54 protein-coding genes (2 of these 54 only partly in view) are annotated in these 56,765 nt (G+C 63.6%); 34 read left to right on the top strand and 20 right to left on the bottom strand.

Going from position 1 to position 56,765, the window contains the following annotated elements:
• The 4 genes from ABHM97_RS17185 to ABHM97_RS17170 all read left to right on the top strand — a co-directional run.
• Positions 1–748, top strand: partial view of an acetylxylan esterase gene (locus ABHM97_RS17185; RefSeq protein WP_349471638.1) — the 3' portion only. Its footprint begins 260 nt before the window's first position; the window shows 748 of its 1,008 coding nt (coding positions 261–1,008); the start codon falls outside the window, past its left edge; it ends in the stop codon at positions 746–748.
• A 219-nt stretch (positions 749–967) separates the two neighbouring features.
• Positions 968–2,116, top strand: a complete 1,149-nt coding sequence (locus ABHM97_RS17180) for a 3-deoxy-7-phosphoheptulonate synthase (RefSeq protein WP_349471637.1) — start codon at positions 968–970, stop codon at positions 2,114–2,116.
• A 139-nt stretch (positions 2,117–2,255) separates the two neighbouring features.
• Entirely contained in the window at positions 2,256–2,468 is a 213-nt protein-coding gene (locus tag ABHM97_RS17175) for a helix-turn-helix domain-containing protein (RefSeq protein WP_211713427.1), read from the top strand.
• Positions 2,469–2,631: 163 nt separating this feature from the next.
• A complete protein-coding gene (locus ABHM97_RS17170; RefSeq protein WP_003792170.1) occupies positions 2,632–2,730 on the top strand; it encodes a 30S ribosomal protein bS22 in 99 nt (32 codons plus the stop codon).
• Positions 2,731–2,897: 167 nt separating this feature from the next.
• On the opposite strand, the gene ABHM97_RS17165 is transcribed toward ABHM97_RS17170, so the two are convergent.
• Positions 2,898–3,440, bottom strand: a complete 543-nt coding sequence (locus ABHM97_RS17165) for an endonuclease domain-containing protein (RefSeq protein ID WP_349471636.1) — start codon at positions 3,438–3,440, stop codon at positions 2,898–2,900.
• A gap of 599 nt (positions 3,441–4,039) precedes the next feature.
• Positions 4,040–4,858 (bottom strand): HAD family hydrolase, encoded by an 819-nt coding sequence (locus ABHM97_RS17160; protein WP_349471635.1) that lies wholly within the window; start codon positions 4,856–4,858, stop codon positions 4,040–4,042.
• A 172-nt stretch (positions 4,859–5,030) separates the two neighbouring features.
• Here ABHM97_RS17160 and ABHM97_RS17155 point away from each other — a divergent pair, with 172 nt between their 5' ends.
• Together ABHM97_RS17155 and ABHM97_RS17150 are read left to right on the top strand one after the other, a co-directional pair.
• Entirely contained in the window at positions 5,031–5,285 is a 255-nt protein-coding gene (locus tag ABHM97_RS17155) for a glutaredoxin family protein (RefSeq protein WP_349471634.1), read from the top strand.
• A gap of 76 nt (positions 5,286–5,361) precedes the next feature.
• Positions 5,362–6,069, top strand: coding sequence for a redox-sensing transcriptional repressor Rex (locus tag ABHM97_RS17150; RefSeq protein WP_235517356.1), 708 nt, complete (start codon positions 5,362–5,364; stop codon positions 6,067–6,069).
• A gap of 50 nt (positions 6,070–6,119) precedes the next feature.
• Here ABHM97_RS17150 and ABHM97_RS17145 read toward each other — a convergent pair whose 3' ends face one another.
• The gene (locus tag ABHM97_RS17145; RefSeq protein ID WP_349471633.1) at positions 6,120–6,905 is read right to left on the bottom strand and encodes a hypothetical protein; all 786 of its coding nucleotides are present in this window, start codon (positions 6,903–6,905) and stop codon (positions 6,120–6,122) included.
• A gap of 130 nt (positions 6,906–7,035) precedes the next feature.
• On the opposite strand from ABHM97_RS17145, the gene ABHM97_RS17140 reads away from it, so the two are divergent.
• Positions 7,036–7,173 carry a hypothetical protein gene (locus tag ABHM97_RS17140; RefSeq protein WP_349471632.1) on the top strand — a complete coding sequence of 46 codons (138 nt, stop codon included), beginning with the start codon at positions 7,036–7,038 and terminating at the stop codon, positions 7,171–7,173.
• Here the strand turns inward: ABHM97_RS17140 and ABHM97_RS17135 are convergent.
• Positions 7,157–7,855: a hypothetical protein gene (locus ABHM97_RS17135; RefSeq protein WP_349471631.1), complete on the bottom strand. Its 699-nt coding sequence runs from the start codon at positions 7,853–7,855 to the stop codon at positions 7,157–7,159. The two genes, ABHM97_RS17140 and ABHM97_RS17135, sit on opposite strands and share 17 nt — an antisense overlap.
• Before the next feature lie 250 nt (positions 7,856–8,105).
• Positions 8,106–8,657, bottom strand: a complete 552-nt coding sequence (locus ABHM97_RS17130; protein ID WP_235518626.1) for a YceI family protein — start codon at positions 8,655–8,657, stop codon at positions 8,106–8,108.
• A gap of 207 nt (positions 8,658–8,864) precedes the next feature.
• Between ABHM97_RS17130 and ABHM97_RS17125 the strand changes: the two genes are divergently transcribed.
• The 10 genes from ABHM97_RS17125 (at position 8,865) to ABHM97_RS17080 (ending at position 23,117) form a co-directional block, all read left to right on the top strand.
• Positions 8,865–9,530 (top strand): histidine phosphatase family protein, encoded by a 666-nt coding sequence (locus ABHM97_RS17125; protein WP_349471630.1) that lies wholly within the window; start codon positions 8,865–8,867, stop codon positions 9,528–9,530.
• 5 nt (positions 9,531–9,535) lie between these two features.
• On the top strand, positions 9,536–10,141 hold the full coding sequence (locus tag ABHM97_RS17120) for a TlpA family protein disulfide reductase (RefSeq protein ID WP_349471629.1): 606 nt from the start codon (positions 9,536–9,538) through the stop codon (positions 10,139–10,141).
• Positions 10,142–10,145: 4 nt separating this feature from the next.
• A complete protein-coding gene (locus ABHM97_RS17115) occupies positions 10,146–10,901 on the top strand; it encodes a cytochrome c biogenesis CcdA family protein (RefSeq protein WP_211713418.1) in 756 nt (251 codons plus the stop codon).
• Positions 10,901–12,622, top strand: coding sequence for a cytochrome c biogenesis protein ResB (resB, locus tag ABHM97_RS17110; protein WP_235517351.1), 1,722 nt, complete (start codon positions 10,901–10,903; stop codon positions 12,620–12,622). The genes ABHM97_RS17115 and resB overlap by 1 nt, the downstream gene beginning before the upstream one ends.
• Complete coding sequence (ccsB, locus tag ABHM97_RS17105) at positions 12,622–13,689, top strand: c-type cytochrome biogenesis protein CcsB (protein WP_349471628.1); 1,068 nt, start codon at positions 12,622–12,624, stop codon at positions 13,687–13,689. Before resB ends, ccsB begins: the two co-directional genes overlap by 1 nt.
• 175 nt (positions 13,690–13,864) lie before the next feature.
• Positions 13,865–15,985, top strand: a complete 2,121-nt coding sequence (locus ABHM97_RS17100; RefSeq protein WP_349471627.1) for an Hsp70 family protein — start codon at positions 13,865–13,867, stop codon at positions 15,983–15,985.
• A gap of 2 nt (positions 15,986–15,987) precedes the next feature.
• The gene (locus tag ABHM97_RS17095) at positions 15,988–18,039 is read left to right on the top strand and encodes a LuxR C-terminal-related transcriptional regulator (RefSeq protein ID WP_349471626.1); all 2,052 of its coding nucleotides are present in this window, start codon (positions 15,988–15,990) and stop codon (positions 18,037–18,039) included.
• A gap of 175 nt (positions 18,040–18,214) precedes the next feature.
• Positions 18,215–19,651, top strand: a complete 1,437-nt coding sequence (locus ABHM97_RS17090; RefSeq protein WP_349471625.1) for an IniB N-terminal domain-containing protein — start codon at positions 18,215–18,217, stop codon at positions 19,649–19,651.
• A gap of 128 nt (positions 19,652–19,779) precedes the next feature.
• Complete coding sequence (locus ABHM97_RS17085) at positions 19,780–21,645, top strand: dynamin family protein (protein ID WP_349471624.1); 1,866 nt, start codon at positions 19,780–19,782, stop codon at positions 21,643–21,645.
• Positions 21,642–23,117: a dynamin family protein gene (locus tag ABHM97_RS17080; RefSeq protein ID WP_349471623.1), complete on the top strand. Its 1,476-nt coding sequence runs from the start codon at positions 21,642–21,644 to the stop codon at positions 23,115–23,117. The genes ABHM97_RS17085 and ABHM97_RS17080 overlap by 4 nt, the downstream gene beginning before the upstream one ends.
• On the opposite strand, the gene ABHM97_RS17075 is transcribed toward ABHM97_RS17080, so the two are convergent.
• Both ABHM97_RS17075 and ABHM97_RS17070 read right to left on the bottom strand, forming a co-directional pair.
• Positions 23,098–23,700 (bottom strand): hypothetical protein, encoded by a 603-nt coding sequence (locus ABHM97_RS17075; protein ID WP_349471622.1) that lies wholly within the window; start codon positions 23,698–23,700, stop codon positions 23,098–23,100. The two genes, ABHM97_RS17080 and ABHM97_RS17075, sit on opposite strands and share 20 nt — an antisense overlap.
• A 6-nt stretch (positions 23,701–23,706) precedes the next feature.
• Entirely contained in the window at positions 23,707–24,147 is a 441-nt protein-coding gene (locus tag ABHM97_RS17070; protein WP_349471621.1) for a PLD nuclease N-terminal domain-containing protein, read from the bottom strand.
• 87 nt (positions 24,148–24,234) lie between these two features.
• On the opposite strand from ABHM97_RS17070, the gene ABHM97_RS17065 reads away from it, so the two are divergent.
• Positions 24,235–24,546: a DUF4229 domain-containing protein gene (locus tag ABHM97_RS17065; RefSeq protein WP_235517342.1), complete on the top strand. Its 312-nt coding sequence runs from the start codon at positions 24,235–24,237 to the stop codon at positions 24,544–24,546.
• Between the two features lie 61 nt (positions 24,547–24,607).
• On the opposite strand, the gene ABHM97_RS17060 is transcribed toward ABHM97_RS17065, so the two are convergent.
• The 5 genes from ABHM97_RS17060 to ABHM97_RS17040 form a co-directional block, all read right to left on the bottom strand.
• Complete coding sequence (locus ABHM97_RS17060; protein WP_235517341.1) at positions 24,608–25,486, bottom strand: 1,4-dihydroxy-2-naphthoate polyprenyltransferase; 879 nt, start codon at positions 25,484–25,486, stop codon at positions 24,608–24,610.
• Positions 25,487–25,547: 61 nt separating this feature from the next.
• Positions 25,548–26,687 (bottom strand): AMP-binding protein, encoded by a 1,140-nt coding sequence (locus ABHM97_RS17055; RefSeq protein ID WP_349471620.1) that lies wholly within the window; start codon positions 26,685–26,687, stop codon positions 25,548–25,550.
• A 9-nt stretch (positions 26,688–26,696) separates the two neighbouring features.
• A complete protein-coding gene (locus tag ABHM97_RS17050) occupies positions 26,697–27,647 on the bottom strand; it encodes a 1,4-dihydroxy-2-naphthoyl-CoA synthase (protein WP_349471619.1) in 951 nt (316 codons plus the stop codon).
• A gap of 45 nt (positions 27,648–27,692) precedes the next feature.
• Positions 27,693–28,421 (bottom strand): CPBP family intramembrane glutamic endopeptidase, encoded by a 729-nt coding sequence (locus tag ABHM97_RS17045; protein ID WP_349471618.1) that lies wholly within the window; start codon positions 28,419–28,421, stop codon positions 27,693–27,695.
• A 56-nt stretch (positions 28,422–28,477) separates the two neighbouring features.
• Positions 28,478–29,728, bottom strand: a complete 1,251-nt coding sequence (locus tag ABHM97_RS17040) for an Nramp family divalent metal transporter (RefSeq protein ID WP_349471617.1) — start codon at positions 29,726–29,728, stop codon at positions 28,478–28,480.
• Positions 29,729–29,962: 234 nt separating this feature from the next.
• Here ABHM97_RS17040 and ABHM97_RS17035 point away from each other — a divergent pair, with 234 nt between their 5' ends.
• On the top strand, positions 29,963–31,654 hold the full coding sequence (locus tag ABHM97_RS17035) for an ABC-F family ATP-binding cassette domain-containing protein (protein WP_349471616.1): 1,692 nt from the start codon (positions 29,963–29,965) through the stop codon (positions 31,652–31,654).
• 203 nt (positions 31,655–31,857) lie between these two features.
• Positions 31,858–33,321, top strand: coding sequence for an amino acid permease (locus ABHM97_RS17030; RefSeq protein WP_235517335.1), 1,464 nt, complete (start codon positions 31,858–31,860; stop codon positions 33,319–33,321).
• Between the two features lie 92 nt (positions 33,322–33,413).
• On the opposite strand, the gene ABHM97_RS17025 is transcribed toward ABHM97_RS17030, so the two are convergent.
• The gene (locus ABHM97_RS17025; protein WP_349471615.1) at positions 33,414–34,139 is read right to left on the bottom strand and encodes a dienelactone hydrolase family protein; all 726 of its coding nucleotides are present in this window, start codon (positions 34,137–34,139) and stop codon (positions 33,414–33,416) included.
• A gap of 220 nt (positions 34,140–34,359) precedes the next feature.
• Here ABHM97_RS17025 and ABHM97_RS17020 point away from each other — a divergent pair, with 220 nt between their 5' ends.
• From ABHM97_RS17020 to paaZ, 10 genes are all read left to right on the top strand, one after another.
• Positions 34,360–35,016 (top strand): pentapeptide repeat-containing protein, encoded by a 657-nt coding sequence (locus tag ABHM97_RS17020; RefSeq protein ID WP_235517333.1) that lies wholly within the window; start codon positions 34,360–34,362, stop codon positions 35,014–35,016.
• A gap of 119 nt (positions 35,017–35,135) precedes the next feature.
• A complete protein-coding gene (locus tag ABHM97_RS17015; protein WP_349471614.1) occupies positions 35,136–36,362 on the top strand; it encodes a thiolase family protein in 1,227 nt (408 codons plus the stop codon).
• Positions 36,362–37,165, top strand: coding sequence for an enoyl-CoA hydratase/isomerase family protein (locus tag ABHM97_RS17010; RefSeq protein WP_349471613.1), 804 nt, complete (start codon positions 36,362–36,364; stop codon positions 37,163–37,165). Before ABHM97_RS17015 ends, ABHM97_RS17010 begins: the two co-directional genes overlap by 1 nt.
• Positions 37,162–38,025: a 3-hydroxyacyl-CoA dehydrogenase family protein gene (locus ABHM97_RS17005; protein WP_349471612.1), complete on the top strand. Its 864-nt coding sequence runs from the start codon at positions 37,162–37,164 to the stop codon at positions 38,023–38,025. Before ABHM97_RS17010 ends, ABHM97_RS17005 begins: the two co-directional genes overlap by 4 nt.
• A gap of 26 nt (positions 38,026–38,051) precedes the next feature.
• A complete protein-coding gene (locus ABHM97_RS17000; protein ID WP_349471611.1) occupies positions 38,052–38,654 on the top strand; it encodes a GNAT family N-acetyltransferase in 603 nt (200 codons plus the stop codon).
• Positions 38,655–38,814: 160 nt separating this feature from the next.
• Positions 38,815–39,732: an SGNH/GDSL hydrolase family protein gene (locus tag ABHM97_RS16995; protein ID WP_349471610.1), complete on the top strand. Its 918-nt coding sequence runs from the start codon at positions 38,815–38,817 to the stop codon at positions 39,730–39,732.
• 56 nt (positions 39,733–39,788) lie between these two features.
• Positions 39,789–40,514, top strand: coding sequence for a tyrosine-protein phosphatase (locus tag ABHM97_RS16990; protein ID WP_349471609.1), 726 nt, complete (start codon positions 39,789–39,791; stop codon positions 40,512–40,514).
• A complete protein-coding gene (locus tag ABHM97_RS16985; protein WP_349471608.1) occupies positions 40,511–41,524 on the top strand; it encodes a glycosyltransferase family 2 protein in 1,014 nt (337 codons plus the stop codon). Before ABHM97_RS16990 ends, ABHM97_RS16985 begins: the two co-directional genes overlap by 4 nt.
• Positions 41,525–41,749: 225 nt before the next feature.
• Positions 41,750–43,948 carry an S-layer homology domain-containing protein gene (locus ABHM97_RS16980; RefSeq protein ID WP_349471607.1) on the top strand — a complete coding sequence of 733 codons (2,199 nt, stop codon included), beginning with the start codon at positions 41,750–41,752 and terminating at the stop codon, positions 43,946–43,948.
• Positions 43,949–44,156: 208 nt separating this feature from the next.
• Entirely contained in the window at positions 44,157–46,256 is a 2,100-nt protein-coding gene (paaZ, locus tag ABHM97_RS16975) for a phenylacetic acid degradation bifunctional protein PaaZ (protein WP_349471606.1), read from the top strand.
• Positions 46,257–46,827: 571 nt separating this feature from the next.
• Here the strand turns inward: paaZ and ABHM97_RS16970 are convergent.
• The 3 genes from ABHM97_RS16970 to ABHM97_RS16960 are packed head-to-tail and all read right to left on the bottom strand — an operon-like array spanning position 46,828 to position 49,301.
• Complete coding sequence (locus ABHM97_RS16970) at positions 46,828–47,430, bottom strand: TetR/AcrR family transcriptional regulator (protein ID WP_349471605.1); 603 nt, start codon at positions 47,428–47,430, stop codon at positions 46,828–46,830.
• 37 nt (positions 47,431–47,467) lie between these two features.
• Positions 47,468–48,817 (bottom strand): phenylacetate--CoA ligase PaaK, encoded by a 1,350-nt coding sequence (paaK, locus tag ABHM97_RS16965; protein ID WP_349471604.1) that lies wholly within the window; start codon positions 48,815–48,817, stop codon positions 47,468–47,470.
• 7 nt (positions 48,818–48,824) lie between these two features.
• On the bottom strand, positions 48,825–49,301 hold the full coding sequence (locus ABHM97_RS16960) for a hotdog fold thioesterase (protein WP_235517321.1): 477 nt from the start codon (positions 49,299–49,301) through the stop codon (positions 48,825–48,827).
• Positions 49,302–49,409: 108 nt separating this feature from the next.
• Here ABHM97_RS16960 and ABHM97_RS16955 point away from each other — a divergent pair, with 108 nt between their 5' ends.
• Positions 49,410–50,006: a GNAT family N-acetyltransferase gene (locus ABHM97_RS16955; RefSeq protein ID WP_349471603.1), complete on the top strand. Its 597-nt coding sequence runs from the start codon at positions 49,410–49,412 to the stop codon at positions 50,004–50,006.
• Here the strand turns inward: ABHM97_RS16955 and ABHM97_RS16950 are convergent.
• Both ABHM97_RS16950 and ABHM97_RS16945 read right to left on the bottom strand, forming a co-directional pair.
• Positions 50,003–51,559: a putative bifunctional diguanylate cyclase/phosphodiesterase gene (locus ABHM97_RS16950; protein ID WP_349471602.1), complete on the bottom strand. Its 1,557-nt coding sequence runs from the start codon at positions 51,557–51,559 to the stop codon at positions 50,003–50,005. The two genes, ABHM97_RS16955 and ABHM97_RS16950, sit on opposite strands and share 4 nt — an antisense overlap.
• A 2-nt stretch (positions 51,560–51,561) precedes the next feature.
• The gene (locus tag ABHM97_RS16945) at positions 51,562–52,614 is read right to left on the bottom strand and encodes a CDC27 family protein (protein WP_235517318.1); all 1,053 of its coding nucleotides are present in this window, start codon (positions 52,612–52,614) and stop codon (positions 51,562–51,564) included.
• A gap of 107 nt (positions 52,615–52,721) precedes the next feature.
• On the opposite strand from ABHM97_RS16945, the gene ABHM97_RS16940 reads away from it, so the two are divergent.
• Positions 52,722–52,892: a hypothetical protein gene (locus tag ABHM97_RS16940; protein ID WP_235517317.1), complete on the top strand. Its 171-nt coding sequence runs from the start codon at positions 52,722–52,724 to the stop codon at positions 52,890–52,892.
• A gap of 149 nt (positions 52,893–53,041) precedes the next feature.
• Here ABHM97_RS16940 and ABHM97_RS16935 read toward each other — a convergent pair whose 3' ends face one another.
• Positions 53,042–54,682, bottom strand: a complete 1,641-nt coding sequence (locus tag ABHM97_RS16935) for an ATP-binding response regulator (protein ID WP_349471601.1) — start codon at positions 54,680–54,682, stop codon at positions 53,042–53,044.
• A gap of 218 nt (positions 54,683–54,900) precedes the next feature.
• Between ABHM97_RS16935 and ABHM97_RS16930 the strand changes: the two genes are divergently transcribed.
• Together ABHM97_RS16930 and ABHM97_RS16925 are read left to right on the top strand one after the other, a co-directional pair.
• A complete protein-coding gene (locus ABHM97_RS16930; RefSeq protein ID WP_235517315.1) occupies positions 54,901–55,284 on the top strand; it encodes a DUF7793 family protein in 384 nt (127 codons plus the stop codon).
• 19 nt (positions 55,285–55,303) lie between these two features.
• Positions 55,304–56,113 (top strand): class I SAM-dependent methyltransferase, encoded by an 810-nt coding sequence (locus ABHM97_RS16925; protein WP_349471600.1) that lies wholly within the window; start codon positions 55,304–55,306, stop codon positions 56,111–56,113.
• 7 nt (positions 56,114–56,120) lie between these two features.
• On the opposite strand, the gene ABHM97_RS16920 is transcribed toward ABHM97_RS16925, so the two are convergent.
• On the bottom strand, positions 56,121–56,765 hold the 3' portion of the coding sequence (locus ABHM97_RS16920) for a S9 family peptidase (protein ID WP_349471599.1). 1,605 nt of this gene lie beyond the right edge of the window; the window shows 645 of its 2,250 coding nt (coding positions 1,606–2,250); its start codon lies off the right edge, out of view; it ends in the stop codon at positions 56,121–56,123.

Raw genomic sequence — 56,765 nt, 5'->3', positions numbered from 1 at the left:
AGTGGTGGAGTACATCGGCTATTCAGGCGGCCGTGGACTGGCCAACCAGAACACGCGCTGGGCGCAGGCAGGCTACGCACACTTCATCATGGACACCCGCGGCCAGGGCTATGGCGGTGTCTCCGGCGATACCCCGGATCCACATCCCTCGGCGGGCGGGGTCAACTATGCCGGCCTCATGACCCGGGGCGCCGACCATCCGGACAACTACTACTTCCGACGTGTCTACGTGGACGCCTTCCGGGCGGTGGAAGCGGCACAGGACCATCCCGCCGTCGACCCCTCCAAAGTAGTCCTGACCGGCGTGAGCCAAGGCGGCGGCATCACCGTCGCTACCGCCGGCCTTGTGGCCGGACGGCTCGACGGCGTTATTGCCGCGCTGCCCGACGTCCCGTTCCTGCAGGACTTCCCGCGTGCCATCGACATCACCCCGCGGGGGCCCTATCCCGAAATCGCCTCGTTCCTCGGCCGGCACCGCGACCGCTACGACGCCATGCTCGCAGTGCTCAACTACTTCGACGGCGTCCACCTGGGCCGGGCGGCCACCGTCCCGGCGCTCTTTTCCGCCGCCCAGATGGACGATATTTGCCCGCCCTCTACGGTGTTCGCGAGCTACAACAACTACGGTCTGGATGCTGGGGCGCCGGAGAAGGACATAGAGGTCTACCGCTTCAACAACCACGAAGGCGGCCAGGAACACCACTGGGTCAGGCAGCTGCAGTACCTCCGCAAGCTGTTGTCCTCATAGTGGACAAAATTTGCCGGGTTTGACTGGGCATGGTTATGGTGTGGCTATGACAAACCGTTGGTATGCGTATTTTTCGTTGGCTCTGGAGGGGCCCGCGTCTAACTGACACGCATCCAACTTTCCTTCAGAGCCAACAGGGCAGAGATCATTCTCTGCCCTTCGCCATATCCGGCGGGTTCTGAAAAGGGGCCCGCTCCGTATCCCGGACAGGACCCAGACATGACCAGCATCGCCGCAGAATCCGCAGAATCGCTTTCAGCCCCCGACACCGCTGACGCCGCGCAGCCCTCAACCTCCAACTTGCGGGTAGCGCGCTTCGAGCCGCTGCCGGCTCCCCAGGACCTCATCGCTGAGTTGCCGCTGGACGCCCGCTCAGCTGCCGTCGTCGACCGTGGGCGTGACCAGGTCCGCGCCATTATGGACGGCGTGGACGATCGCCTGCTGGTCATTGTGGGTCCGTGCTCCATCCATGATCCCAAGGCTGGGCTTGAATACGCCCGCCGTTTGGTCAGCCAGGCCGAGAAGCACAAGGAAGACCTGCTGATCGTCATGCGGACCTACTTCGAGAAGCCGCGCACCACCGTGGGCTGGAAGGGCCTCATCAACGATCCCCACCTGGACGGCAGCCACGACATCGCTGCAGGACTGCGCGCCGCCCGCGGCTTCCTCAAGCAGGTCACCGCGCTCGGGTTGCCCACGGCTACCGAGTTCCTTGAGCCCATCAGCCCGCAGTACATGGCCGACCTCGTTTCCTGGGGTGCAATCGGTGCGCGCACCACCGAAAGCCAGATCCACCGCCAGTTGGCGTCCGGCCTGTCCATGCCCATTGGCTTCAAGAACGGGACCGACGGCGACCTCCAGGTAGCCATCGACGCGTGCGGTGCATCTGCCGCTGAGCAGGCTTTCCTGGGAATCGACGACGACGGCCGCGCGGCTTTGGTGGCTACGTCCGGTAACCCCGATACCCACGTGATCCTGCGCGGTGGACGCAAGGGCCCCAACTACTCTGCCGACGACGTCGCAGCGGCCTCGGCCAAGCTCGCCGCCAAGGGACTCAACCCGCGCCTCATCGTGGACGCTTCACACGCCAACAGCGGCAAGAGCCACCACCGGCAGGCTGAGGTTGCACTCGAAATCGGTGCGCAGCTGGAAACCGGGTCTTCTTCGCCTGTTGCAGGTGTGATGCTGGAGAGCTTCCTTGTCGGTGGGGCGCAGAACCTGGATACGGCCAAGCAGTTGGCCGGAGAGCAGGAACTCGTCTACGGCCAGAGTGTCACCGACGCCTGCATGGAGTGGGACGTTACTGCCTCGGTGTTGGAGCAGCTCGCAGCCTCGGCCCGGAAGCGCCGGGTGGCATCGGGGGAGTAGGGTCCCACTTTCCGGAAATGCTTTCACATTGGCCCCATCAGCCTCTAGAGTATCTAGCACATGGTTGTTGGATGGCTCAGCATCGGCACACCGTTCTACTGGGGGTGTCCTACTGTCTGAGAGCAAAGGAATATGGGAAATGTCCGCGGAGACTAACTTCTCGAATGCGCGTTTCATGACGGTGGCTGAAGTGGCCGACGTCTTGCGTGTTTCCAAAATGACCGTGTATCGCCTGGTTCACTCGGGGGAAATGCCCGCCGTCAGGTTCGGCCGTTCGTTCCGGGTTCCGGAAGAGGCCGTATCCCAGTACCTCAAGGGTGCTGTCGTGGACGGGCAATCCGAGACCGCCTGAGCCTGCCGCAGTCCACCTCACGGACCGTGGTCACGGGGTGCCTCTTTGAAGCGGTACTCTGTTAAGGAACGTTTTACGTCAATGTAAGAATCTGTCAGTTGTACTGTCTGCTTCCGCGGATCCGTTCCAACAGACAGGACCTTCTAGTTTGTAAGGAACTTTCGTGGGTTCAGTTATTAAGAAGCGCCGCAAGCGTATGGCCAAGAAGAAGCACCGCAAGCTGCTTCGCAAGACCCGCCACCAGCGCCGCAATAAGAAGTAGAGATACTTCACCAAGCGTGAATGCCCGTTGCCTTTCGAGGTGGCGGGCATTTTTGCACCCCCGACGCTCTCTCACGTCCCGCCTGTTTCCCCCAGACGCTCTCTCACGTCCCGCCTGTTTCCTGCGGACGCTCTCTCACGTCCCGCCTGTTTCCCCCAGACGCTCTCTCACGCGTGGGGCCGCGCGAAGCCCGCCTGGACCGATGGGTCTACCCAGCCGTTTCTTAGAGCCCTTTTGATCTGACGGGTGGCATTCGCGAAGTTGTCCGCGAGGTCCGACTTACCGAAGATGAGCACCGTCCACCCCGCTGCCTCGAATGCCTTGTCCCTTCGCCGATCACTGAGGATCTGTTCCTGCGCAAGGTGATGACCGCCGTCGTACTGGATAGCGACCCGACGCTCGCGGTAGCCGAGGTCGGCTGAAGGCGAGAAAGGATCGTTGACGTAGAGCCGCACCTGTAGTTCCGGGTCGGGAAGCCCAGCATCGAACATAGCCAGACGGAGCGCAGTCTCCGGCGCCGAGTCGGCACCGACACGCATCAGGTCCAGTGCTTCCCTCGCACGGACAACGCCCTGCAGGTTCTTGTGGCGATCCACCATGGTGCGTAGTTCGTGGATGGTCGTGAACGGCGCGTCCCTTTGCTCAAATTCGGGCCTGGGGACGCGAATGAGTTCGTCGCCAACACTGACCAGTTCATTCAGCGGAAGCATTCGGGCCAAGTCCAACCAGGTCCTGGAACGTGTACTGATCCACATGCCGTGATTGAGCTCTACTTCACCCTCCGAGACCACAACCGTGGCCGGTGACACCTTTTCGCCGCACCGCAGGCAGACTCCGCGGCTTGCTCAGATGCAGCTCATTGGAATCTGACAGCCAAGGTGGGAGTGAAAATCCGTGGATCTTGGCGGCAGTGACATGTGAGATCCAAGCGCCAGGGCTCGCAGCCGAGAGCGAGCGAGCAGCCGATTCCAGATCAAAGGCCCAGTCCTGCGGCCGGTATATGCCCTTGCTTACAGCCTCGATACTGACGCGTTTCCAGAGCTGCGGATGGGCGAGGCCGGCCGCTTTGGCCTCCGAAAGTGTAAACGGGGCGGATGCCAGCTCGGAGGGCACGGGTATGGGAATCTGCATACCGGCATTCTGACCCAGATCCCGCTGGAGCTGCAGAAGTTATCCACAGGGACGGGGCCACGTCCTGGGGATGTGAGCGAGGGTTGGTTTGAAGGGGGTGGGATGTGAGCGAGGGTTGGTTTGAAGGGGGTGGGATGTGAGCGAGGGTTGGCCTGAAGGGGGGGGATGTGAGAGAGGATCAGATGCGGGGGCCGCGGAACCTGGAGAAGCCCCGCCACAAGCCGTAAATCGCGCCGCCCACGGTAGCTGCTTTGAGCCCCAACGTTGCAGCCCGGCGGCCGGAGCGGAAGTCGTAGACGGGCCAATTGTTGTCGCGCGCGTGCCGGCGCAGCTTCGCGTCGGGGTTAATGACGACGGGGTGCCCCACCATGGTCAGCAGCGGGATGTCGTTGGCAGAATCGCTGTAGGCCCAGCAGTGATCCAGATCCAAGCCCTCGCGGTCGGCGACCAGTTGGACCGCGACTGCCTTAGCGGGTCCGTGCAGGATGTCGCCCACGAGCTTCCCCGTGTACATGCCGTCGTGCACTTCACCGACAGTCCCCAGCGCACCGGTCAAGCCCAGCCGGGTTGAGATAACGGTGGCAACCTCGATCGGGGTTGCCGTCACCAGCCACACTTTGCGTCCCACTCTGAGGTGCTGTTCAGCCAGAGCCTTGGTTCCCGGCCAGATCCGCGACTCGATCATCTCGTCGTAGACCTCTTCGCCCAAGGCTTTGATGTCATCAACGGTGATGCCTGCCGCAAGAGTGAGTGCGGAATCCCTTACAGCATGAACATCTTCCATGTTCTCGCCGCGCATCACGAACTTGAACTGCTTCCAAGCAAAACCAGCAGCCTGCGGCAAGGTGAACGCCTTGCGTTCATACATCTTTCGGGCCACATGGAAGAGGCTGGCGCCCTTCATCAACGTGTTGTCGACGTCGAAGAAAGCAGCTTCGCCGGTGTGCTTCTGCGCTTTGGCAGCTGCGGCGACCACGGCGTTCTTCTCCTCGGGCATGACTTGAGTCTAGTCAATGGCTGCTGCACCTCGCTTGTGGCGCACTGGCACACGCTCCGATGGGGGTGGGTTGTGAGTGAGGGTTGGGTTGATGGGGGTGGGATGTGAGTGAGGGTTGGGTTGAAGGGGGTGGGATGTGAGTGAGGGTTGGCGGGGAGGTTACCGTTATCCCATGGCTACTCCCGACGTCGTCCTCCTCACCAAAGCTGACTGCCACCTCTGCACGGAGGCGCGTGCCGCCGTCGAGCGTGTCACCGCAAGCCTCGGCCTGGAGTGGAAAGAACAGAGTATCGACCGCGATCCGCAGTTGCGGGAGCGCTTTGCGGAGGAGATTCCCGTGGTCCTTGTTGACGGCGTGCAGCGGGATTTCTGGAAGATCGACGAGGAGCGGCTGACCCGTACCTTGAAGAAAGCCCTGGCGGGCTGAGGGTGCGGTTACCCGTAAGTAATCGCTTTGGTTGAGCCCGCCCGGGGGTCATAGAGTGGAACAACAAAGCGACGCAATGGAGAATACCGTGACTGCGCTGGAACCGTCCGCGGAAGCAACTTCCGAGGACAACGAACCTGCCGCCAAGCAGATCCCACCCGCGGCTGTGGCCCGGATGACTCTCTATTTGCGTGCGCTCAACTCTTTGCTGGCAGAAGGCGTGGAGCGGGTTTCATCCGAAGCCCTCGCCGAAGCCTCCGGCGTGAGTTCCTCCACTCTCCGCAAAGACCTCTCCTACGTCGGCTCGTATGGCACCCGCGGCGTGGGCTACGAGGTCCAATACTTGAGCCGTCACATCGCCGCGGCCTTGGGCTTGACCCATGACTGGAAGGTCGCGATCGTCGGTGCCGGTAACCTCGGCAAGGCGTTGGCCCGGTACGGCGGCTTCGAGTCCAGGGGTTTCGACGTTGTCGCTATCTTTGACGCCGACCCCATGGTGATCGGCAACGAGGTGGGCTGGCTGCGGGTCAGCGACTCAGCCGAGTTGGAGCGGGTGCTGGAGCGTACGCACACGAACATGGTGGTGCTCGCGTTGCCGGCCACTGTGGCGCAGGCAGTCTGCGACCGCGTGATCGCCGCTGGAATCCGAAGCATCCTCAGTTTCGCTCCGGTGTTGCTGCAGGTCCCGCCGCACGTCAACCTCCGCAAGGTGGACATGGCCACGGAGCTTCAAATCCTGGCTTACCACGCACAACGGGCGCAGACACCGGGCCAGGCCGTTTAGCCTTCGCCGGGGCTACGCCCGTTGGGTTGCCTTATGACAGGCCCGCCGGTTTAGCGGCCGTACGGAGTCTGGTACGGGTTGCCGAACGGCTGGGGCTTCCGGAAATACGGAGCCGACGCCGGCAGGTACAGCATGACGATTGCTGCAACACCCAGCAGGATCACCACGAGCTGCAGCACGCCGTAGGTGGGGCCGAACTGGAAGAGGCTGGTCAGGCCGAGGACTGAGATGGCGGCGAAGACCGTGCCCAGGATCCTTGCCCAGTTCTTGCCCTTGCGGACGTTGAAGCCCACCAGCGCGTAAAGACCAAGGGAAATGATCGCGCCAACGATGGCGCTCACGGAGATGACCCCCCGCATGCCTTCCATGGAGCCTGCGGGAAGGTCGGTGCCTTGCTGCGCAGCCTGCTGGTTCATGGCGTTGATGAAGGCGTCAGCACCGGTGGTGGCAAGGAGCAGCGAGCTGATAGCTGAGAGGACGCCGGCTGCGATGATCATCCAGAAGGCGTAGTTGACCATCGGCGGAACCGTAGTGGGGCCGGGCTGCTGGCTCGGCCAGTTGGTGTCCTGGCCATACTGGGGCGCGGACGGGGCTTGGCCGTACGGGGAGGCCTGCTGGCCATACTGGGGCGACTGCTGCCCATACTGCGGCGCGGCGGGCGGCGACTGCTGCCCATACTGCGGCGCCTGCTGCCCGTACTGCGGCGCCTGCTGCCCGTACTGCGGCGCGGCGGGCGGGGACTGCTGGCCGTACTGAGGTGCGGTCGGCTGCGAGCCGGCCTGCTCGGGCTGGTTGGCGTCACCCGGGTTCGACGGCGGGTAGGGAGGGTTGCTCATGGCATTCCTTTGCTTGTTCGACTGCTGGTTCGGCCGCCGGGATCAGCAAAATGACCCTGCCCCCAGCGTGGTTCTGGTTACACCGTACATCCCGGGTCTGACGCTATAGCCAAACACACGCAGGAATTCCATGGCTACGGCAAAAATCATCATGTGGGCTTACGCCTTCATGATGAAGGCCGCGGGAATCCGGAGGGATTGCACCGCGGCCTTCACGTCGGTAAAGCCCGACGACGGAACCAGCGTGGACGCTAGACCTGGCCCTTGACTGCCTTGAACCAGAGCTGCGAGTTGGGCAGCCACATCAAGACGACGGCGACTGCGCTGACCAGGAAACCGAACCAGTTACCGCCCAGGCCCATGCCGGAACCTCCACCGTTGGCCGCCCCGAAGATGGCGAGCAACAGTGAAACGGCGGCCACGATGGTCAAGGCGAGCCGCGCCCATTCCTTGCCTTCCTTCATCTTCATGGCAAGGATTACTTGGGCGGCTGCAACAGCGAGGGCCAACAGGAGCAGGACCAGGGCGATCGCGGCGAACGCCGGAGCAAAAGCGAAAGCTGCGATGACGGCGAAGAATCCGATGAGCCCAAACAGCAGGCCCAGAAGTCCGGAGATAACCCAGATGAAGTAGGAAACCTTCAACTCCGTGGGAAGGCCCTGCGTCTTGAACATTCCCGAGAAGCCGCCCTGCGGCATGACGTCGTTGAAGTTGCGTGGGCCGTCGGTGGGCATTTCGAAGTGGAACCCGGGCTGGGCTGGTCCGGGCTGCCCCGGGCCAGGTTGGGACGCTCCGGGCTGGGAGTATTGCCCCGGTTGCGATGGGGGCTGATAGCCCTGGGGTGGTTGGTAGCCCTGCGGTGGCTGGTAACCCGCAGGAGGAACATTGCCGGGCTGCGGAGGCTGTGAGCCGGGCTGCTGAGGCTGTGGTGCTTCGTCTGGGGTACTCATGGCATCACTTTAGACCGGTGGTTGAAGGATGCATAGGAAATTCGGAGCCAACTCGCAGCTAATCAGGGGGTATCTGCCGAATAATTGGCGGGTGATCTTCGAGACAGCCAAACGGCGCCCCCACAGCGTGATGCTGAGGAGGCGCCGTTGTGGGGGTCCCGCTATGAATCCCGCCCTTGAAAGTCACACCCGGCGTTGTGCCGTGGGGATTACGGACAAGGGAAGGATCCGTGCAGGGTCCAGGCTGGACTTAGGCGGCAGCCGGTGCGATGAACGCGAGTTCCAGGTTGATGACTACCTTGTCGCTGACCAGGACGCCACCGGCTTCGAGGACTGCGTTCCAGGTGAGGCCGAATTCCTTGCGGCTGATGGTGGTTTCGCCGGAAACGCCTGCGCGGGTGTTGCCGAACGGATCGACGGCCACACCGTTGAACTCGGTCTCGATGGAAACTTCCTTGGTCACGCCCTTGATTGTGAGATCTCCCACGAGGTCGAAGCTGTTTCCGTTGGCCTTGACGTGGCGGGAAACGAACGTGATTTCCGGGAACTTCTCGACATCGAAGAAGTCTTCGCCCTTGACGTGGCCATCGCGGTTGACGTCGCCGGAGTCGAAGCTGGCGGTCTGGATGGTTGCGGAGACCTTGGAGTCAGCCAGGGTTTCGCCAACCTCCAAGGTGGCCGAGGCGTCCTTGAACTGGCCGCGGACCTTGCTGATGCCTGCGTGGCGGACGGTGAAGCCGATTTCGCTGTGCGAAGCGTCGAGGGTCCAGGTGCCGGTGGTGACGGAAGCGGGAAGGGTCATCATGGTGTTGCTCCTATGGGTAGTGGAAGGTACTGCGTGCTTGCCCGGCTGAACTCATTGCTTGAAGCGTCAACCGAGCTTCGTGTCTAGTATAAACATGCATATGCATCTTTTATTCCAACTCCACGGAACATTTCTGTAAAACTTTGAGTTCTACTAGCGGTAGAAGATTTCGGATCGCCCCGCTTCTTTGAGAAACTGGTAAACATGCCCCAAGCAACTGTCCACCTCCTTCGCCATGGCGAGGTCCACAATCCCGACGGCGTCCTGTACGGTCGCCTGCCGGAATTCCACCTCTCCGAACGCGGCCGTGAGATGGCCCGCATGCTGGCCGAGCACTTCTCGGCGCAGGTTGCCCAAGGCGCCAAGATCGTACACTTGGCGGCCTCTCCGCTGACCCGCGCGCAGGAAACGGCGCTGCCCACGGCTGAGGCACTGGGACTTGAGATCCACACAGAACCCCGGATCATCGAGGCAGAGAACCACTTCCAGGGACTGCACCCCACCAAGAGCGAGTTCCTCAAGCCGAAGCACTGGTTCTACTTCCGCAATCCACTGCGGCCGTCCTGGGGTGAGCCCTACAAGGAGCAGGCTGCCCGTGTCCTGGCTGCAGTTGAGGATGCCCGCGTCGAAGCCATCGAGTTGGGAGGCGACGGCGCCGAGGCCATCCTGGTGAGCCACCAACTCCCCATCTGGTCCACCCGTTTGACGGCGGAAGGCCGCCGGCTGGCGCACGACCCCCGCAAGCGTGAATGCACCCTCACCTCCCTGACTTCCCTCACCCTGGACCAGGACGGCAAGATCGTCCGGGTCGAATACAGCGAGCCTGCCGCAGCGTTGCTCCCCGGCGCCGCAAGCACCCCCGGAGCCTAAGGACCATGGACAAGAATCTTTCACGCCGAGGAGTACTGACTGCAGGGGGTGTCCTGCTGGCTGGACTCACCATGGGCCTTTCAGCGTGCGCCCAAAAGGACTCCCTGGCAGAACAGGCCCGGAAGGGCGATAACAAGAACTACGTAGCAGGCGACGGCTCCGTGACCGAGTTCGCCAAAGCTGACCGCTCGGCTCCCGTGGCACTCAGAGGCACACTGTTCACCGGCGCGGAAGTAAAGCCCGAGGACCTGTTGGGCAAGGTCACGGTCCTGAACTTCTGGTTTGCCGCCTGCGCTCCCTGCCGCATCGAAGCTCCGCAGCTTGAAGCCCTGCACCAGGAATTCAAGGACCAGGGCGTCCAGTTCTTCGGCGTGAACCTGCGCGACGAACAGCCAACGGCTGAGGCATTCGACAAGACGTTCAACCTCACTTACCCGAGCTTCAACGACAAGGACGGGGCAGTGCTGCTCTCCGTGTCGGGAATCGTCCCACCAGGAGCGGTGCCCACAACCCTGGTCCTGGACAAGGAGGGCAAGGTTGCCTCCCGCGTGCTTGGCGAAATTGAAAAGAGCACCCTGAAAGCCCTCATCACCTCCGCAGTGGCCGAGTAGAACCGTGAACAGTCCCTTCGCCGAGACCATCCTCAACGGATCCCTGCTGCTGGCTGTGCCCGTGGCATTGCTCGCCGGGCTGGTCTCCTTCCTCTCGCCATGCGTGCTGCCCCTGGTGCCCGGGTACCTTGGCTACGTCACTGGACTGACCGGCGTCGACCTGCAAAAGCAGCGGCGTGGCCGCATGCTGGCCGGAATCGGCCTGTTCGTCCTTGGCTTCTCGGTGATTTTCGTCCTGCTCGGCGGTGCCTTCGGCCAGTTGGGTACCCTCCTGACCGGTCCGCAGAACGCCTGGATCACCCAGGTGCTTGGCCTCCTGGTGATTGTCATGGGCGTGGTGTTCATGGGCGGTTTCGGCTGGCTCCAGCGTGACGCGAAAATCCACGCCAAACCGCCGGCGGGCCTGTGGGGTGCACCTCTGCTGGGGCTCACGTTCGGCCTTGGCTGGGCACCCTGCATCGGCCCGACCTACTCCGCGGTACAGTTGCTGAGCCTGTCCGGCGGTTCGTCGGCGGCCAAGGGTGCACTCCTTGCCTTCATCTACAGCCTTGGCCTGGGCATTCCGTTCCTCCTGATCGCTTTGGCCGTTCGCCGCGGTATGGGCGTCATGTCCTTCTTCCGCAAGCACCGCCTGGCTATCCAGCGGATCGGCGGAGGCATCCTGATTTTGCTCGGCATCCTGATGGCCACCGGAGTGTGGGGGACCTGGGTGACCGAGTTGCAGTACTGGTTCCAAAACGACGTGAAGTTGCCGATCTGATGAGTGAGTCCGTGAAAGCCAAGAAGAAGTCGCCCTCCGCTGAAAGCGCCACCGCAGAAGGCGCAGCAGGCGAAGGCAAACTCCAGCAGGCAAAGTCCGAGGCCGCGCTTCCCGCGCTTGGCTTCAAGGGCATGCTGCGTTGGGCGTGGACGCAGCTCACCAGCATGCGGACGGCACTTTTCCTGTTGCTCATGCTCGCAGTGGGGGCCGTGCCCGGGTCCTTGTTCCCGCAACGGCCGGCCAACCCTGCCGTGGTCACCCAATACATCAAGGACAACCCGTCCTACGGCCAGTTCCTGGATGCGTTGCAGCTTTACGACGTGTACTCGTCTGCCTGGTTCTCTGCGATCTACATCCTGCTGTTCATCTCGCTGATCGGCTGTGTCACTCCGCGCGCGATCGCCCACTACAAGGCCATGAAGTCGCAGCCCCCGCGCACTCCCAAGCGCCTTTCCCGCCTGCCGGAGTACGGCACCCTCGCATTGCCCGCCGACGCCGGGATCCCGGCGTCGAAGGCCATCAACGATGCCGCTGGACTGCTCAAGAAACGCGGCTACCGCGTCGAGGTCAGGAACGCCGACGGCGACCTTCCGTCACTGGGTGCCGAGCGCGGCTTCCTGAAGGAGGTGGGCAACCTGGTGTTCCACACGTCCCTGATCGGGGTGTTGGTGTCCGTGGCAATTGGCGGCCTCTTCGGCTACAGCGGCCAGCGCATCCTGGTGGAGGGCGATACGTTCGTGAACACCCTGGTGGGCTACGACCAATTCACGCCCGGCACGAACTTCCAGAGCAGTTCCCTGCAGCCTTACTCCATGCAGCTGGACAAGTTCAATGCAAAGTTCGACCGCGAATCACCGGGCAAGGCCGGCCAGCCCATCGACTACACCGCCGAAGTCACCACCAAGGAAACCCCTGATTCGCCGGCCAAGAAGGAAACCCTGAAGGTCAACGATCCCGTTTCCCTGGGCGGAACCAGCCTGTACCTCACGGGAAACGGCTACGCACCCATGGTGACCGTCCGTGACGGCGAGGGCAACGTGTCCTTCCAAGGCCCGGTCATCGCCAAGGTCCAAGGCGACAACTACTACTCCTCCGTGGTCATCAAGGTGCCGGATGCCAAGCCTGAACAGCTCGGATTCGTGGGCTTCTTCCTCCCCACGGCGTTGGTCACCAGTGACGGGATCTCCTTCAGCGGGGCCCCCGAACTGGTCAACCCGCAGCTGAGCCTCAACTCGTTCTACGGTGACCTTGGCCTGGACAAGGGCGTGCCCCAGAACGTGTTTGAACTGGATGTCGAGAAGCTCAAGCCGTTGAACAGCCGCAACCTCGCGGCAGGCGGCATCACCCTGACTCCCGGAGCAACCGTCAACCTGCCCGAAGGCAAGGGCAGCATCACGTTCGACGGCGTCAAAAAGTACATTGGCGTGGATATCCACCACAACCCCGGCCAGTTGTATGCCCTGATCTTCGGCCTCCTGGCAGTCGCAGGGCTCATGACGTCCCTGTACGTCAACCGACGCCGCGTCTGGGTACGCACCGGAACCCACGCCGACGGCCGCACCATGGTGGAATACGGTCTCCTTGCCCGCGGTGAAGACCACAGGTTGGCCGGCGAGGCCGCGGCCCTCCGTGAACTCTTTGCCCGGGAATGGAACCTCCCGGAAACGCCTCAGGCACCCCCCACAACAGCAGTCTCTTCCTCAACCTCGAAGGACCAGTAATGCCAGCCATCAACGAAACCCTGGGCCAGTACAGCGAACTGTTCATGCTGTTGGCCGCCGGCACGTACACCGTGGCGTTCATTGCCTTCGCTTGGGACCTGGCGAAAAGCAGCAAGACGTTCCAGGCCGTGGACCTCAAGGCGGCGGCCAGCTCGGCTGGCGAAAAGGTGACGGTTGCAGCTGGTCGCGTAGGTGCAGCCCTGGGCGGTGCCGACGCCGGTGGGCCGGCAGGCCGCGCCGAGCGGCCGACGTCGAGCCTCACCTTTGAGGGCGGAACCGCGGCTGGCGACATGAAGTACGCCGCTGAACGGCGCGTACCCGCGCGCATTGCCGTGGCGCTGACGGTCCTGGGTGTGCTGATCCACGCCGCTGGCGTTATCACCCGCGCACTGGGCGCCGGGCGGGTGCCGTGGGGCAACATGTATGAGTTCCTCACCACGGGTGCTTTCGTGGCTGTCGCCGTCTTCCTTGTTACTTTGATCCGCCGCGACCTGCGGTTCCTGGGCACCTTCGTCCTTGGCCTGGCCATCATCATGCTGGTTGCCGCTTCCGTTTCATTCTGGACCCCGGTGGGCCACCTGGTTCCGGCCCTGCAGAGCTACTGGCTGATCATCCACGTCTCCATCGCGGTCCTGTCCTCGGCACTGTTCACCCTGACTTTCGCCATGTCCGTGCTGCAGTTGCTTCAGTCCTACAGGCAGAAGAACCTCGCAGCCGGTCGCAAGGACAACCTCTCGTTCATGCGGGTGGTGCCCAACGCGCTGAGCCTTGAGAACCTTTCCTACCGCATCAACGCCATTGCCTTCATCGGCTGGACCTTCACCTTGATGTTCGGTGCCATCTGGGCCGAGAAGGCCTGGGGCAGGTTCTGGGGCTGGGACCCGAAGGAAGTCTGGACGTTCGTGATTTGGGTTGTCTACGCAGGCTACTTGCACGCACGTGCCACCCGTGGCTGGACCGGAACCCGCGCTGCGTGGTTGTCGATCGTGGGTTACGGGTGTGTCATTATCAACTTCACGCTCGTCAACACTGTTTTCCAGGGCCTGCATTCCTACTCGGGGCTTTAGGCCCATTTCCTGCCTGAGCAGGAAAGATGCCCAGGATGGTCGGTGTCGGCCCTCGAAATCAACAAATCGCTGTAGCAACTGAGCCTTTTGCACATGCTTAGCAGGTGCTAACTTGTTCAGGACCCGCTTGTGATGAAGACCGCAGCGCGGTGCCATGTGAACTTTCGAGGTAGCTATGAGCTATGTTCTCGCCATTGACGTCGGGACAAGTTTTACCGCAGCAGCACTGGCCAGGCCCCACCAGGGGCCGCTATCACCACCGGAAATCCTTCCCTTGGGATTGCACGGCAGCGCCGTGCCATCCGTACTTTACTACGCCGACGACGGCCGGGTTTTGGTGGGAGAACCCGCCGAGCGGCGGGGGCTGGACGACCCCCAGCGGATGGTCCGGGAGTTCAAACGCAGGATCGGGGATTCCGTCCCCCTTTCCATAGGGGACAACTGGTTGGCACCCGAGGACGTCTACGCCTCCATGGCGCGGTGGGTGGTGGACCGCGCCGAAGAGCGGGAGGGAAGTTCGCCGTCGTCGATCGTCATGACGTACCCGGCGGCGTGGGGTGCGCACCGCACGTCAGTGGTGCAGGCCGCGTTGAACGTCGCGGGCCTCGAAGCGGTGACGTTGCTCGGCGAGCCTGAAGCGGCCGCACTGCACTACGCCTCCCAGACGAGGGTGGAGGACGGAAGCGTCATCGCCGTGTACGACCTCGGTGGTGGCACTTTCGACACGGCCATCCTGCGCAAGGTGGGTGCGGGGAACTTCGAGCTCCTCGGGCGGCCGGATGGCATAGAAACCCTTGGCGGCGCCGATTTCGACGCCGCTGTCTTGCGTCACGTGATGGGCCACTTGGGCAACGCCGGAGAGGGTTTGGACCCCGCATCGCCGGAGACCTTGGCCGCTCTTTCGCGGCTGAGGCGGGAATGCCGCGAAGCCAAGGAAGCCCTCTCCATGGACAGCGAAGCGAGCGTTGCGGTGGCGCTCCCCGGGACGCAGCAGTCGGTTAGGCTGGTCCGTTCCGAGTTCGAAGCAATGGTCGAGCAGCCCCTCCGCGAGACCGTGGACGCCCTGGAGCGCAGCCTGCGGAGCAACCGTCTTGAGCCTCAGGACCTGAGCGCTGTGCTGCTGATCGGAGGGTCCTCGCGTATTCCGCTCGTGGCCGAGTTGATTTCCGTTGAACTGGGCCGCCCGATAGCTGTTGACGCCGATCCGAAGTCGTCCATCTGCCGCGGCGCCGCGCTTGCCGGTCTCAGCCAGGTGGCAGACGCTGTGGCGGCCGATGCACCGGCTGCGACACCTACGGAACCGGAGGCCACGCGGCCGCGCGTCGTCGCCCGTGTCCCCGTTGCGGGCGTCGTGAAGGCGGCCCCTGGACGTCCCGGCAGGCACGCGCCCCGGCCCCGCGTCCGGATGGCTGCGGCCGCGGCTACCGCCGCGACAGCCCTGGCCATCGCCACCGCCACTGCGGCCCAGAGCCCGGACGGCAACGGACTGCTCGCATCAATGTTCGGGACTCAAGCCGCTGACGTAATGCGCGACGGCGGTGCCCAGGATTCCGGAACACGTGACGGTGCGTCCGGTGGCGGCCCAGCCGCGGCCGCTCCGTTGACCGGGGCGCCGGCGACGGGACTTGAAGCCAGTGCACGAACAGGTGCCGGCCCGGCCGGAGCCGGAGCAGGAGCCGGAAGAAGCCCAGTGCAGAGGGCGACCGGGACAGGACGTGGTTCGGTAGCGAACGGACCCGCTGGAACCGGCTCCGGTACCCCGGCTGGGACTCCGGGTCAGGCTGGAGCAGCCGCTGGTGGGACCACTGGCACGACGCCTGGAATGGGCACGGGCACGACGCCTGGAATGGGCACGGGCACGACGCCTGGGACGGGCACGACGCCGGGTTCGGGCACGACGCCTGGAACGGGCACGCCCTCCACACCCACGGACCCCGGTGGCGCGGCGAGTGGCCCTACACCTCCGCCCGCAACGGACCCCGGGACCCCGCCACCGGCCACTGGTCCTGGCACCCCGCCACCGGCAACGGACCCCGGGACACCTGCATCGCCAACCGGTCCTGGCACACCTCCACCGGCCACCGACCCGGGGACCACCCCTCCACCGGCCACGGACCCTGTCACTCCGCCACCTGCGCCTGACCCTGCACCGCCGTCTCCCGAACCAACCGCGCCGCTGGGTGATCCGGCCCCGACGCAGGATCCCGCCCCGGTCACCGACCCGCCACCTGTCCCGCCGCCTGCCACCACGGATAACGGCCCGAGCCTGGATACCGCGTCGACCTCGGTGGCTTAGGCATGACGGGGCCAGACCATGCTTCCCAACCCACCACCAGCAAGGACCCAACTCCTGATCGGCCCGACGTGGTCCTTGCCGGACACAATGCGTTGCTCCGGGAGTTGCTCCTTGCGTTGTCAGTAGGCTTCACCCTGCCTGGGCCGCTGCCGGATGACCTGGAGACCCGGGACGGGCTTGAAGACGCAGTGGCAGCCGGTAAGGAAGCCGGGCTGCTTTCTCCGGACGGAACCGTGGTGGGGACCGTCCAATATGCGCTGTTGAACAATGCACCCAAGCCGCAACTCCGTGCACTGCAGCGGGAACTGGTAGGGAAGATCCTGCAGGAAGAGACGGGCCTGGGTGATGTTGCCCGTGAGCTCGCACGGAGCGGATTGCAGGACCCCCGTGTGGCGGAGGAGCTGGAACGCTGGGCGGACCTGGTGCTGGATGCTGATCCACAGTTGGCCGCCGATCTCTTCGCCGAAGCACTCCTTGCCGGAGCTCCGGAGCTTCCCACCGCCGCGCGGCGGGCCCAAGCCGCTGCAGCTATCGGCGACTTGGACGCTGCGGGAAGAATCGTGGACAGGCTTCTGGCCATGCCCGATGCCCCTGGGCTTCGCCTGGGTGCGGACGTTGCCGCTGCCGTGTGGGCGCACCGCGGCATGCTGGCCCGTAGCGCGGACACTTACAGGTGGGTTGGCCCTGACAGGATCGACGATTCCGCGCCGCTGGCAGCAGTGGCAATGATCGGCGCCGGTGATGCAACCGGCGCCGAGCAAATCCTCGGCGCCACACCGTTGGCGGGTTCGCCTACGCTCTTGGCGGTGGCGCTGACATTGACCCAGCAGGGGCTCAGGCACACCCTGGGGCGGGAACCACAGCGGGCGTTGCCGGAACTCATCCGGGCGTCAGACATGATGAACGCGGCCGGCGCATCGATTCCCTTGCCGGAGACCCCTGCAGCATTGGCGGCTCTCTGTGCGATCCACAGTGGGGAACCCGCGGTGGCGGACACGGTGCTCAGTGCTGCCCTCGCCGCCGGCCAGGGCGGAGATGCTTGCAGGCCCAGGCTGTTCCTGCTTCAGGCTTGGTGCTCAATGCAACAGGACAACCCCGAAGAAGCACGCTTGTCCATCAATGAGGCCGTCAAGGCCAACCACTGGCCCCTGGCTCCACGGGATACCTTCCTGTTGGCGGCACTGGAGGTGGCCTTGGCGCGGCGCGGCAGCGAGGTGCACGAACTGGTGCTCGCCTGGGACAGGGCCCGTGAGGCGATGATGCACGTATCCGTGGACCTCTACAACCTGCTGCCCTGGGGAGAACTGGCCATAGCCGCAGCGAGGCTACGGGAGACGCGACGAATCTCGCTGTCCATGGACAGTGCGTGGGAGTTGTTGGGCCGCTTGGGAAATCCGCCATTGTGGTCGGTTCCGCTGCACTGGGCGGGGGTGCAGGCCGCATTGCTGGGCGAAAGCCCCGCTGAACTTGCTCCGCATGCTGCGGCATTGGTGCGCGCGTCCGAACACAGCCATCTGGCCTCTGTCCTAGCCGCTGGCGGAAAGGCCTGGGTTTCCGTACTCGCCAGCAGGTTCGAAGCGTCCGACGTCGAAACAGCGGCCCGTGGGCTGGCTGCGGTAGGCATGCCATGGGAAGGTGCGCGGTTGGCCGGCCACGCCGCCGCGCACGCCGATGAACGGCGCGACATGGTACGGCTGCTGGCGTGTGCCAGGGATATCCATCCGCAGGGGGCAACCACCATCACGGGCACCACTGCGGGGTCTTCCGAGCGGGCCGAAGCTGCCGGGCGTCAGGACCCAGGCGCGCCGCTGCCGGATGCGGGAGAGGCCCCAGGCATACCTGACTCTTCAGGCCTGAGCGTCAGGGAACGGGAAGTGGGCCGACTGCTTCTGGAGGGCAAAACCTACCGCGAAATCGGCGAAGCCATCTACATCTCGCCCCGCACCGCAGAGCATCATGTAGCCCGGATGCGCCGCCGGCTGGGGGCCGAAAACCGTTCCGAACTGCTGGTCCGGCTCCGTCTGGCCTTGGGGGAGGGGTACCCACCTCCGTAGTCGGTCACCCCCTCCACCCCCTAACGGGAATGCACCGGATCCCCTAACGCCGGGGTGGCCGGTAGGGGGACCGCCCCCGATGCCCCGCCCCTGGCCCGGGCCATACGTTGAGTGGGAGCCCGGCAAAGGCGCCGGGCCATTTACCACCCACCACAGAATTTGAGGGAGCACTCCAATGCCTACACTCGCACAACAGCTCGTGCAGTTCCTGATGAGCCTGTTCAACGATCCTGACGCAGCCGAAGAGTTCGTACGTAACCCGGAAGCGGCCCTTTCCGCGGCCGGCCTGCGGCACGTCTCCTCGGCAGACGTCGACGCCGCACGGCCCGTGGTCCTGGACTACGCACCCATCAACGCCCGCTCCTCGTTCGACCGCGAATACAACACTGGCGGCAACCACGCTTCCACCGGCGGCTGGGAAGGCGGTGGCCAAGGCGGCGGACGCCCCCACAATTCCGGTGGCGACGACCATGAGAACGACGGCGGTGGGCATGGCGGTGCCGGCGGTGGTTGGGACGGCCATGATGGTGGCGACGACCACGAGCACGACGGCGGCGGGCATGGCGGTGCCGGTGGCGGTTGGGGCGGCCATGATGGTGGCGACGACCACGAGCACGACGGCGGTGGGCATGGCGGTGCCGGCGGTGGTTGGGACGGCCATGATGGTGGCGACGACCATGAGCACGACGGCGGCGGGCATGGCGGTGCCGGTGGCGGCGACTATGATGATCACGCCCACGCCGTCCAGCAGCTGATCCACGTGGTGAACAACTACTCGTACACCACCAACATCGACGACCGCGACACCATCACCGACCAGTCGGTCAACCAGAACATCTGGGCCGATGGCGACGTCACGCAGTTCTTCAACCAGGATGCCGTGACTGCTTCGGGGGATGGGGCCATCGCGGCCGGCGGAGACGTGAGGGATTCCGGAAACACGACAACCACCACGACGACGACCCACACCGATGACCACTCCACGGACAACTCGGTCAACATCACGGAGTCGGGCGACGGCGATGTTGAGGTGGGCAACACGGACATCGATGTCAGGGACTCTTTCAACGACGACCACTCGGTAACGAAGGATTCCTACAACACCGACACGGATGTCGACGTCGATATCAAGGACTCCTTCAACGAGGAGACCGACAACTCGGTCCACAACACCACGAACAACGTCTCGGACTCGTTCAACGACAATTCGCAGGACAACTCCGTGGATGTTGATGCGGACATCGATGTTGACATCGCGGACTCCTTCAACACGGACAACTCGTCCACGACGACGAACAACACAACCACGAACACGGACAACTCGAACAATTCCACTAACGTGGCGGACTCCTTCAACGCGACGGACTCCTTCAACTCCACCGACGTTGATGTGGACCTGAAAGACGTCCAGGTGATCAATGACTCGGTGGTGGCGCAGGACAACGAGTTGACCTACACGGAGGACAACTCCACCACAGTGGGCGACGTGGACGTGGACTACACCAACGTCGAGGACAACACGGTGATCGCCGACAACGACCTCGATGTCGAGTACAACAACATCGACGACTCGATCGTCGTCGCCAAGAACGACGTGGACATCGACCAGTAACCAGTGCACCAAACGGCGCAGCGAAATGCTGCACCGCGAAGTCCCCAGGCAGTGCCCGGCAGGTCGTACACACCTGCCGGGCACTTCGTGGCCTCCCGTCCAAGGGTGGCAGAGCAAAGGACGAATTTGTGGCGGAAACAGTACGTATGACCACACTGGTGGAGCAAGGCATTGCCGTCGTGGGGGAACGGAACGACCTCAGGCGGCGCCTGGAAAACACCCTGGAGCGGCTCCGGGACCCCAGTGTCCGTGTGATTGTTGTTGGCGAATTCAAGCAGGGTAAAAGCCAGCTGATCAACGCCATGGTCAACGCCCCGGTCTGTCCCGTGGACGACGACATTGCCACAACGGTCCCAACCGTCGTACGGCAGGGGGACCCGGCGTCGGCCGTTGTCCTTGTTCCCCGCCACGGCGGCAGCGTCACGGAATCCGACGGCGGACCTGAGGCGCCCGTGGAGCGGCAACCGATCGGGCTCGATGAGCTTGCCGAGTATGTGTCCGAGAAGGGAAATCCGGGAAACGCCAGGAACATCGTGGCGGCCGAAGTATCGCTTCCCCGCAAACTGCTCGCCGGGGGCCTCACCATGGTTGATTCCCCGGGTGTCGGCGGGCTGGGCTCCTCCCATACGCTCACCACCCTGACGGCGCTTCCATCCGCCCACGCCATGGTGTTCGTATCCGACGCTTCGCAGGAATACACGGAGCCGGAGATCCGCTTCCTCCATCAAGCGATGCGGATCAGCCCCAACGTGCTCTGCGTACTCTCCAAAACGGACCTCTATCCCAGCTGGCGGCAAATCGCTGACCTGGACAAAGGCCATCTGGAAGCTGTAGGGCCCGGCATCCCGTTGTTCCCTGTCTCCTCCGAACTGCGGTTGCAGGCAGCCAGGCTCCAGGACACAGAACTCAACGAGGAATCAGGGTTCCCGGCGCTGATCTCACACCTTCGCACCAACATTGTGGGCGAGGCTGCCAGGCTGCAACGCCGGTCCGTAGCCCACGACGTCCTTTCCGTCGCCGAAAACTTGAGGCTTGCCCTGCAATCGGAGCTGGGTGCCCTGGAGAATCCCGAAGGCACACCGCACATGATTGCCGGGCTGAAAGCGGCGAAGGAGGACGCCGACGCCCTCCGTAAACGATCGGCCCGGTGGCAGATCACCCTCAACGACGGGATCGGAGACCTCATCGCGGATATGGAGTACGACCTGAAAGACAGGCTCCGCAGGATCCAACGCGAAGCCGAAGCCGCCATCGACCAGGGGGACCCCGGACCGGCATGGGAGCAGTTCACCTCGTGGTTGGAACAAAGTACGGCCGCCGCAGTTTCGGACACTTTCGTGTGGACCAACGAAAGGGCACAATGGCTGGCCCGCCAGGTGGCCGGGCACTTCTCCGAAGACGAGGTGGTGCTGCCAACGTTGCAGGTCTCGGATACGGGAGGCGTGCTGGACCCGGTTGCGGACATCCAACAGATGGAAGACGGCCGCATGGGGGCGGTCCAGAAGATCCTGATCGGGATGCGGGGGTCCTATGGGGGAGTCCTGATGTTCGGGTTGCTGACAGGGCTGTTCGGCCTCGCGCTGATCAATCCGCTATCTGTGGGTGCGGGCCTCATGCTTGGCCGGAAGGCCTACCGCGAAGAACAGGAGGCCCGGTTGAAACGGCGCCAGGCCGAAGCCAAGATGCTTGTCCGCAAGCAGGTGGACGACGTCGTCTTCCAGGTGGGCAAGCAGCTGAAGGACAGGCTGCGGATGGTACAGCGGGCCACCCGCGACCACTTCACTGACATCGCTGAAGAGCATCACCGTTCCCTCACTGAATCTGTTGCCGCCGCCCAAAAAGCCGCGGCCACCTACGCCGTGGAGCGTGACATGCGGATCAAGGAGATCAGGAACCAGCTCAGGGTGGTCGATGCCCTCAGCTCAGGCGCCCGACAGTTGCTGGACAGAAGCCCGGATCCACAGCAAACACCGTCCACGGTCCCCGCCGGATGATGCCGTCCGGTATTGCTGGAGCGACGGAGCTGCTGGGGCTGGCCCGTCACGCTTTCCACGACGACGCCGAGGCACTCGCCGTGCTGGACGAGCTGGATGCCAGGCTTGCCGGGCCACTTCGCATTGCCGTGGCCGGGATGGTCAAAGCCGGCAAATCAACCCTCCTCAACGCAATCATCGGCGAAGAAATAGCGCCCACCGATGCGGGGGAGTGCACCCGCATTGTCACGTGGTACCGCTTCGGGCACACCCCACGGATCACCCTCTACCCCCTCACAGGTGAGCCGAAAGGACTCCCGGTCACGCGGGTGGACGGTCGGCTGGTCTTCACCCTGGGTGAGGTCCGGCCCGAGCAAGTGGAACGGCTGGTAGTGGACTGGCCGGCAGCCAGCCTGCGTGATCTCACCCTGATAGATACGCCCGGGATTGCCTCCCTGTCCCAGGAGGTGTCCGCACGGTCCACGGCTTTTCTGCTGCCCGAGGATTCGCCGGCGGCCGCTGATGCCGTCATCTACCTCATGCGGCACCTGCACGCCTCCGATGTGAGGTTTCTTGAGTCATTCAAAGACACAGCCGCTGGCCAATCCGGGACGGTCAATGCCTTGGCCGTGCTCTCCCGGGCCGATGAAATCGGAGCAGGGAGGATCGATTCGTTGATCTCCGCGGCCGTGATTGCAGAAAGGTACAGCAAGGACCAAAACCTCAGGCCCCTGGCCTTGGGAGTGGTCCCAGTCGCAGGGCTGCTCGCACAAAGCTCCAGGACCATGCGTCAATCAGATGCCGAGGCCCTGCAATTGTTGGCACACATGGACAGGAATTCACGGGAAAGGCTCATGCTGTCCGTGGACCGTTTTGTCCGCGGCGACGGCCCCGGGCAACTCGACCCGGAAACGAAGTCCTCGCTGGTGAACAGGTTCGGCTTGTTCGGCATCCGCCTCGGCGTGGCCCTCATCCGTGGCGGGACCAACAACCCCACCGACCTTGCCCATGAACTGGCACGTCGCAGCGGTCTTGGCCAACTCCTCGACACCGTCGAGCACCTCTTCCAAACGCGGGCCGACGCACTGAAGGCGCGTGCCGCCGTCGTGGGTGTGGAAGCCTTGGTGAGAGGGGCGCCGAAGGAACGCGCGGCACCAGTGGAAGCCGCGTTGGAGAGGCTTCAGGCCGGTGCCCACGAGTTCCGGGAGTTGAAGCTCCTGGCGGACTTAAGGACGGGCGGGGTGGGCCTGGGATCCGCAGCGTCGGTCGAAGCGGAACGGCTGGTGGGCGGGCGAGGCAGCAGCCCTGCGCTGCGGCTTGGCCTTGCCGGGGACGCGGATGACCGCCTTATCAGCGAAACTGCAAGGGACAGCCTTCAGCGCTGGCGGCTGGTTGCGGAGAACCCCTTGACCGAACCGCGCGCGGTGGAGGCTTGCCGCGTCGTAATGCGCAGCTGTGAGGCGATGATGGTTCCTACCGCCGCCGTTCGCTGAGCAGCCAGGATGTGGTGGACGGAAGGAACAGCAGGATCAGGCCCGCCGCAGCCAACACAAACTGCGCCGCCAGCAGCAGTGTTGCCAGGACACCTTCAGAGCCTGGCGCCACCACGAAGTCGCGGGTAATGACTGTGACGATCGCGTGCAGGAGGACCACCGGAGCCAGTGCCCATCGCGCCCACAGCCGGCGTTTGAAGAGGACGGCCAGAAGCACTGCCTCCATGGCCATGACCAGCGCCAGCATGGCGAGGCTCCCAAGAAATACGACGGCGGTGGCACCGTCAACCGCTTTAGCGTCACCGTCCGGAACCATGGTCCCTATGAGGCCCTTCAGGCGTTCAAAATGCGAATCCCGGGCCAGGAAGCCAGTCACCACAACGCCAAGTCCGGCCAGGAAGCTTGCCACCCACAGCGAGCGGGAGACCCGTGCAAACGTGGGTGGTTTGGTGGCTGCGGCTATCGGCGGCGCGCTGGACAGGGTGATCCCGGGGCGGGGTGGCGGCGCGGGTACTGCTATTGGCCCGCTGGCTGATGGTGTGGTGGGGGGTGACTGCCGTGAACCATCAGCTTGCTGGGCCATGTTTGCCTACTTCAGCTCGTCGGTATCATGCGGATCCGGCTCGCCGTGCTTGGCCTCGCCGGCGGTGAAACCTGGTTTCGCGCCCTTGTTCTTGCCGTCGGGGGGATTCTCTCCGGCTTTGCGCTCCCTGGCTTCCAGTTCAGCCTTGAGCTTTTTCAGGCGCTCATCTTCGGCCTGGTTCCGGCGGCGCGCTTCCAGGTTTCGGAGGAACTCGGGGTCGTCATCGGGGGCAGTGGGCTGACGACGGACAGGCCGCGCGGCCGGCCTGCCGTAAGGGCGTCCGAAGATGAACCAGAGGATCGCGCCCAGCAGTGGCAGGAGGATCATCACAATGATCCACGCGGTTTTGGAAATGCCGCGGGTCTGGTGGCGGTCCGTGCGGATGACATCCACCAGGGCATAGACGAAGATGACCAGGACTACGACGACACCTATAACGCGGGGCATGCATCAAGTCTAGTCTCCGCAAGGCATTCACCGGATGCCCACTTTTGGCCGTGATCAGAGTGCAACCATCCGGGCGGCTAAACTTGGATGGTGGCTTTCCTGAAGTATTCCCTCATCCGTCTGGCGCTGTTCGCGCCGTTGTTCGTGCTGTTCGTCTTTTTGGGGGTGGGCTGGTTCCTGGCGGTCATCTTTGCCGGACTGATTGCCTTCGCCATCAGCTACCTGTTCTTCCAGAAGCAGCGTGACGCTGCTACGGCGTCCATGCACGAACGTTTCTCCGGACGGGCCAAGCCCATCCGGACCGCCGGGGAGGTCGAAGATGCTGCGGCCGAGGACGGACTCGTGGAGCAGAACCCGGACATCGCCGTCAACAACGACAAGCGCCCCGGCACCAAATAGGCGTCTTTAAATGGCTAACGCCCCTAAAACCGCGTTTTAGGGGCGTTAGCTGTATGAAAACTCAGATGCGGGTCAGGATCAGGCCCAACGAGAAGAGCAGGCTGTAACCCAGGTTGATCAGGCCGGTCTGCTTGAGCACCGGGATGAGGCTCTTACGCTTCTTGCCGTTGATCATCAGCCAGGCCGGCATGAGGCAGGCGGGGATCAGCAACAACACGATCAGCATCCATGGCTTGGTGGGTGCGAGGACTACCACCAGGAGGATGGCGACACCCAGCATCAGGACGTAGCTCTCGCGTGCGTGCCTGTCTCCCAGCCGAACAGCCAGGGTCCTCTTGCCCGCTACCGTATCCGTGGGAATGTCCCTGACGTTGTTGGCCATCAGGAGGGCGCAGGCGATCAGGCCGGTCCCTATCGCGCCGATCACGGCAGCCAGGCTCACTTGCCCGGCCTGCGTGTACGTGGTGCCAAGGGTGGCAACCAGTCCGAAGAAGACGAACACGAACACGTCGCCCAGACCCATGTAGCCGTAAGGGTTCTTGCCGCCGGTGTAGCCCCACGCCGCCAGGACGCAGCCGATGCCTACCAGGATCAGCCACCAGGACTGCGTGATGATTACCAGGATCAGGCCACACACCATCGCCAAGCCGAAAAGGCCGAACGCGGCCCACTTCACTTGCTCGGGTTTGGCCGCGCCCGAACCAACCAGCCTCAGCGGGCCAACGCGGTCCTCGTCCGTGCCCCGGATGCCGTCGGAGTAGTCATTGGCGTAGTTGACGCCGACTTGAAGCAGCAGGGCAACGAGCGCCGCCAGGATCGCGTTCGGCAGCCGGAACGAATGGAGCTCGTACGCCGCTGCCGAACCGATGAGGACGGGCGCGATGGCCGCGGGCAGTGTGCGGAGCCGGGCTCCTTGAATCCATTGTGCAGCTGTCGCCACGTGTAGTACCTCGTGTATTTCGCGGTTGATCGTTCGTCAGGGCTGTGGGGTAAGAACGTGTCTATTGTCCCTGATGCAGGTTGGAAAGCAGTTCAATCATGGCCATGCGGTCCGGTTTTCCGTTCGGAAGCATGGGCAAATCCTTATCAGCAAACACTGTCTTGGGGGCCAGGACGCCCAGTGCTTCCTCGCGGCGGGCGGTGAATCCCTTCACACCCTCGGGCGAAGGATCAGCCACGGCAACGTACGCCGCCACGGCTTGCCCCCACTCGCGCGAAGGGACGCCGGCCACAAAAGCCGCGTTCACGCCGTCGAGCGCTTCGAGCTTGCCTTGGATGTATGAAGCGGAGGCCTTGATCCCGCCGGTGATGATGACGTCGTCGGCGCGGCCCAGCACGGTGAGTTTGCCGTCGTCGGCCAGTTCTCCGAGATCGCCCGTGACGTACCAGCGGACCCCGTCCTCTTCGAAGAACGCTGCTTTGGAGGCGCGGGCGGCGTCCAGGTAGCCGGCCGCCACCGTGGCGCCACCGAGGAGGATGCGGCCTTCCAGCTCGTTCGCACCGATGCGGACCTCGACGCCGTCCAGCGGCTCGCCGTCGTAAACGCACCCGCCGCAGGTCTCGGCCGAGCCGTACGTGGTGACGACCGTGAGCCCCTTGTCCCGCGCAGCACTGAGCAATTCAGCCGACGCCGGTGCGCCGCCCAGGAGAATCGCGTTGAAGCGGCGCAGCACGGCCAGGGTCTCCGGCGCGGGGGAGTCCAGGAGCCGTTGCAGCTGGGTGGGCACCAAGGAGGTGAAGCGGATTTTGTCCGTAAGTTCCCCGGCTGCGGCAGTGAAGGCCTCGGGCGTGAAACCGTTCGACTGGTCCATCACCCACGGACGCGTCCCGGCATAGAGGGAGCGCACCAGGACCTGGACGCCCGCCACGTACTGCAGGGGAAGGGCCAGCAGCCATTGACCTTCGCCGCGAAGCGCCATCGCCGTGGATACGGAGGACGCTGCGAGGGCGTCAATCGTCAGGACCGTTGCCTTGGGCGCGCCGGTGGAACCGGAAGTCCGGACCACCACGGCTGCGTCCTCGATGCCGGTTTCAACCGGGACTGCGGCTAAGCCGCCGTCTTCCTGGGTGACGATTTCGACGGCGGGACCCTCACCGTGCAGGGCAGCGGCGAGTGCTTTGAGTACGGGATCGATGTCCACGGGCCGGTCCTAGAAGTAGTAGGGGAAGTTGGACCAGTCCGGGTCGCGTTTCTGGAGGAAAGCTTCCTTGCCCTCAACGGCCTCGTCCGTCATATAGGCGAGCCGGGTAGCCTCGCCGGCGAAGACCTGCTGCCCGGCAAGGCCATCGTCGGCCAGGTTGAACGCAAACTTGAGCATACGGATGGCCTGGGGGGATTGGCGCGCGATGTCGGCGGCGTATTCCAGGGCGACTTCTTCAAGCCTTTCGTGGTCCACGGCCTCGTTAACGGCGCCCATACGGACCATGTCGTCCGCGGAATATTCGCGGGCCAGGAAGAAGATCTCCCTCGCAGCCTTCTGCCCGATCTGGCGCGCCAGCAACGCGGAGCCGTATCCGGCGTCGAAACTTCCCACCGTGGCGTCGGTCTGCTTGAACTTGCCGTGCTCCCGGGAGGCGATGGTGAGGTCGCTGACAACGTGCAGGGAGTGGCCGCCGCCGGCCGCCCAACCGTTGACGACGGCGATAACCACCTTGGGCATGGTCCGCATCAGCCGCTGGACTTCGAGGATATGGAGCCGGCCGGCGCGGGCGGGGTCTATGGTTTCCTGCGTTTCACCGTCTGCGTACCGGTAGCCGTCGCGGCCGCGGATTCGCTGGTCGCCACCGGAACAGAACGAGTGTCCGCCGTCCTTTTCGGAAGGCCCGTTGCCGGTGAGAAGGACCGTGGCCACGTCAGGTGTCATGCGGGCGTGGTCCATGGCCCGATAGAGCTCGTCCACGGTGCCGGGACGGAACGCATTGCGGACTTCGGGGCGGTTGAAGGCGATCCGGACCGTGGGGAGGTCCTTGGACGTGCCGTCCGCCGAACGCTCAACCTGCCGGTGGTAAGTCATGTCTTTGAAGTCATCGAAGCCGGATACTGTGCGCCAGCGTGAGGGGTCAAAGACGTCGGAAACCTTGGCAGGGAGTTGGTTGTTCACAGTCCGAGTCTAGTAATGGCGTCAGCTGATGCAGAACTCGGGGTCTTAGGTGGGGAGCAATTCGGGTGGTACGGCGTAGATAAGGACCACGGCCATGAGGTTCTTGGCTGCGTGGACAAAGTAGGAAAACATCAGGTTCTTTCCGGTCCACACATAAACCGCCACCAGCACCACCGCCATGCCCAGGTAGGGAGCGAGCGCGGAAAGCACCAGTCCTTCGCGGCCAATCACGTGGATGGACGCGAACACCAGCACGGAGATGATGCAACAGACCCAGATGTTCACGTACCCGGACAACTTGCCGATCAGCAGGTGCCTGAACAGGTATTCCTCAACAAAGGGGCCAAGCAACACCAGCAGCGGAACCATGAGCCACGCCGGCACATGCTGCAGCAGGCCCTGGATACCCAGCTGGTTTTCCGAGGTCTCGGCGGTTCCCAACGCTGCGACCAGGATCGCTGTCAGGATGAGCATCACCACGATGGCCAGCGGGACCATCCCCAACGTGAACCACGGCCGGGTGCCAAGAATCCTGAGGTCGCGTCCGGCTACCCGCCAAGCGGACGCTATCGCGAATATTCCGACGCCGGCATAAAAGAGTGCGTTGACGGCGTAGGATGCGGTGGCCGGGTCGTGGAACAGCTGAAGCATCAGCCGTTCGACGGTCTCGCCGGAAACCGTGAAGTAGATGGTGAATCCCAGGTACGCGGCCACGGCCAAGGCATCGAGTGCGGTAAAGCGGTACAAACGTGCCTTGCTGGTGATGGTGCCCATAGGACCAGACTAGCTTTGCCGTTTGGCGATTTTCATCCCGCATGGCGGGTATGGCCTCAGGATTGGCCGCCAAGGGTCAGGGCGATAAGTACGCAGTTCAGCCCGACAATCAGGGTGGCACTGGTCCAGCCGGCAATTTTCAGGGGAAGGGTGTCCGCGTGGATTCCCATCACCTCACGCTTGCCGGTCAAACGGATCAAGGGGATCAGGGCGAAGGGTATTCCGAAACTGAGCAGCACCTGGCTGAGGACCAATGCGAGTGTCGGTTCAACCCCGGCTCCCAGGATGACCAAGGCGGGAACCAGGGTAATGACCCGGCGGGTCAGCAGTGGGATCTTTACCTTCAGCAGCCCACCCATGATGGTTGCACCGGCATAGCAGCCCACGGATGTCGACGCCAGCCCCGAGGCCAGCAGCCCGATGGCGAACACGACTCCAATGGTGGGACCCAAGGCCGCTGTAACAGCGGCGTGGGCTCCGGCGATGGTGTCGGTTCCCTCGATCCCGCGAAGGCTGGAGGCCGCCAGCAGCAACATGGAGATGTTGACGATGCCGGCGAGCAGCAAAGCGCCAACGACGTCCACCCGGGTGGTCCGGATCAGCCGGGTCCGGACCAGGGGGTCTTTGGAGAAGCCATGCCGGTCCCGGGCAAGGGCGGAGTGAAGGTAGATCGCGTGGGGCATCACGGTGGCGCCCAACATGCTTGCAGCGAGGAGTACGGTGTCCGGGCCTTCGAACCGCGGAAGCAAGCCGCTCAACGCTTCGCCGGCATCGGGCGGATTCACGAACAACCCCGAGACGAATCCGACGGCAATGATTCCCAGGAGAACCAGGATGGCGTACTCAAAGGAGCGTTGTCCCCGCCTCGACTGCAGGGCCAGCAGCAGCATGGATGCGACGCCGACGATCACTCCGCCCGCCAGCAGGGGCAGCCCGAACAGCAGGTTGAGGGCCACGGCGCCGCCGATCACCTCGGCCATGTCGGTAGCTCCGGCAACGATCTCGGCCTGCGCCCAGTAAAGGCGCCGGCGTTTTGTGCCCAGACGTTGTCCCAGGATTTCAGGAAGGCTCAGTCCAGTGGCCAGGCCGAGCTTGGCGGACTGGTATTGCACCAGGACGGCCATGGCGTTGGCGGCCACCAGGACCCAGACCAGCAAGTATCCGTACCTGGCGCCCGCAGTGAGGTTCGCGGCCACATTTCCTGGGTCCACGTAAGCGATGGCAGCCACGAAAGCGGGGCCCAGCAGCAGCAGGCGGGACCAGACCTTGGCAGGCGTGACGCGTGTTTGCAGGGTTGGTGCAGCCATGGTGGTCCTCATCGTTGGGGGTGCTCTGATAACGAGGATAACCGAAAGTTAGGCATACCGAAAAGTATTATTTAGGCCACCCGTTGACGCCTCTCGGGCCACCCGCGGCTTGACTCGACGCGGTACGCCCGGCAGGCTGGAGCGATGAAGTCTTGAGCGCAGCCCCCACTTTCGGCTGCATCCCAGTGCCCACATGGCTGTCTGCCAACCGCTGCGGACTTGCGAGGATCCCTCTTGACTGACCACCTTTACCTTTCCGGCGTTTCCCACAGCTATGGGGACCGCAAACTTTTCAACGATGCCCACCTCGTGATTCATCACGGAGAGCACGTCGCAATCGTGGGCGAGAACGGCGCAGGCAAGTCCACGCTCCTGCGCCTTCTCTCCGGCGTCGAGGCGCCCGACGACGGCTCTGCCGGTTTGGCAGGTGACTCCGGCTACCGCGTGGGTTACCTCGCGCAAACCCACGGCTTCCCCGAGTCCTTGACCGTGGGGGAGGTCATCGATGCTTCCCTTGGTGCCCTCCGCGACCTCGAAGATCGCATCGCGGAGCTTGAGCGCGACCTCGCCGACGCCGATCCCGATGCCTTGGAACTCTACGGAAGCCTGCAGACGGAGTACCAGCTCCGCGAAGGGTACGCGGCCGAGTCGCGGGTGGAAGCAGCGCTGGACAAGCTGGGGCTGGGAGGCTTGGACCGCCGTCGAACGCTTGGATCGTTGTCAGGAGGCGAGCAGGAGCGGGTTGCCCTGGCCTGCCTCCTGGCCGATCCGGCCGAGGCCCTGCTGCTGGATGAGCCCACCAACCACCTGGATGCGGAGGGAACCGCCTGGCTCGAATCGCGGCTGGCCGCACATCGCGGAACCGTGGTGGTGGTGTCCCACGACCGTGTCCTTCTGCGCAAAGTGGCCACCACCATTGTGGAAGTGGACGCTGAGCGCCGCTCTGTGAACCGCTACGGCAATGGGTACGACGGGTACCTCCGCGAAAAGGCGGCCGAACGCGCCCGTTGGGTTCAGCAGTATGAGGGCTGGCTCGACGCCATGGCAGCGGAGCGCCTTCAGGCTGCCACCGTGGCCGATGGCATGGGTTATGGCCGGAAGCGCGACAACGACAAGATGGCTTTCGGCTTCAAGACTGGAACCTGGCAGAGTGCTGCTGCCAGCAAGGTCCGCAACGCGCAGGAGCGGCTCCGCCGGCTGGAAGAGAATCCCGTGGACCGCCCGCCCGTGCCCCTGACCCTGGCGGCGCCCCTGATGACCTCCGGTCCAGCGGCCGTAGAGGCGTCCGAACCGGCCGTGAAAGCCAGCGGAGTCAGCGTCCCGGGGCGTCTGCAGCCCACTGATTTCTCCGTGGAGACGGGCCAAAAGGTGTTGATCACCGGCCCTAACGGCGCCGGGAAATCCACCCTGCTCTCAGTCCTGGTGGGTGACCTGGAGCCGGCCACGGGTGCTGTGGCCATCAATGGCTCCGTGGGGTACCTGCAGCAGGAAATCCATGTGCCGGCGAGGCCCGGCTTGCGGCTGCTGCCTGCATTCGCCGCTGGGTTGGGCGGAAACATCGACGAACACGCCGAGGGACTCCTGCGGCTGGGCCTGTTTCGTCCCGCGGAGTTCCACGTCCCTGTCGGCAGTTTGTCCGCGGGGCAACAACGCAGGCTCGCCCTCGCCCGCCTGCTCCTGGGCGGTTACGAAACGATGATCGTCGACGAGCCCACCAACCACCTGGCGCCTGTGCTCGTGGAGCAACTCGAGGCCGCGCTGGCTTCGTTCGCGGGAACCGTGGTGATCGTCAGCCATGATCGCGCGCTGGGGGAGTGGTTCGACGCCTCAGCCAGGGCCTCAGCAAGCGCCACAGCCGGAGCCTCCACTTCAGCCGGAGCCGGCAGCTGGGTGCGCCGCCGGATGGCGGACGGCGCACTGCACTAGCCACGCGTTGTTGCCTGCGTCACGGGCATTCCGGTTAATCCCGTAAGATAGACGGGTTGCGCGAAGCTTCGGCGTTCTGCGTTCTTTGTCACACTTCGGGATCCCTAAAGCGGGAAACCCCGAATTATGTGTGCCAAACCCGCCTGTGTTCCGGCACTGGGCGAAAACACCTACAGCAACACCCCGACCCACAAGGAACAGCTGTGCCGCAAAGTACTCCCACAGATCTCAAGAACTCCCCGGCCTCATCCGGTGCCACGGGTTCGACCCTCAGTGCCGAGGGTTACCAGAAGAGCCTGAGCCGCCGCCACGTCACCATGATCGCCATGGGTGGCGCCATCGGCGTCGGCCTCTTCATGGGCGCCGGTGGCCGCCTGGCCTCCACGGGCCCGGCCCTGATTTTCTCCTACGCCATTGCAGGCGTCATCGCTTACCTGCTGATGCGCGCCCTTGGCGAACTCATCATGTACCGCCAGACCTCGGGCTCGTTCGTGAGCTACGCCGGTGAGATGTTCGGCAAGAAGGGCGCCTACCTTTCCGGGTGGATGTACTTCATCAACTGGGCCATGACCGGCATCGCCGAGCTCATCGCGATCGGCCTGTACTTCCAGTTCTTCTTCCCGAACGTACCCATCGAAATGTCCGCCATTGCAGCGCTGGTGCTGCTGGTGGCCGTGAACCTGTTCAGCGTCAAAGCTTTCGGTGAGTTCGAATTCTGGGCATCGTGCCTCAAGGTCGCGGCCATCGTGATCTTCCTGGCTGTGGGCACGTTCATGGTTGTCACCAACGCCAAGGTGGGCGAGGGGCACGCGTCTGTTGCAAACCTGTTCCATGCGGACGGCGGCATGTTCCCCAAGGGCGGCCTGGTGATGATCCTGGTCCTGAACGCCGTCATCTTCGCTTACAACGCCATCGAACTGGTGGGCATTACCGCCGGTGAAATGGAAAACCCGGAACGTGAAGTTCCCAAGGCGATCCGCGCCGTCGTGATCCGTATTGTGGTCTTCTACGTCGGTTCGGTGACGCTGCTCGCGATGCTGCTCCCGTCCGACCAGTACGTGGCCGGCACCTCGCCGTTCGTTACCGTATTCGGGCAGATGGGCCTGGGCTGGATGGGCGATGTCATGAACATGATCGTCATCACCGCCGCCCTGTCGTCCTGCAATTCGGGCCTGTACTCGATCGGCCGAATTTTCCGCACCATGGCAAACAATGGCCACGCACCGCAGTGGCTCACCCGGATGTCCGCGCGCCACGTGCCGTACGCAGCCATCCTGGCCATCGGCGCCGTTTACCTGGTGGGCATCCTGCTCAACATCTGGCTGGGTGGCTCCCACGCATTCGACCTCGCCCTGAACACCGCCTCCATTGGCGTGATCTTCACCTGGGGTTCTATCTTTGCCAGCCAGATCGCCCTGCGGAAGAAGCGCGGAAAGGTCTCCAGCCTGCCGATGCCCGGTTCGCCGTGGACCAGCTGGTTGGGCCTGGTGGCCCTGCTGGCCATCACCGTGCTCATCGGTTTCGACTCCATGACCAACAAGGAAACCGGCGAGGTCTTCCTGTTGGGCCTGTGGACCCTCGCAACCATCCCGTTCTTCGCCCTCATCCTTTGGCTGGGTTGGCAGAAGGTCAAGAACAACGAGCCCAAGAGCGAGCTCTTCAGCTAACGGTTCTACAGAACGCACGACGGCGGGTGCCGCCTTGGGTGACCAGTTCACCCCAGGCGGCACCCGCCGTCGTTTTTGCTACCGTTGCCGGTTCAGTCCGAAAGGTGCTTCGCGAAATGGTCCTCAATACGGCGCCACGCTTCCGGGGCGGAGGCAGGATCGGGTTTGATGCCCATGACCCGCATCAGTGGACGGAGCACCTTCGGGCCAATGGGGGCGTCGTTCATGAAGGCGTGGCCCGCCGTCGGAAATTCCTTGACGTCGTGCTCAATGCGCAGGCTGGTGAGGGCCGCCTCCAATTTCGCTGCCGCCCCGGGCAAGGTCCGATCCTTGCCGCCGTAATTCGCGACCATCGGGCAGGAGCCTTCGAGGGCGCTGTGCAGGTCCCGGGGCAATTGGCCGTAGTTCACGGACGCGGCATCAAAACCGTCGTTGGCGGCCAGCAGCGCGAACGCACCGCCCATGCAGAAGCCGATGACGCCCACCCTCCCCGTGCACTTGCCGTCCGCCTGCAACCAGGCTTTGGCGGTGGAGATGTCGGTGAAGGCCCGGCCTTCGCCCGCGAGCATGGCGCGCATGGTGGCCACCAGGCAGCGCCGGGGGCCGCCGTCGCTGTATAGGTCCACTGCCAACGTAAGGTAGCCCGCGGCCGCGAGCCGGTCTGCGTTGCGACGCATCACATTATCCAGTCCGAAGGCCTCGTGGATCATCACCACTCCCGGGAACGGTCCAACGCCGTCGGGCTCGGCCAAGTAGCCCTGCAACGCGGAGGAACCTCCGGGCGCCTGGCTCGTTGCGCTCAAATCGATAGTGACCATGGGGGCCTTTCGGTGTGCGTCCAGCGCCATGGAATGCGCCGACTCAAGTCAGTTTTCGCCATCGGAACCGTTCAGGCAAGGACCGGCCGTCGGTCTTTGTCGGCAGCCGGGGATAGGCTCGAAGCATGGAACTATCCACCACACTGACGCAGCACATCACCGCCGGACCAACGAGGGTTTGGCCCGAACTGTCCCTGATCACAACGCGGGAAACCCTCTGATGCCGGTGGCCAAGGTTGCAGCCCCCAAAATTTCCCCAGTGCGGTTGGACGAACTTCGTGATGACGACGCCCCGGACTTCCAGCGGGGTGAAAGGTACGACGGCGTCCGCCTCACCCGCGTATCTGCGGAGGGAGAGGAACTGAGCGGCGCAGATTTCATCGAGTGCGAGTTCAACAGCGTGTCCTTCAACGAGGCCCAACTGCGCGGCGCCACGTTCAGGGAGTGCGTCCTGGCCGAACCCTACGCACCGGTTTTCATGGCTGCCCGGACATCGTGGCAGGACGTGGAGATCAGCAACCCCCGGTGGGGATCAGCCGAACTTTACGAAGGCAACTGGCGTTCGGTCCGCATCGACGGCGGCAAGCTTGATTACGTGAACCTCCGGGGCTCCAAGCTCATGGATGTTCAGATCTCCGACTGCATCATCAACGAGCTTGACCTCGGTGGCTGCACCGGGACGAGGCTGGCGTTGAAGAACTGCACCATAGGCACCTTGGATGTCACCGGTGCCAAGCTGAAGGACGTGGATCTGCGGACTTCCGAGTTCCGCGGAGTCAACGGCCTGGCTGGTCTGGCCGGCGTCGTAATCGATGACTACCAGCTGAGCTTGCTGGCACCGCTCTTGGCCGGGCACGTGGGGATCCGGGTGGTCTGAATCGGGGTTGGGCCGGTCTTCATCTGTTGACCGGCCCGTCGGTCCGTGTAATCTTTATAGAACGAACGGTCGGTAGATTATTCTCGACCGGTCCCTTTCACATCGCGAAGGATGTTCTCATGGTCGAGGCTTTTCTTGTTGGTGGCGCCCGTACGCCTGTAGGTCGCTACGGAGGCGCGCTGTCCTCCGTCCGTCCCGACGACCTCGCAGCATTGGTGGTCCGGGAAGCAGTGGCGCGTGCCGGCGTCGATCCTGACACCATTGACGAGGTGATTCTCGGTAACGCCAACGGCGCCGGCGAAGAAAACCGCAACGTCGCACGCATGGCGACCATCCTGGCCGGACTTCCCCTCCACATCCCGGGCATCACAGTGAACCGGCTGTGCGCTTCCGGGCTGAGCGCCATCATCATGGCCGGCCAGATGATCAAATCCGGTGCCGCGGACATCGTGGTGGCCGGTGGCGTCGAGTCCATGAGCCGTGCGCCCTGGGTCCAGGAAAAGCCGACGACGGCTTTCGCCAAGCCGGGCCAGATCTTCGACACCTCGATCGGCTGGCGTTTCACCAACCCGCGCTTCACCAAGGGCGAGCTCTCCCGCGACGGCAAGATGACCTACTCCATGCCGGAAACGGCCGAGGAAGTGGCCCGCGTCGACAACATCTCCCGTGAGGACGCCGACGCTTTCGCGGTCCGCTCGCACGAACGTGCGTTGGCCGCCATTGCCGGAGGCCGGTTCAAGGACGAAATAGTTCCGGTCACCGTCAAGACGCGGAAATCCGAGACAGTCGTGGATACGGACGAAGGCCCCCGGCTGGGCACCACCATGGACGTCCTTGCCGGGCTTCGTCCCGTGGTCCCCGGCGGCTCCGTGGTCACGGCCGGCAACTCCTCCACCCTGAACGACGGCGCCTCCGCCATCATCGTCGCCTCTGAAGAAGCCATCAAAAAGTTCGGCCTGACGCCGCGTGCCCGCATCGTGGATGGCGCGTCGGCCGGCTGCGAACCGGAGATCATGGGAATTGGCCCGGTGCCGGCAACCCAAAAGATCCTGGCACGCACGGGCCTCACCGTGGACAAGCTCGGTGCCGTGGAACTCAACGAGGCTTTCGCTACGCAGTCCCTGGCCAGCATGCGCCGTCTCGGGTTGAACCCGGATATCGTGAACAACGACGGCGGTGCCATCAGTTTGGGACACCCGCTGGGTTCCAGCGGCTCGAGGATTGCCATCACCCTGTTGGGTCGGATGGAGCGCGAACTCGCTTCCGCAACCGGACCGAAGCTGGGCCTGGCGACCATGTGCATCGGCGTCGGGCAAGGAACTGCGATGCTGCTGGAAGGCGTGTAATGGCACTGAACCCGGAAGATTTCTCCACCCTCCTTGTCGAGGAGCGCGAAGACCGGCTCACCGTCCTGTTGAACCGGCCCGAGGTCCGCAACGCCATCGACCAGCAGATGGTCGATGAGCTCCACCTCGTCTGCGCGGAGCTGGAACGGAACCCGAAGGTCCTGATCATCGCCGGCACGGACGGCGTGTTCGCCTCGGGTGCCGACATCGGCCAGCTGCGCGAACGCCGCCGAGACGATGCCCTCCAAGGAATCAACTCCACGATTTTCGCCCGCATCGCCAAACTTCCAATGCCCGTCATCGCGGCATTGGACGGGTATTGCCTGGGCGGGGGCGCCGAACTCGCCTACGCCGCGGACTTCCGGATCGGCACTCCAAGCATCCGGATTGGAAACCCCGAGACGGGGCTGGGGATCCTGGCTGCAGCCGGTGCCACCTGGCGGCTCAGGGAGCTCGTTGGTGAACCGAAGGCCAAGGAGATCCTCCTGGCCGGTGCGGTCCTGCGGGCAGAGGAAGCCCTGCGGATCAACCTCATCACCGCCATCGTCGAGGCACCTGAGCTGATGGACGCGGCCCACACCCTCGCTGACAAGATCGGTCGTCAGGACCCCTTGGCCGTGCGGATCACCAAGTCCGTATTCCATGCCCCCGCTGAAGCCCACCCGTTGATTGACACCCTCGCCCAAGGCATCCTCTTCGAGTCCCAGGCCAAGTTCGACCGGATGCAGGCGTTCCTCGACAAAAAATCGGCCAAAGCTTCGCAAGACACAGACGCTCCCACGCAGGACAGGACCCAAAAATGACCGACGTTACCGCCCTACCGCACGTTGTTGGAGTCCTGGGCGGCGGCCGCATGGGTGCTGGAATCGCACACGCCTTCCTGACCAGGGGCGCCACAGTGATAGTCGTTGAGCGTGACCATGAAGCTGCCGCCGGAGCCCAGGGCCGGGTGGCGGAGGCCGTGGCCAAGTCCGCCGCCCGCGGCACCCTGGAGGGGACGCCCGAGGAAGCATTGGCACGCTTCAGCACCTCCACTGACTACGCTTCCTTCGTCCACTGTGGGCTTGTGGTGGAAGCAGTCCCGGAGGACTACGAACTCAAGGTCGGCGCCCTTAAGGCTGTGGAGGAGCACTTGTCCGCGGACGCATTCCTGGCCTCCAACACTTCCTCGCTGTCCGTCTCCGGCCTGGCAAACGAGCTTCGTCGGCCCACCCATTTTGTGGGGCTCCACTTCTTCAATCCCGTGCCCGCATCAACCCTGATTGAAGTGGTGCTGGGCGAAAAGACGTCTCCCGAACTGGCTGTTGCGGCGAAAAGCTGGACCGAGGCACTCGGCAAGACCGCCGTCGTCGTCAATGACGCTCCAGGCTTCGCATCCTCCCGCTTGGGTGTGGCGATTGCGCTGGAGGCGATGCGCATGGTGGAGGAGGGCGTGGCGTCGGCGGAGGACATCGATGCCGCCATGGTTCTTGGCTACAAACACCCCACGGGACCGCTGAAGACCACTGACATTGTGGGGCTGGATGTCCGCCTGGGCATTGCCGAGTACTTGCATTCAACGCTGGGCGATCGCTTCGCGCCGCCGCAGATCCTCCGTGACAAGGTGGCGCGTGGCGAGCTGGGGCGCAAGTCAGGCAAGGGCTTCTTCGACTGGAAAGACTAGTGCGCAGGGCCGGTTAGGCTAGCCGGGTGACTTCAATTGAACCCATCACCCTGACCGGAAACTTCGTGACGCTGGAACCTCTGGGCCAGGAACACCATGACGGGCTGGTGGATGCTGCCCGCGACGGCGAACTGTGGAAGCTCTGGTACACCTCGGTTCCGGCTCCGGAGGGTATGGCCGCCGAGATTGATCGGCGCCTGGACCTGCAGGCAAAGGGTTCCATGCTGCCGTTCGCCACGCGCTCAAACGCCACGGGCAGGCTCATCGGCATGACCACGTACATGAACATCGACGCCGTGACACCCCGTGTCGAGATCGGCTCCACGTGGAACGCGGTGTCGGCGCACGGCACAGGAACCAATCCGGATTCCAAGCTGCTGCTCCTGCGGCACGCGTTCGAATCACTTGGGTGCCCGGCCGTGGAATTCCGCACGCACTGGCTGAACCAGCAATCCCGCGAGGCGATCGCCCGGCTCGGCGCAAAGCAGGACGGCGTGCTCCGGAACCACTCGCGCAGCGCCGATGGAGCGCTCCGCGACACCGTGGTGTTCTCCATCCTGGAGCACGAATGGCCCGCTGTGCGGAATGGTCTGGAGTTCCGCTTGGCCAAGTACCGCGCCGAGGGGTGAGCTTTCGGCACTATGCGCACGCAAGGTCTTTTCCCTCCGCAGTCGCAGGCGTAATCTAGCCAACACATTGCCCCGGTGCGCGGCCGACTGGTGGGCGAGCCGTGACTTCCGCGCATGCGGAACCGGAGCCCCAACGAGCGGTAAAAAAAGGGGATTCACCATGGCAACTCATCAAGCACGACGGCGGCGCCCGGCTTTTGCGGGCGGTCTCGCCATTCTGGCTCTTTGTCTGGGTTTCACGGCCAGCCCGGCCACGGCGGCCGCGCCGCCGCTGCCCGACTATGTAGCAGTCGGGGATTCGTACACGGCCGGAACGGGTGCGGGGGATTTATACGCGCCGACCCCGCCGGGGTGCTGGCAAAGCAAGGGCGGCTACGTCAATCTGGTTGCAGCCACCGGACAGGTGACCTTGCTGGCCAATCTGGCGTGCCATGGAGCTTTGCTTGTTCCGGGCGGCCCTTTCTATAACGGTGCCCCGTCGGTGGTTCAACAGATTCTCAGCAGGACCGGCAGATCTGCGCTGGCCAAGGCAGAATTGGTGAGCATCACTGCGGGTGCCATCGACGCCGGGAGCCTGCTCGCCCTGCGCGACTGCGCCAGCCCCGATACGGCCACATGTGCCGCCACTGTGGCGGGAATCCGCGCCAAGCTGCCCGCGATTACTGTCGGGCTCGCGGGAACATACGCGTTGCTCCGGGCTTCCGCACCGCAGGCAGCCATTGCAGTCATGGGATATCCGAGGCTTTTCGATCCGACCCGAGGCCCCCTGGTTCTCCCTGGCGTCACGGTGGTCCCGGTGGAAAACCAGGTCCAGGTAAATTCCGCTGTTGATGCCCTGAACACGGCCATCGCGAACGCCGTCAAACTCAGCCGGACCAAGGCGGTTTTTGTTGATGTGACCCAGCGGTTCCTTGGTCACGCAGTGAATTCGCCGGAACCGTGGATCGTGCTGGCGCCCCCGGTGCCTCCGTCGACCCTGCTTCCGGATGCCAACTTCCACCCGAACGCTGCCGGACACCAGGCTTACGCCGCCGCGCTGCTTTCATCGGTGGTCCCGGCGCAGCCCGTCTATCCGTAGCCTTGGGCTCGCCGGGGGGCATCACCTCCGGCGAGCCAATGTGCTTAGCTGGCTCTATGGATTCAGCTCACGAAAGCGTGCACTGGGACGGAGCTGTCAACGCGTGGCGGATCGCCGGTGACGTTTACAGGATGGGCCGCCATGAGTGGGTCACCGAAGCAGGTTGGCAGCAGATGTTCGACGACGGCGTCCGCACCGTGATTGACCTGCGCGCCGATCGTGAACGGACCTCGCGCGACACCGACCCCCAGGTGCCCGAGGACGTGAAGGCGCGTATCGCCGTCGTCCATTGCCCCACGGAAGATCCGGACCACAGCCGCTTCAGCGAGCTGTTCGGCCCGTACCTCAAGGATCCCGAACAGTACGCCGACTACCTCCAGCTCTTCGCCGAAAAGGTTGCAGCAGTGTTCAAAGCCATCGCGGCATCGCCTGGCAAAGTGGTGGTCCATTGCTCGGCGGGACGCGACCGCAGCGGCGTGATCGCCCTGATGCTGCAGCGACTGGCCGGCTACACCGACGAGGAAATCATCAGCGGTTATGAGCTCGCGGCCCGTGGTATCAACGAGCGTCATCGCACGCACGGGGCCCCACATGCGCACGACCCCTACCTCTCGGAGGCCGAACTCGAAGCGACGTTGACGCGTCGGCGGGCCAGCCTGAGGGCGTTCCTTAAGAGGCTCGATGCTCCCGGCTTCCTGGCAGCCAACGGCGTGTCCCCATCCGAACTGGCCACAGTACGGGCCAAGCTGGCAGCAACCGACGCTGCTACCATGCAGAGTTGACTGATCTCCCAACTGGATGGACCCGCATGACTACCGGCGCCCGCGTCACCATCGTGACGCGAACCAAGAACCGACCAACCTTCCTGGCACGCGCTTTGGACGACATCTTTGGCCAGACTTTCCGGGACTTCGAGCTGGTGATAGTCAACGACGGCGGCGACCCGGCCGACGTCGACCGGCTCACCTCCCAGCGTGCGGAAGACGAGCGGGCGCGCATTACCACCCTTCACCATGCTGAATCCGTGGGCATGGAAGCGGCGTCGAACGCCGGCGTGAAAGCGGGCACCGGGGAGTTCGTGGTGATCCACGACGACGACGATTTCTGGGCGCCCGACTTCCTGGCCCGCACGGTGGCCTACCTCGATGATCCCGCGCACGCCGCCGAAAGCGGGGTTATGGTGCGGACGGAAATCGTCATCGAGGAGCTTGTGAACGGCAGGATTGAGCCCATCCGACGTGAGATTTTCTGGGCCAACATGCGCCAAATAACGCTCGCGGACATGCTCAAGATCAACCGCGCTGTCCCGATTTCGTTCCTGTACCGTCGCAGCCTCCATGACGCCGTGGGCTATTACAACGAGGCGCTGCCCGTGGTGGGTGATTGGGAGTTCCACTTGCGCGTCCTGAGCCACTCGCGGGTGGGATTCCTCGACGGCGAACCCCTCGCCTTCTGGTCACAGCGCCCCGAGTCCGCGGGCCATGATGGGAACAGCATTTTCGCCAAAGCAGCGGAGCATGCCCGCTACGATGCCCTGGTACGGGATGAACATCTCCGGGAAGGGGTCGCCCAAAACGGCCTTGGCACCATGCTCTATCTGACCCGGGTCCTTGCCGAGCAAGAGGAACTCATCGTTGCCCAGCAGCGGCGGCTGGATGAGACCACAGCCAAGCTGGATCACATCCTTGACCGCCTCGACGCGCTGAACCAGACGGTGGTGACACGGACAAGCGTGGGGGAGTTCCTGAAGAAGCCCATGCTGCTTGCCAAGAAGCTCGGCGGCCGGGCCTAAACGCTCTCTCACGTTCCGGCCGTTTCGGGGTGACGCTCTCTCACGTTCCGGCCGTTTCGGGCGGACGCTCCCTCACGTTCCGGCCGTTTCGGGGTGACGCTCTCTCACGTTCCGGCCGTCACATGTGCCCCCACTATCGACCCTTCCAGCGCAACCCCTTATGATCAGCGAAGGGCCGCTAATCGAAGCGGCCCTTCGCACGCTCAAAAGAATATTGGGGGACCCTTGAAGGGTAAATCGCGCGGCCGCTATCGGCTCGCTCTGACACTATTGGCGGCTCTGTTCCTCGGAGCCCTTCCTGCCGGATTCGCATCCCCGGCAGTTGCCGCAGCCACGGGAAGTATCTCGGGGACGGTCACGGTGCCCGCTGGGGTAGACGCTTCCAAAATCATGGTCGCCACATTGGCCGGGCCCACCCAAAAGAACGTATGGGCCGATGCTGAGGGGAAGTTCCTGCTCCCCGCGCTGGAGGCAGGCCAATACAATCTGCAATTTGTAGACACCGCCGCCCCGATGCAGTTGCTTCCCACTTTCTATGGGAACCGGGACAGAGAGCAGTCGACTGTCGTTACCGTGACCGCGGGTTCTGCTATCACCGGCATCAACCAGACGATGACCATGGGAGGAACGATAGCAGGGAAGGTGTCCGTCCCCGCCGGCGTAAACCCAGCGGGCGTCACCGTTATAGCTGAAGGGCCCGGCGGAACCAATTCAGGTGCCGTCAACAACGACGGAACATATGTGGTGAGGGGCCTGGGCACAGGCGGTCACAAGGTTTCCTTTTTCCACTACGGGCAGCCGTCACCTGTACTGAGCACCTACTACCCGGGTGCTTCACGCGACGGGGCCACCTTGGTTCCGGTTACCGAGGGTGCCGGCGTGACCGGCATCAACCAAGTAATGCAGCCAGCAGCCATGATTTCGGGGCAAGTCTCCGTTCCCATGGGGAGTTCCTATGACGGACAGGTCACGGTCGAAGCTGGTCCTGACTTCACCAAGAACAACTTTGTCAGCACAGCATTCATCGGTGCGGACGGAAGATATACCGTTGGCGGGCTTCCAGCTGGAAAGTACAAGCTCCATTTCCGCACCAACAACCAGAAATGGGCAAACATGTGGCACGGTGCGTTCGCCGTTGCCGACAAGTCTCCTTGGGTGTCGGTCGCGGCTGGGCAACAACTCACCGGCGTTACGGATTCCGCGGTCGCTGCTGCGAGCGTCTCAGGTTCCGTCTCGGGTCAGCCAGCTCCGGGACCGACCATGAGCGGCTCGGGCATGAGCATCACCGCAGTCATGCAGGACGGGACCGTGGCAGCGTCGACGGTGATGGAGACTTCCCAGACCACCTACTCCATTCGGAATCTGTTGCCGGGTTCATACAGGATCCAGTTCAACCGCGACCCTGACTTCGTTTCCTCATACGAGGCTCAGTCGTACAAGGACCTTCCTGAATCCAGCGGTACTGCGGGCGCCACATTGGTGACGGCGCAGGCCGGACAAGCCGTATCAAACATCAACGCGACGGTACGTGCGGGCGGCACATTCACAGGCAAGGTACTGGACTCCCAAGGCCGTCCCTTGGCGAACGCGCGGATCAACGTTTATACCAAGGATGGCTCGTTGGTCACTCGTTTTGACTACTCAATGGCTGATGGGACGTTCAAGGTTACGGGTCTGACGACGGGTCTGTATTTTGTCTCTGCTGAGGAGGGTGCGGAGTCGGGCCCGATTTTCTCTGGCAATGTGACCAATGCGGCTAACGCGCGTTCGATCTCTACTGTCGTCGGGCAGAACACCGATATTGGCACTTTGAGTTATGCCACGGCAACGGAAGGGAAGCAGGGTTTCGACGACGTTCCGCTGGGCGCGCAGTTCCAGGACGAGATTCAGTGGTTGGCTGATAAGGGTATTTCCACGGGTTGGCAGGCGGGCGATGGGTCCAGGACGTATCAGCCTCTGACCCCGGTGAACCGTGACGCGATGGCTGCGTTCATGTACCGCTTGTCGGGGAAGCCTGCTTTCACGGCGCCTGCTGTGTCGCCGTTCAAGGACCTCCCCGTGGGTGCGCAGTTCTTCAAGGAGATCACGTGGCTCGCGGACAAGGGCATCTCCACGGGTTGGGAAGAGGCTGACAAGTCGAAGACATACAGGCCCTTGCAGCCGGTGAACCGCGACGCGATGGCGGCGTTCATGTATCGGTTGGCCGGGGAGCCGGAGTTCACGGCACCCAAGGTTTCACCTTTCGTCGACCTGCCTACCACGGCCCAGTTTTACAAGGAGATCACGTGGCTTGCTGCGCAGGGAATTTCCACAGGCTGGGCTGAGGCGGGAAACACCAAGTCGTTCCGTCCGTTGCAGCCGGTGAACAGGGATGCGATGGCGGCATTCATGTTCCGCTACAACACCAAGTTCGGCTCCATCTAGCCGCATAGGCATGACCAAGGAGGGCCGGTTCCGCGAGCAGTGGAGCCGGCCCTTCGCCGTACCCAGGCGTCGCTGAAAGAAAATTCCTGCTGTACTCTGCCGGGCATTCATGTACCCTGTATATATTACCGAACGGCCGGTCAGTAATGTTGGCGCCAGTCAGCAATGACCGTGCCGCTTTCATGTGCCTTGGAAGGACCCGTCGACGATGACCACTACAGCAGTCGCCCCGGAAGCCACAGCCGTTGCAACCGTCCCCAGCTACGTCCAGGATGCCTGGTGGACCCCGGCGCCCGACGCGAAGAAAGTCCCCGTCCGCGATGCCAGCACAGGTGAAGTCCTGGCCAACGTGAGCACCGACGGGCTGGACCTGTCCGCCGTCGTACATTTCGGCCGAACCACTGGCCAAACTGAACTCGGGAAGCTGACTTTCCACCAACGCGCGCTCAAGCTCAAAGAGCTTGCCCTGTACCTAAACGGCCGCCGCGAGGAACTGTACGCCTCGTCGCTGCAGTCCGGCGCCACCAAGATCGACAACATGATCGACATCGACGGCGGCATTGGCGTCCTCTTCACGTTCGGTTCCAAGGGCCGGCGCGAGCTGCCCAACTCGCAGGTGATCGTGGACGGCCCCATGGAGACGCTCTCCAAGGACGGTTCGTTCGTGGCCGAGCACATCTACACACGCATTCCGGGCGTGGCCGTGCAGATCAACGCCTTCAACTTCCCGGTCTGGGGCATGTTGGAGAAGTTCGCGCCGTCGTTCCTGGCCGGTGTGCCCACCATCGTCAAGCCTGCGACTCCCACCGGGTATGTGGCTGAGGCTGCTGTACGGGCCATCATCGAATCCGGCATCCTGCCCGCCGGTGCGCTCCAGCTGATTTCAGGTTCGGCCCGCACGCTCCTGGACGAGCTCGACTACCGCGACCTCGTCTCTTTCACGGGTTCTGCGTCCACGGCCAAGTCGCTCAAGTCCCACCCGAACGTGGTTCAGGGCGGCGTCCGTTTCACGTCCGAAACCGACTCGCTCAACGCTGCCATCCTCGGCCCTGACGCCGTGCCCGGAACTCCGGAATTTGACGCTTTCATCAAAGCCGTCGTTACCGAGATGACCGTCAAGGCGGGTCAGAAGTGCACCGCGATCCGCCGCATCATCGTTCCGCAGGCCCTGACCGCTGACGTCGCTGCCGCCGTCGGCGCCCGCATCAACGAACGCGTAGTGGTCGGCGACCCTCGCGCGGAAGGCGTCACCATGGGCGCGCTGGCGTCCCTTGATCAGCTCGCCGATGTTCGCGCTGCTGTTCAGTCAATGCTCGACGCCGGTGGGGAACTCGCGTACGGATCTCTCGATTCGCCGTCGGTCACCTCGGTTGGGGGCGCCGTGGGAGTTGTGGAAGACGGCGCTTTCATGTCTCCGGTCCTCCTGAGCTGGGCCGACGCGGAAGCTGAGGAAGTGCACTCGCTTGAAGCCTTCGGGCCGGTTTCATCGGTGATCGGCTACTCGGACCTGCCCGATGCGATCCGCCTGGCTGCCAAGGGATCGGGCTCGCTGGTGGCATCGGTATGCACCAACGATCCCGCTGTGGCGCAGGAGCTGGTGCTGGGAATTGCTGCCCACCACGGCCGCGTGCACATGCTCAACCGCGAAGACGCGCGCTCTTCCACAGGCCACGGTTCGCCCGTGCCGCACCTGGTTCACGGTGGACCGGGCCGCGCCGGCGGTGGCGAGGAACTGGGTGGCATCCGCTCGGTCCTGCACCACATGCAGCGCACCGCCATCCAAGGATCGCCCAACATGCTGACGGCCGTAACAGGTGTTTGGCACGCGGGAGCTGAGCGCAACTTCACTGTGGAAACTGAAGGAGAGCACCCGTTCCGGAAGTCGTTGGCGTCCCTCCGCATTGGAGATGCGGTGCGCTCGGAGCTGCGCGAGGTCAAGCTGGAAGACATCACCGCTTTCGCGAACTCCACGGGCGACACCTTCTACGCGCACACAAACCAGGAAGCCGCCGAGGCAAACCCGTTCTTCCCGGGCATCGTGGCCCACGGCTACCTGCTCCTGAGCTGGGCTGCAGGTTTGTTCGTTGAGCCCGCGCCGGGTCCAGTCCTGGCCAACTACGGGCTGGAGAACCTGCGCTTCATCACGCCGGTTGCTGCCGGGGACTCGATCCGTGTGACCCTCACGGCCAAGAAGATCACCCCTCGCGAGACCGACGAATACGGCGAGGTGGCCTGGGATGCCGTGCTGACCAACCAGAACGACGAGATCGTAGCCACTTACGACGTCCTCACCCTCGTGGAGAAGTAACCCTCCCTCACATCCCGGCGTGTTGAGGGCAAACGCTCCAGCACCCAACCAGAAACGCTTCCACGCTTTAGTGCGCGGAAGCGTTTTGCTTTTTTAAGCGGAAGGGCACGACGACGTCACTCGGCTACCGCCGTCGGGCGCTTGAAGGGGGTGGGACGTGAGTGAGGGTTGGCCGGAACCCGCCCTGGCCGCTGTGGAGAAGCAACGCTCCCTCACATTCCGCCGTGTTGAGGGCAAACGCTCCTGCACAACGACGGCAGCCAGCCGCCGTCGTCGGGTACCAAGGGGGTGGGACGTGAGTGAGGGTTGGCCGGAGGCCGTCCTGACCGCTGAGGGGAAGCAACGCTCTCTCACGTTCCGCCGGGTTGAGGGCAAACGCTCGTGCACGACGACGGCAGCCAGCCGCCGTCGTCGGGCACCAAGGGGGTGGGACGTGCGTGAGGGTTGGCCGGAAGGGGGTGGGACGTGAGTGAGGGTTGGCCGGAAGGGGGTGGGATGTGAGTGAGGGTTGGCTGGAAGGGATGGGTTGTGAGCGAGGGTTGGCCGGAAGGGGGTGGGATGTGAGTGAGGGTCAGGAGGCCGTGTGGAGGCCCTCGAAGGCCATGGCGATCAGGTCGTCCGCGAGCTTCTCCGGGGACAGCGAGCCGCCGGGCTTGTACCACTCCACGATCGAGTTGATGGTGCCGAACAAGAGCCTGGTCACAGTGCGGGGATCAATGTCCTGCCGAAGCGAGCCGTCTTCGCGGGCAGCGGAGATCAGGGCAGCCACTTTGTGGTCGAAGGCACGCCGCCGTTCCAAAGCGTCCCGTTCGATCTCCGTGTTGCCCCGCAGTCGCAGCAGCAAAGTAACAAACGGCAGCCGGTCCACCAGCACGGCGATGGTCTGCCTGAGCACAAACTCCAGCCGGGCGTCGGCAGGCCCTGACGTGGCAGAAGGCTCCTCAAGGATCGCCTCCAGCCCGCCCAGTGCGTGGTCCAGGGCGAGCTTCAGCAGATCGCCCTTGGACGGCACGTGGTGGTAGATGGCGGACTTCGAAATCCCCAGGTTTTCAGCCAGGATGCCCATGGACGTTGCGTCGTAGCCGTGCCGGTTGAAGACGTCGACGGCGATGCGGAGCACCGACTGCTGGTCGTAGCCGGGCCGTCCGCGCTTGGTGGTGGTCTCAGTAGGCATGCTGGCATTTTCTCACGATCTCCGCCAACGAAGCGGATTAGCCCTTGGGACGCAGGTCGTAGATGCGGCGCAGCTTGCCGTTGGAACGCTCCAGGGAACCGGGCTCCACAACGTCCACCACGCAAGACGAGCCGATGTGGATCTTGATCTGCTCGCGCAAGGTGTGGGCCGCCGTCGAACTGGCCTCGGCGGTGACGGACTCGCGGCGCTCAATGCGGACCGTGAGCGAGTCCATGCGCTTGCCTTCGGGCCGGGTGATTTCCAGCTGGAAGTGCGGGCTCAGCTCGGGGATGCGCAGGGCGATTTCCTCGATCTGCGACGGGAAGAGGTTCACGCCACGGAGGATGATCATGTCGTCGCTGCGGCCGGTGATGCGGCCCATGCGCCGGTGTGCGGGTCGGGCCGTGCCGGGGAGGAGGCGGGTGAGGTCCTTGGTGCGGTACCGGATGATCGGCAGGGCTTCCTTGGTGAGCGAGGTGAATACCAACTCGCCCGGTTCGCCATCCCCAAGCACGCGCGTGTGGTCGAACGGATCGATGATTTCGGGGCGGAAGTGGTCCTCCCAGATGTGGCAGCCGTCCTGTGTTTCGACGGCTTCGCCTGCGACGCCGGGGCCCATGACCTCGGAGAGGCCGTAGATGTCGGAGGCTTTGATGTTCATGGTGACTTCGAGCTCGTGCCGCATCTCTTCGGTCCACGGCTCGGCACCCAACACTGCGTACTTGAGCGAGGTGGAGGTGGGGTCGATGCCCTGGTGCGCCATGGCGTCGGCGATGGTCAGCAGGTAGGTGGGGGTGGCGAGGATCGCGTCCGGCTTGAAGTCCTGGATGAGCTGGATCTGGCGTTCGGTTTGGCCTCCGGACATGGGGATGACCGTGCAGCCGAGGGCTTCAGCGCCAGCGTGTGCGCCCAGGCCGCCGGTGAACAGGCCGTAGCCGTAGGCGTTGTGGACCTTCATGCCCGGGCGTACGCCGGAGGCGCGGAAGGACCGTGCCACCAAAGTTGCCCAGTTGGCGAGGTCATTTTTGGTGTAACCGACCACTGTGGGGCGTCCGGTGGTACCGGAGCTGGCGTGGATACGTGCGATCTGGTCCTGGGGGACCGCGAACATCCCGAAGGGGTATTCCAGGCGCAGGTCTTCCTTGGTGGTGTAGGGGAACTTGCCCAGGTCGCTTAGCTCGCGGAGGTCCGAGGGGTGCACTCCGGCTTCGTCGAACTTGCGCTTGTACAGCGGCACGCGATCGTAGGCGTACGCCACGGTGTGCTGGAGGCGGGTGAGCTGGAGGGCTTCGAGTTCGTCGCGGGAGATGGTTTCTTCACGGTCCAGCACGGGGGCGCTGGCTTTGGAGGCGGGAACGTCTGGTGCTGCCACGGTGTTCTGCGTCATGGTTTTCCTACTTCTTGGAGATGGTGCGGCTGCGGCCACGGAACTCTGCAATGAGTTCACCGGGCTCGGAATCGGTGGCGGCGCCGGGCTCGGCGTCAGCGGAGGGGGCGGCCGCGTAGATCTGGATGTCGTACAGGCCGCTTCGGCCGGTACTCGCGCGGCGGTTTGCGACGGCGGTGATCACCTGGCCTTGGAACGCCGGCTTGATGAAGTTGATGTCGACGCCGGATGCCACCGTGATGGTGGCGGCTTCCTCGGGCGTGGGGTTGGCCGGGTTGCAGGCCAGTGCGAAGGCTGTGTCGCCGAAGGCGAAGATCATTCCGCCGTGGGCCATGCCGAAGCCGTTGAGCATTTCCTGGCGGAGGTGCATGCGGATGGTGGCGTGGCCGTCGTCGACCTTGAGCACCTCGATGCCCATCCACTCGGACGCGTAGTCGTTCGTCAGGATGTGGTGCGATGCACCGGAGAGGGTTGTTTCAACCATGCGTCATTGCCTCCAGCTTTATTTACCGAATGTTCATTAGGTAATCCCAGATCGCGCCGAGTGTCAAGACTGGACCACTATTCGCCCGCGACTAGTAGCCTCATGTTCATGCCCGATATTGAGCTCCCCATCGTCACCGACCGACTCATTCTGCGCCGCTTCGAGGCCGAGGACCTTGAGCGCTTCCACGGCTATCAGTCCCTTCCCGGGACGGCACGCTTCCTTCTGCGCAGCGAGTTGTCCAAAACACGGGCTATGGAGGTCTTGGGTCGCTATGCAAACTTCGAGTTCACTCAGGAAGGTGACTGGATTTGCCTGGCCATTGAGCGCAAAGACCAGCCCGGACTGATGGGCGAGGTAGTGCTGAAATGGCTTGAGGGCACCGGACAGGGTGAGCTGGGCTGGATCCTGCACCCGGAAGCCCGCGGCCAGGGAATCGCTACAGAAGCCGCCCAAGCCGTCATGGAACTGGCCTTCGAGCAGTTGTCCTTCCATCGCCTCGACGCCAAGCTGGATGCGCTCAACACCGGTTCCGCGGCTATCTGCAAACGCCTGGGCATGCGGCTCGAAGCGACCCTGGTGGACAACTGGCACTACAAGGGCCAATGGGCCACCGAGCAGATCTACGCGATCCTGGACACCGAGTGGCGGGACCGGAAGCGCCAGGTTACAGCGGGCGGTGAAGCGCCGACGTCGGGCGTTTAGTCAGCGGTGACGGGCCACGTCTTGTGGTGCTTCAGCTGCTCCGTCAGCTGCTCCCCGGGCAACGGCCGGCTGAAGTAGTAACCCTGGCCGCTGGTGCATCCGATGCCCAGGAGGTACTGGGCCTGCTCGGCTGTCTCGATGCCTTCCCACACCGCGTTCAGCCCACAGGCACGGATGAGTTGCAGGACGGCAGCGAGCAGGGCCGGTTGCGAGGGGTCGCTGCCCAAGGCGGAGAGCAGGGTCCGGTCCACTTTGACGGTGTCGACGGGCAGCCGGCGCAGATAGCTGATGGACGAGTAACCAGTGCCGAAGTCATCGATCTCCAGACCAACGCCCAGGCGTCGCAGGCTGTTGAGCGTGTAGCGGTCCAGGTCGTTGCCCAGGATGACGGCGCTCTCGGTCAGTTCCAGGACCAGCAGCGATGGGTCCAAGTTCGCGGACGCCAGTGCTTCCCTGACATCCTCGATAAACTCGAGCCGCTGCAGGTCGGCGGCGGAAACGTTGATGCGCATGCTGAAGTCATGGCCCGACGTCAAGGGGTCGCTGCGCCACTGCTTTAACTGCTCGACGGCGGTGCGGAGCACCCAACCGCCCAAATCGGAGATCATGCCCGTTTCCTCGGCAATCGGAATGAACTCGTCCGGCATGATCAAACCGCGGGTGGGGTGATTCCAGCGGACCAAAGCTTCCACACCTTCGATTTCCCGGGTGTCCAAACGGATGATCGGCTGGTAGTAGAGCACCAGTTGCGAACCCGCGATGGCCTCTTTGAGTTCGCCCACCAGCTGGTTCCGCATTTGCCGGGCATGAAGCATGGCCGGTTCATAGACCTTGAGCTTGCCGCGTCCGTCCGCCTTGGACTCGTACATGGCAATGTCCGCTTCCATCATCAGCTCTTCGGCGCCGTGGCCAGGGTCAGCCATCCGCAGGCCCATGCTGGCCCCACAGCGCAGATGCTGGCCTTCGATTTCCATGGCCCCCACAACGGACGCGAGGATGCGGTTGCCGATTGACGCCGCTTCGGCAGGGGTGACGTCCGGAAGCATGACGGCAAATTCGTCGCCGCCCATACGGGCCACCATGTCCTGCTCGCGGACCGCCCCGCTGATCCTGGCGGCTACAGTTTCGAGGACTTTGTCCCCGATGGTGTGTCCCAAAGTGTCGTTGATCGACTTGAACCCGTCCATGTCCAGGAGGAGGATGGCTGGCCGCTTGCTGCCCTTCTGTCCGGCCGCCTGGGCCTCGGCCAGTGCGTTGGCAAAGGCTGAACGGTTATTCAGGCCCGTCAGGGGATCGGTCATGGCCATGTGGCGCATCGCCAGGTGTGCTTCGTTGAGCTGTTGCGTCCGGGCGTTGACCCGCTGCTCCAGTTCTTCGTAGATGATCTGGAGGTCCTCCGCCAGTAGGTTGGTGCCCATGATCACGGCATCGATCTCATCGCGGGCGTCGGAGACCTCGATCCTGGTGTTCAGGTCTCCAGCTGCCAACCGCACGATACCGTCCAGCAGCAATCCCAGGCGAGGATCCTCGGTGGAGAAATTTCCTTCGGACATGCTCACCCCTCGTGCGGCTGGCCTCGTTGCTCATCGTCATGCCGCAGATGTTCGCGGACGGCAGCACTCCGTTCGGGCAAGGCGGCGCGGTCGAACAGTGTGGCTGCTTCGTCAAAGTTAGCAAGCGCTTCATCCCGCCGGCCCAATTCGAGCAGCGCCCGCGCAAGGAGGAAGTGCGCTTCCGCTGACGTTTGGGTGGCCAGAATGGAAGACCGGGCGCATAGCGGTTCAAGGATGGCTGCGGCCTCCTGCATGTCCCCGCCCAGGAAATGCCAGTGGGCCCGGACCAGGGACATTTCCAAGTGGTCCCTTTCCGAGCCACCCACAATGTCAGTGGCGAGCTCGGCCCTCTCAATGCAGCGGAGGGTAGCGGCGTCGCTGAGTTTCGCTTGGAGTCGCATTTCGGCAGATGCCCTGTTGAAGCGTGCCCAGAGGTCAACATCCTTTGACGGCGACAGCAGCTCAGCCGCAAGGTCGTGGTAGCGGCCGCCGTCGCTGACGCGATCCGCAAGGAAGGCAACGTTGCCTATCACCCAGTAGCCCTTGCCCGCGGTGTCCTCGTCCACATCTTCCGTCAGCAGGGTTTCCATGGCCAAACACTCCCGCCAGGCGTCGTCAAGCAGGCGGCTTTCGGCCAAGGCAGCGATCAGGGCGCGTTGGGCAAGGATCTGGACGTAGAGCAGGTCGTTGTCCCGGGCGGCAAGTTTCGCTGCATCAGCGGCCATGGTGGCCGCCGCCGCCAACCGGCCCAGCCCTTGGAGGGCGACGGCAACCATGGTCCCGGCCTTCGCGCCAAGCTCTGCGGAAGTGGCAGTGAGGGGGTGGTCGTTGAGTTCGGAAGCCAGGGCAAGGAATTCCTGGATGCGGCCTTGGTCGCGGAGGCACTCGGCCTGCAGGTAGCGCATGTTCCACCATGCTTCTTCGTCGCCGGCCGCCGTGGCCAAGGTCGCGGCTTCACCCGCCAGGCGAGCGGCTTCGTCGAAGTCCCGTTCCTTCCATTTGTTGCGCGCTGAAAGCCCGGCTACGACGTGGACGGCGAGCTGCGGACTTTGCATAAGCCCATTATCCATGTCATTACAGGCGAAAAGCTCGTATAGTTTGCCCCGTGACTTTATTCAAGTCACACACGACAAATTCGCATCAGTACGAAAGGGCATAGCGGATGAAAAAATTTGCGGCAACCCTGCTCATGGCGGCGGTTCTGGCAGTAACGGGATTCGCTGCTCCAGCCAATGCCGACTCTTCGCAGGACAGCTCGGCGATCGGATGGTGGCCCAACAGCGTCACCAGCACCAAGACGAACACCACCAGCATCGGTTGGTGGCCAAACTAAACATTGGGGGAGCGCCTCTCAAGGCCATATGACATAAATTGATGCCCTGGGCCGCTGCCCGGGGCATCAGTTTTGTTTCGCCGGATGTCGAGCATTAGTGACGGCGGGACAAATCTCCGCAGGCCCGCATGACAGCGATGTCATACAGATTAAGGCCCTCCAACGGGCAGCTCCACGGACACCGTCGTTCCGGAGCCCAGCGTCGAATCCAACAGGAGCCGGCCCATGTGGCGGCTGATGATGTCGTGGGCAATGGCCAGTCCCAGGCCGCTGCCAGGGACTGCGGCGGACGTTGCGTTGGACGCCCGGTAGAAGCGCGTGAAGATGTGCGGGAGGTCGTGCTCGGGGATGCCCAGGCCGGTGTCGGCGATCCGCACAGTGGCCGCCCTCGCGCCGTTATCGGAGGCCGATACCGAGCTGGTGATGCCCACCCGGCCGCCCTCGGGGGTGAACTTGATGGCGTTGGCAACGATGTTCGTGAAGACCTGCTCCAGCTTTGCTTCGTCGGCCGTCACTTCAATGTCTTCCCCTGCCTCAGTGAATGAGAGGGAAACATGCCGGGACTCGGCAAGCGGCCGCAGCGTTGCCACCACAACTTGGAGCAGCTTGGCGATGTCCACAGGCTTGAGGTCCAGGTTGCTGCCGTCCTGCATGGACACGGTCAGCATGTCCTCGATAAGCCGGCGGAGGCGCTCAGAGTTCCGGCCAATGACGCCCAGCATCTTGGAAATGCCTTCCGGAACCGGGCCGCCGGAACCGTCCTGGATCATGTCCAGATACGCGGTGATGGAGGTCAACGGTGTCCGCAGCTCATGGTTCACCGTGGCCAGGAAATCTGTTTTGGCTTTGTCCAGTTGCCGGAGCTGGTGCAGCACGCGCTGCTGGGCACTGATGAGGTGGCCTTGGATGAGGCCATGTGCCACGTTCCCGGCCACGTGCTGCATCAGCGCGATCTCTGGACGGGTCCAGTCGTGTTCCTCCTGCACTGTGCACAGCAGGATGATTCCCAGGGCTGTTGCGCCTTCGCCAACAGGCAGAAGCACGGTGGAGATCGGGTGCAGCTCCCCGGACCATTCCCGCAAGGCCCCGGCGATTGCTGATTCGGGATCTTTCCTGTGGTCCGAGACCGCAAGGACGTCCGCTTCGGCCCACAGCTTGTTGGCTGCTTCGGCGATGGTTTCTTCGCTGTCTCCAAGCCTCGTGGGAAGGGGGGACACACCCGGATCGTTCCATTGTGCGCGGATGTTGGGGACGCGTTCGTCCCGGAACGTTGCGAACCAGACGTGGTCCACACCCAAGGCCTTGCCAAAGCCCTGGACCACGTGGTCGGCGATCAGTTGCGGATCGTTGGTTTCCCGTATCGCCGATGACACGTTCCGGAGGCTCTCGCGGAGCGCCTCGATCTCCCCGCGGGAGCGTTCGCGTTCCCGCGACCGGCTGATCAGGGTCCTGACGCGGTGTACCAGTTCCCCACCCCGCACCGGTGCCAGGACGTAGTCCGCCATCCGCAGGGACTCGAGGTTAGCGACGTCCAACGATTCGTTGGCGTCCAGGAGCAGCAGCACCGGTATCCCCGGATTGCGCAGGCCCCGGACCAAACCGCTCCCGGCCACGATCACGGAGGGGCTATGGCGTTGGAGCTCGAGGGACACGGCGGCGCTGTCCGAAGCAGTAATTACCTCGAAGCCGGCTGTGGCGAGCGCAGCCTGGGAGGCAGCCAGTCGGTCCCCATCCGTATCCGCCACCAAGGCGGACGGAGAATCCTGTACATCGGCAACGGTCTCGCCCACGGAGCCCCTTCCGTTCCAACGTTCTTCCCACGGTATTTCCCGATTTGGCAACACCCTACCAGCGGCATTGGGGCTCGCGGCTTCCCGGCGTGAAATGCTCCGGATGAGTCGTGGAAGACACTCTTTACATTGACCACGGGATTCGTCAGCCTTGAGGAAGCCAAACCGGGGTGACCATGTCAGTTCCGGCACGGGCGCCGGACCGCAAGAGGAGCACAGTGGATCAACACGCAACATCGAAAGACCACCAGCAGGTGTCGTTCAAACTTGAACTCGAAGAGCAGGGAATCCTGCGCCTCACCTGGCCCCGCGGCGCCAGGATCCAGGAATCGGATGCCCAGCGGGCCATGGACCGGGTCAATGAGTTGTGTGGCGAAGACCACCATCCCATGATTGTGGACATGGCGACAACGGACGACGTCAGCCGCGGCGCCAGATCGGTGTTCGCCAAGCCTTGCCAAGCCAACCGCATCGCTCTCTGGGGTGCGTCTCCGGTGGACAGGGTGATCGCCAATTTCTTTCTCGGCATCATGAAGCCTCCGTGCCCCACAAAGTTCTTTACCTCCGAAACAGAGGCCTTGGAGTGGCTGGTGGAGGCTTAGCGCCACCTATATTTGAAAGATGTTCTCGGCCCTAAGAAAGTACCTGCTCATTCCACGCCTCATCAGGCTCTCGTCCGGTGCCCCCAAGGACCCGCTGACGGCGTGGGACCGGTACTGGGGGGATATCCGCTCCACAGGTGCCACCGGTGACGTCCTGTGGGACTCGGGCAGCGACCACGAACTCAACGCCTACCTGCCCAAAGTGACACAGTTGGACCAGAACCTGCCTGTTGTGGACGTTGGGTGCGGCAACGGCAGTTTCACCCGTCTCCTTGCCCGCCACTTTCCCATCGCTGTTGGACTTGATTACTCCGCGAACGCCGTTGAGCGCGCACGGCAGGAATCGAAGGACATCACGACGGCGTCGTTCGCGGTCTGCGACATGACGGCACCGGACGCTGCGGCTACTGTGGCGGCGGCCCTGTCCAAGGCAGGCTGGTCCGGCGATGCGAATGTGTTCATCCGCGGTGTCCTGCACGTGTTGGACAGCGACGGCCGTGCCGCCCTTGCAGCGAACCTGCTGCCCGTCGTCGGGACCCGGGGCGGGGTTTTCCTTGCCGAGACCAATTTTCCGGGGACTCCGGTGGACTATGTGAGCCACCTCGGAGCCACACGGAAATCGATCCCCGGACCGCTCGAGTGGGCGATTCGCGGGCTGCCGATGCCCGGTCGCTTTGGCGCCAAGCAGCGCGCAAAAGCCTTCCCGGCGGCGGACTGGAACCTGGTGGAGGAAGGCTCAGCGAACATCGAAACGCGGCCCCTCAGCAACCCGTCCGACCCCGATGTGATCCCGGGCTACTTCGCGCTGCTGCGGGCCCGCCAACGATGAAGGCCCCCTACTTGAGTCCGGCCCCGGGGAGAAGCTCCGTGGCGCCTACGGAATCCGCGACGAACGCGTAGTCCCATGCCCGTTCGCGCCACTGCACGTACCGGCCGGATGCTCCGCCGTGGCCGCCGTCCATCTCGATCTTCAAGACGATGGGCTCGGACCCGGTGGAAGCATGACGCAGTGCCTGCACCCACTTCGCTGGTTCGACGTAAAGCACCCGGGTGTCATTGAAGGACGTCACGGCAGCGATCTTGGGATAGGCAACGGCCCCCACATTCTCGTAGGGAGTGTAGGACTTCATATAGGCGTAGGCCTCGGGGTCCGTGATCGGGTTACCCCATTCCTCCCATTCCAGGGCGGACAGCGGAAGCTCGGGGTCGAGGATGGTGGTCAGGGCGTCCACGAAGGGCACCTGGGCCACTACCGCTGCGTACTTTTCGGGGGCCATATTGGCGATGGCGCCCATGAGGAGGCCGCCGGCCGAGCCGCCCATGGCTGCTATGCGTGAGCGGTCAACCCAGCCTGACCCGGCAAGCCAATCAGTCGCGGCGATGAAGTCGGTGAACGTGTTCTTCTTGCTGAGCTTCTTGCCGTCCTCATACCAGAGGCGTCCCAGCTCGCCGCCGCCGCGGATGTGGGCGATGACCATGAC

The sequence above is a fragment of the Paenarthrobacter sp. CAP02 genome (assembly GCF_040137855.1).
In the GTDB taxonomy this organism is placed as follows: Bacteria; Actinomycetota; Actinomycetes; order Actinomycetales; family Micrococcaceae; genus Arthrobacter.
The sequence above is the reverse complement of the archived record's forward strand: the minus strand, read 5'-3'. Positions and strand labels throughout refer to the sequence as shown.

Excerpts from the sequence above, each read along its gene's own strand:
- ABHM97_RS17180 (WP_349471637.1), top strand. The coding sequence starts at position 968 with ATGACCAGCATCGCCGCAGAATCCGCAGAATCGCTTTCAGCCCCCGAC.
- ABHM97_RS17175 (WP_211713427.1), top strand. The coding sequence starts at position 2,256 with ATGTCCGCGGAGACTAACTTCTCGAATGCGCGTTTCATGACGGTGGCT.
- ABHM97_RS17165 (WP_349471636.1), bottom strand. The coding sequence starts at position 3,440 with ATGCTTCCGCTGAATGAACTGGTCAGTGTTGGCGACGAACTCATTCGC.
- ABHM97_RS17160 (WP_349471635.1), bottom strand. The coding sequence starts at position 4,858 with ATGCCCGAGGAGAAGAACGCCGTGGTCGCCGCAGCTGCCAAAGCGCAG.
- ABHM97_RS17155 (WP_349471634.1), top strand. The coding sequence starts at position 5,031 with ATGGCTACTCCCGACGTCGTCCTCCTCACCAAAGCTGACTGCCACCTC.
- ABHM97_RS17150 (WP_235517356.1), top strand. The coding sequence starts at position 5,362 with ATGGAGAATACCGTGACTGCGCTGGAACCGTCCGCGGAAGCAACTTCC.
- ABHM97_RS17145 (WP_349471633.1), bottom strand. The coding sequence starts at position 6,905 with ATGAGCAACCCTCCCTACCCGCCGTCGAACCCGGGTGACGCCAACCAG.
- ABHM97_RS17140 (WP_349471632.1), top strand. The coding sequence starts at position 7,036 with ATGGCTACGGCAAAAATCATCATGTGGGCTTACGCCTTCATGATGAAG.
- ABHM97_RS17135 (WP_349471631.1), bottom strand. The coding sequence starts at position 7,855 with ATGAGTACCCCAGACGAAGCACCACAGCCTCAGCAGCCCGGCTCACAG.
- ABHM97_RS17130 (WP_235518626.1), bottom strand. The coding sequence starts at position 8,657 with ATGACCCTTCCCGCTTCCGTCACCACCGGCACCTGGACCCTCGACGCT.
- ABHM97_RS17125 (WP_349471630.1), top strand. The coding sequence starts at position 8,865 with ATGCCCCAAGCAACTGTCCACCTCCTTCGCCATGGCGAGGTCCACAAT.
- ABHM97_RS17120 (WP_349471629.1), top strand. The coding sequence starts at position 9,536 with ATGGACAAGAATCTTTCACGCCGAGGAGTACTGACTGCAGGGGGTGTC.
- resB (WP_235517351.1), top strand. The coding sequence starts at position 10,901 with ATGAGTGAGTCCGTGAAAGCCAAGAAGAAGTCGCCCTCCGCTGAAAGC.
- ccsB (WP_349471628.1), top strand. The coding sequence starts at position 12,622 with ATGCCAGCCATCAACGAAACCCTGGGCCAGTACAGCGAACTGTTCATG.
- ABHM97_RS17100 (WP_349471627.1), top strand. The coding sequence starts at position 13,865 with ATGAGCTATGTTCTCGCCATTGACGTCGGGACAAGTTTTACCGCAGCA.
- ABHM97_RS17095 (WP_349471626.1), top strand. The coding sequence starts at position 15,988 with ATGACGGGGCCAGACCATGCTTCCCAACCCACCACCAGCAAGGACCCA.
- ABHM97_RS17090 (WP_349471625.1), top strand. The coding sequence starts at position 18,215 with ATGCCTACACTCGCACAACAGCTCGTGCAGTTCCTGATGAGCCTGTTC.
- ABHM97_RS17080 (WP_349471623.1), top strand. The coding sequence starts at position 21,642 with ATGATGCCGTCCGGTATTGCTGGAGCGACGGAGCTGCTGGGGCTGGCC.
- ABHM97_RS17075 (WP_349471622.1), bottom strand. The coding sequence starts at position 23,700 with ATGGCCCAGCAAGCTGATGGTTCACGGCAGTCACCCCCCACCACACCA.
- ABHM97_RS17070 (WP_349471621.1), bottom strand. The coding sequence starts at position 24,147 with ATGCCCCGCGTTATAGGTGTCGTCGTAGTCCTGGTCATCTTCGTCTAT.
- ABHM97_RS17065 (WP_235517342.1), top strand. The coding sequence starts at position 24,235 with ATGGTGGCTTTCCTGAAGTATTCCCTCATCCGTCTGGCGCTGTTCGCG.
- ABHM97_RS17045 (WP_349471618.1), bottom strand. The coding sequence starts at position 28,421 with ATGGGCACCATCACCAGCAAGGCACGTTTGTACCGCTTTACCGCACTC.
- ABHM97_RS17040 (WP_349471617.1), bottom strand. The coding sequence starts at position 29,728 with ATGGCTGCACCAACCCTGCAAACACGCGTCACGCCTGCCAAGGTCTGG.
- ABHM97_RS17025 (WP_349471615.1), bottom strand. The coding sequence starts at position 34,139 with ATGGTCACTATCGATTTGAGCGCAACGAGCCAGGCGCCCGGAGGTTCC.
- ABHM97_RS17020 (WP_235517333.1), top strand. The coding sequence starts at position 34,360 with ATGCCGGTGGCCAAGGTTGCAGCCCCCAAAATTTCCCCAGTGCGGTTG.
- ABHM97_RS17015 (WP_349471614.1), top strand. The coding sequence starts at position 35,136 with ATGGTCGAGGCTTTTCTTGTTGGTGGCGCCCGTACGCCTGTAGGTCGC.
- ABHM97_RS17010 (WP_349471613.1), top strand. The coding sequence starts at position 36,362 with ATGGCACTGAACCCGGAAGATTTCTCCACCCTCCTTGTCGAGGAGCGC.
- ABHM97_RS17005 (WP_349471612.1), top strand. The coding sequence starts at position 37,162 with ATGACCGACGTTACCGCCCTACCGCACGTTGTTGGAGTCCTGGGCGGC.
- ABHM97_RS16995 (WP_349471610.1), top strand. The coding sequence starts at position 38,815 with ATGGCAACTCATCAAGCACGACGGCGGCGCCCGGCTTTTGCGGGCGGT.
- ABHM97_RS16990 (WP_349471609.1), top strand. The coding sequence starts at position 39,789 with ATGGATTCAGCTCACGAAAGCGTGCACTGGGACGGAGCTGTCAACGCG.
- paaZ (WP_349471606.1), top strand. The coding sequence starts at position 44,157 with ATGACCACTACAGCAGTCGCCCCGGAAGCCACAGCCGTTGCAACCGTC.
- ABHM97_RS16970 (WP_349471605.1), bottom strand. The coding sequence starts at position 47,430 with ATGCCTACTGAGACCACCACCAAGCGCGGACGGCCCGGCTACGACCAG.
- paaK (WP_349471604.1), bottom strand. The coding sequence starts at position 48,817 with ATGACGCAGAACACCGTGGCAGCACCAGACGTTCCCGCCTCCAAAGCC.
- ABHM97_RS16960 (WP_235517321.1), bottom strand. The coding sequence starts at position 49,301 with ATGGTTGAAACAACCCTCTCCGGTGCATCGCACCACATCCTGACGAAC.
- ABHM97_RS16955 (WP_349471603.1), top strand. The coding sequence starts at position 49,410 with ATGCCCGATATTGAGCTCCCCATCGTCACCGACCGACTCATTCTGCGC.
- ABHM97_RS16950 (WP_349471602.1), bottom strand. The coding sequence starts at position 51,559 with ATGTCCGAAGGAAATTTCTCCACCGAGGATCCTCGCCTGGGATTGCTG.
- ABHM97_RS16945 (WP_235517318.1), bottom strand. The coding sequence starts at position 52,614 with ATGCAAAGTCCGCAGCTCGCCGTCCACGTCGTAGCCGGGCTTTCAGCG.
- ABHM97_RS16940 (WP_235517317.1), top strand. The coding sequence starts at position 52,722 with ATGAAAAAATTTGCGGCAACCCTGCTCATGGCGGCGGTTCTGGCAGTA.
- ABHM97_RS16925 (WP_349471600.1), top strand. The coding sequence starts at position 55,304 with ATGTTCTCGGCCCTAAGAAAGTACCTGCTCATTCCACGCCTCATCAGG.